Source organism: Streptomyces sp. NPDC048001, from assembly GCF_043203115.1.
Taxonomy (GTDB): domain Bacteria; phylum Actinomycetota; class Actinomycetes; order Streptomycetales; family Streptomycetaceae; genus Streptomyces; species Streptomyces sanyensis.
The window spans coordinates 57,167-114,837 of the sequence record NZ_JBIDBN010000005.1 but is presented as its reverse complement, the minus strand read 5'-3'; the positions used below and the strand labels follow the sequence as shown (position 1 = coordinate 114,837).

The 57,671-nt window shown below is 73.8% G+C and carries 44 protein-coding genes and 1 riboswitch (2 of these 45 running past the window's edge); of the genes, 13 read left to right on the top strand and 31 right to left on the bottom strand.

From position 1 onward, the window contains the following. Positions 1-78 carry the 3' portion of a hypothetical protein gene (locus ACGF15_RS11000; RefSeq protein WP_256525658.1) on the top strand. It extends 90 nt beyond the left edge of the window, so the window shows 78 of its 168 coding nt (coding positions 91-168); the start codon falls outside the window, past its left edge; the stop codon is at positions 76-78. 165 nt (positions 79-243) lie between these two features. Here the strand turns inward: ACGF15_RS11000 and ACGF15_RS10995 are convergent, their stop codons facing one another. Then, entirely contained in the window at positions 244-1,044 is an 801-nt protein-coding gene (locus ACGF15_RS10995; protein ID WP_392798285.1) for an inositol monophosphatase family protein, read from the bottom strand. 31 nt (positions 1,045-1,075) lie between these two features. Beyond that, positions 1,076-2,203, bottom strand: coding sequence for a ferrochelatase (locus tag ACGF15_RS10990; protein WP_345613885.1), 1,128 nt, complete (start codon positions 2,201-2,203; stop codon positions 1,076-1,078). A gap of 215 nt (positions 2,204-2,418) precedes the next feature. Between ACGF15_RS10990 and ACGF15_RS10985 the strand changes: the two genes are divergently transcribed. Continuing rightward, positions 2,419-3,669 (top strand): MFS transporter, encoded by a 1,251-nt coding sequence (locus ACGF15_RS10985; RefSeq protein ID WP_345613884.1) that lies wholly within the window; start codon positions 2,419-2,421, stop codon positions 3,667-3,669. Beyond that, positions 3,620-4,948: a D-arabinono-1,4-lactone oxidase gene (locus ACGF15_RS10980; RefSeq protein WP_392797858.1), complete on the top strand. Its 1,329-nt coding sequence runs from the start codon at positions 3,620-3,622 to the stop codon at positions 4,946-4,948. The genes ACGF15_RS10985 and ACGF15_RS10980 overlap by 50 nt, the downstream gene beginning before the upstream one ends. A gap of 6 nt (positions 4,949-4,954) precedes the next feature. Here the strand turns inward: ACGF15_RS10980 and ACGF15_RS10975 are convergent, their stop codons facing one another. Further along, positions 4,955-5,836, bottom strand: a complete 882-nt coding sequence (locus ACGF15_RS10975) for a hypothetical protein (protein ID WP_392797855.1) — start codon at positions 5,834-5,836, stop codon at positions 4,955-4,957. 483 nt (positions 5,837-6,319) lie between these two features. Here ACGF15_RS10975 and sepH point away from each other — a divergent pair, with 483 nt between their 5' ends. After that, positions 6,320-7,360: a septation protein SepH gene (gene sepH, locus ACGF15_RS10970; RefSeq protein WP_256525652.1), complete on the top strand. Its 1,041-nt coding sequence runs from the start codon at positions 6,320-6,322 to the stop codon at positions 7,358-7,360. A gap of 76 nt (positions 7,361-7,436) precedes the next feature. Here the strand turns inward: sepH and ACGF15_RS10965 are convergent, their stop codons facing one another. Further along, entirely contained in the window at positions 7,437-8,267 is an 831-nt protein-coding gene (locus ACGF15_RS10965; protein ID WP_392797852.1) for a sulfurtransferase, read from the bottom strand. 257 nt (positions 8,268-8,524) lie between these two features. Here ACGF15_RS10965 and ACGF15_RS10960 point away from each other — a divergent pair, with 257 nt between their 5' ends. Both ACGF15_RS10960 and ACGF15_RS10955 read left to right on the top strand, forming a co-directional pair. After that, complete coding sequence (locus ACGF15_RS10960) at positions 8,525-9,298, top strand: VOC family protein (RefSeq protein ID WP_392797849.1); 774 nt, start codon at positions 8,525-8,527, stop codon at positions 9,296-9,298. A gap of 430 nt (positions 9,299-9,728) precedes the next feature. Continuing rightward, positions 9,729-10,655: a phosphorothioated DNA-binding restriction endonuclease gene (locus tag ACGF15_RS10955; protein ID WP_345613879.1), complete on the top strand. Its 927-nt coding sequence runs from the start codon at positions 9,729-9,731 to the stop codon at positions 10,653-10,655. Between the two features lie 48 nt (positions 10,656-10,703). On the opposite strand, the gene ACGF15_RS10950 is transcribed toward ACGF15_RS10955, so the two are convergent. The 4 genes from ACGF15_RS10950 to ACGF15_RS10935 form a co-directional block, all read right to left on the bottom strand. After that, positions 10,704-11,354 (bottom strand): thymidine kinase, encoded by a 651-nt coding sequence (locus ACGF15_RS10950; protein ID WP_345613878.1) that lies wholly within the window; start codon positions 11,352-11,354, stop codon positions 10,704-10,706. A 64-nt stretch (positions 11,355-11,418) separates the two neighbouring features. Further along, positions 11,419-12,621, bottom strand: coding sequence for a nucleotide pyrophosphatase/phosphodiesterase family protein (locus ACGF15_RS10945; RefSeq protein ID WP_345613877.1), 1,203 nt, complete (start codon positions 12,619-12,621; stop codon positions 11,419-11,421). Then, positions 12,621-13,205: a DUF5998 family protein gene (locus tag ACGF15_RS10940; protein WP_345613876.1), complete on the bottom strand. Its 585-nt coding sequence runs from the start codon at positions 13,203-13,205 to the stop codon at positions 12,621-12,623. Before ACGF15_RS10940 ends, ACGF15_RS10945 begins: the two co-directional genes overlap by 1 nt. A gap of 103 nt (positions 13,206-13,308) precedes the next feature. After that, positions 13,309-16,542: a GNAT family N-acetyltransferase gene (locus tag ACGF15_RS10935; protein ID WP_392797844.1), complete on the bottom strand. Its 3,234-nt coding sequence runs from the start codon at positions 16,540-16,542 to the stop codon at positions 13,309-13,311. A 162-nt stretch (positions 16,543-16,704) separates the two neighbouring features. Between ACGF15_RS10935 and ACGF15_RS10930 the strand changes: the two genes are divergently transcribed. Next, a complete protein-coding gene (locus ACGF15_RS10930) occupies positions 16,705-16,986 on the top strand; it encodes an HPr family phosphocarrier protein (RefSeq protein ID WP_345613875.1) in 282 nt (93 codons plus the stop codon). A 337-nt stretch (positions 16,987-17,323) separates the two neighbouring features. On the opposite strand, the gene ACGF15_RS10925 is transcribed toward ACGF15_RS10930, so the two are convergent. From ACGF15_RS10925 to ACGF15_RS10910, 4 genes are all read right to left on the bottom strand, one after another. Then, positions 17,324-18,001: a GntR family transcriptional regulator gene (locus ACGF15_RS10925; protein ID WP_345613874.1), complete on the bottom strand. Its 678-nt coding sequence runs from the start codon at positions 17,999-18,001 to the stop codon at positions 17,324-17,326. A gap of 366 nt (positions 18,002-18,367) precedes the next feature. Next, the gene (locus ACGF15_RS10920) at positions 18,368-19,153 is read right to left on the bottom strand and encodes a M23 family metallopeptidase (protein ID WP_345613873.1); all 786 of its coding nucleotides are present in this window, start codon (positions 19,151-19,153) and stop codon (positions 18,368-18,370) included. Positions 19,154-19,165: 12 nt separating this feature from the next. Then, positions 19,166-19,353, bottom strand: a riboswitch (cyclic di-AMP (ydaO/yuaA leader). A 220-nt stretch (positions 19,354-19,573) separates the two neighbouring features. Beyond that, positions 19,574-20,941, bottom strand: a complete 1,368-nt coding sequence (locus tag ACGF15_RS10915) for a pitrilysin family protein (protein ID WP_345614009.1) — start codon at positions 20,939-20,941, stop codon at positions 19,574-19,576. Positions 20,942-20,958: 17 nt separating this feature from the next. Next, positions 20,959-22,338 (bottom strand): pitrilysin family protein, encoded by a 1,380-nt coding sequence (locus ACGF15_RS10910; RefSeq protein WP_345614008.1) that lies wholly within the window; start codon positions 22,336-22,338, stop codon positions 20,959-20,961. 181 nt (positions 22,339-22,519) lie between these two features. Between ACGF15_RS10910 and ACGF15_RS10905 the strand changes: the two genes are divergently transcribed. After that, positions 22,520-24,970, top strand: coding sequence for a DNA topoisomerase IV subunit A (locus ACGF15_RS10905; RefSeq protein WP_362610425.1), 2,451 nt, complete (start codon positions 22,520-22,522; stop codon positions 24,968-24,970). A gap of 148 nt (positions 24,971-25,118) precedes the next feature. On the opposite strand, the gene ACGF15_RS10900 is transcribed toward ACGF15_RS10905, so the two are convergent. The 4 genes from ACGF15_RS10900 to ACGF15_RS10885 form a co-directional block, all read right to left on the bottom strand. Beyond that, entirely contained in the window at positions 25,119-26,300 is a 1,182-nt protein-coding gene (locus tag ACGF15_RS10900) for a CobW family GTP-binding protein (RefSeq protein WP_392797839.1), read from the bottom strand. Positions 26,301-26,514: 214 nt separating this feature from the next. Continuing rightward, on the bottom strand, positions 26,515-28,140 hold the full coding sequence (locus tag ACGF15_RS10895) for a cation acetate symporter (protein ID WP_345613870.1): 1,626 nt from the start codon (positions 28,138-28,140) through the stop codon (positions 26,515-26,517). Then, a complete protein-coding gene (locus tag ACGF15_RS10890; protein ID WP_345613869.1) occupies positions 28,137-28,598 on the bottom strand; it encodes a DUF485 domain-containing protein in 462 nt (153 codons plus the stop codon). The genes ACGF15_RS10895 and ACGF15_RS10890 overlap by 4 nt, the downstream gene beginning before the upstream one ends. A 157-nt stretch (positions 28,599-28,755) precedes the next feature. Continuing rightward, positions 28,756-30,882: a type IIA DNA topoisomerase subunit B gene (locus ACGF15_RS10885; RefSeq protein ID WP_392797835.1), complete on the bottom strand. Its 2,127-nt coding sequence runs from the start codon at positions 30,880-30,882 to the stop codon at positions 28,756-28,758. A gap of 433 nt (positions 30,883-31,315) precedes the next feature. Here ACGF15_RS10885 and ACGF15_RS10880 point away from each other — a divergent pair, with 433 nt between their 5' ends. Next, complete coding sequence (locus ACGF15_RS10880) at positions 31,316-31,546, top strand: hypothetical protein (protein WP_256525633.1); 231 nt, start codon at positions 31,316-31,318, stop codon at positions 31,544-31,546. A gap of 297 nt (positions 31,547-31,843) precedes the next feature. Here the strand turns inward: ACGF15_RS10880 and ACGF15_RS10875 are convergent, their stop codons facing one another. From ACGF15_RS10875 to ACGF15_RS10855, 5 genes are all read right to left on the bottom strand, one after another. Next, a complete protein-coding gene (locus ACGF15_RS10875) occupies positions 31,844-32,710 on the bottom strand; it encodes a S1 family peptidase (protein ID WP_392797832.1) in 867 nt (288 codons plus the stop codon). A gap of 385 nt (positions 32,711-33,095) precedes the next feature. Further along, positions 33,096-34,649, bottom strand: coding sequence for an RNA polymerase sigma factor (locus ACGF15_RS10870; RefSeq protein ID WP_345613866.1), 1,554 nt, complete (start codon positions 34,647-34,649; stop codon positions 33,096-33,098). Between the two features lie 333 nt (positions 34,650-34,982). Further along, on the bottom strand, positions 34,983-35,924 hold the full coding sequence (locus tag ACGF15_RS10865) for a FadR/GntR family transcriptional regulator (RefSeq protein ID WP_392797828.1): 942 nt from the start codon (positions 35,922-35,924) through the stop codon (positions 34,983-34,985). Positions 35,925-36,611: 687 nt separating this feature from the next. Beyond that, positions 36,612-37,376, bottom strand: a complete 765-nt coding sequence (locus tag ACGF15_RS10860) for an NUDIX domain-containing protein (RefSeq protein ID WP_345613864.1) — start codon at positions 37,374-37,376, stop codon at positions 36,612-36,614. A gap of 177 nt (positions 37,377-37,553) precedes the next feature. After that, positions 37,554-39,278 (bottom strand): DUF4192 domain-containing protein, encoded by a 1,725-nt coding sequence (locus ACGF15_RS10855; RefSeq protein WP_392797825.1) that lies wholly within the window; start codon positions 39,276-39,278, stop codon positions 37,554-37,556. A 110-nt stretch (positions 39,279-39,388) separates the two neighbouring features. On the opposite strand from ACGF15_RS10855, the gene ACGF15_RS10850 reads away from it, so the two are divergent. Together ACGF15_RS10850 and ACGF15_RS10845 are read left to right on the top strand one after the other, a co-directional pair. Continuing rightward, a complete protein-coding gene (locus ACGF15_RS10850) occupies positions 39,389-41,560 on the top strand; it encodes a RecQ family ATP-dependent DNA helicase (RefSeq protein ID WP_392797822.1) in 2,172 nt (723 codons plus the stop codon). Positions 41,561-42,064: 504 nt separating this feature from the next. After that, a complete protein-coding gene (locus ACGF15_RS10845) occupies positions 42,065-42,694 on the top strand; it encodes a hypothetical protein (RefSeq protein ID WP_392797819.1) in 630 nt (209 codons plus the stop codon). 151 nt (positions 42,695-42,845) lie between these two features. Here the strand turns inward: ACGF15_RS10845 and ACGF15_RS10840 are convergent, their stop codons facing one another. From ACGF15_RS10840 to ACGF15_RS10820, 5 genes are all read right to left on the bottom strand, one after another. Continuing rightward, entirely contained in the window at positions 42,846-43,469 is a 624-nt protein-coding gene (locus ACGF15_RS10840) for a hypothetical protein (protein WP_392797816.1), read from the bottom strand. Positions 43,470-43,554: 85 nt separating this feature from the next. Next, on the bottom strand, positions 43,555-44,256 hold the full coding sequence (locus ACGF15_RS10835) for a ribonuclease HII (protein ID WP_362611979.1): 702 nt from the start codon (positions 44,254-44,256) through the stop codon (positions 43,555-43,557). An 834-nt stretch (positions 44,257-45,090) separates the two neighbouring features. Continuing rightward, on the bottom strand, positions 45,091-45,999 hold the full coding sequence (locus ACGF15_RS10830; protein WP_345613858.1) for an ADP-ribosylglycohydrolase family protein: 909 nt from the start codon (positions 45,997-45,999) through the stop codon (positions 45,091-45,093). A 12-nt stretch (positions 46,000-46,011) separates the two neighbouring features. Beyond that, entirely contained in the window at positions 46,012-46,671 is a 660-nt protein-coding gene (locus ACGF15_RS10825; protein ID WP_345613857.1) for a histidine phosphatase family protein, read from the bottom strand. A 71-nt stretch (positions 46,672-46,742) separates the two neighbouring features. Beyond that, on the bottom strand, positions 46,743-47,348 hold the full coding sequence (locus tag ACGF15_RS10820; RefSeq protein WP_345613856.1) for a YdbC family protein: 606 nt from the start codon (positions 47,346-47,348) through the stop codon (positions 46,743-46,745). Positions 47,349-47,643: 295 nt separating this feature from the next. Here ACGF15_RS10820 and ACGF15_RS10815 point away from each other — a divergent pair, with 295 nt between their 5' ends. Then, on the top strand, positions 47,644-48,165 hold the full coding sequence (locus ACGF15_RS10815) for a TerD family protein (protein ID WP_345613855.1): 522 nt from the start codon (positions 47,644-47,646) through the stop codon (positions 48,163-48,165). Between the two features lie 206 nt (positions 48,166-48,371). Here ACGF15_RS10815 and ACGF15_RS10810 read toward each other — a convergent pair whose 3' ends face one another. Both ACGF15_RS10810 and nrdR read right to left on the bottom strand, forming a co-directional pair. Next, the gene (locus ACGF15_RS10810) at positions 48,372-51,248 is read right to left on the bottom strand and encodes a vitamin B12-dependent ribonucleotide reductase (protein ID WP_392797811.1); all 2,877 of its coding nucleotides are present in this window, start codon (positions 51,246-51,248) and stop codon (positions 48,372-48,374) included. Between the two features lie 169 nt (positions 51,249-51,417). Then, positions 51,418-51,930: a transcriptional regulator NrdR gene (gene nrdR / locus ACGF15_RS10805; protein WP_345613853.1), complete on the bottom strand. Its 513-nt coding sequence runs from the start codon at positions 51,928-51,930 to the stop codon at positions 51,418-51,420. A gap of 502 nt (positions 51,931-52,432) precedes the next feature. Here nrdR and lexA point away from each other — a divergent pair. Next, a complete protein-coding gene (lexA, locus tag ACGF15_RS10800) occupies positions 52,433-53,221 on the top strand; it encodes a transcriptional repressor LexA (RefSeq protein ID WP_256525617.1) in 789 nt (262 codons plus the stop codon). Between the two features lie 125 nt (positions 53,222-53,346). Here lexA and ACGF15_RS10795 read toward each other — a convergent pair whose 3' ends face one another. The 3 genes from ACGF15_RS10795 to ACGF15_RS10785 form a co-directional block, all read right to left on the bottom strand. Beyond that, positions 53,347-55,317 (bottom strand): ATP-dependent DNA helicase, encoded by a 1,971-nt coding sequence (locus ACGF15_RS10795; protein WP_345613852.1) that lies wholly within the window; start codon positions 55,315-55,317, stop codon positions 53,347-53,349. 37 nt (positions 55,318-55,354) lie between these two features. Continuing rightward, positions 55,355-57,214, bottom strand: a complete 1,860-nt coding sequence (locus ACGF15_RS10790) for an IucA/IucC family protein (protein WP_392797807.1) — start codon at positions 57,212-57,214, stop codon at positions 55,355-55,357. 62 nt (positions 57,215-57,276) lie between these two features. Beyond that, positions 57,277-57,671, bottom strand: the 3' portion of a protein-coding gene (locus tag ACGF15_RS10785) for a GNAT family N-acetyltransferase (RefSeq protein WP_392797804.1). 379 nt of this gene lie beyond the right edge of the window; only the last 395 of its 774 coding nucleotides appear in the window; its start codon lies off the right edge, out of view — the gene reads right to left on this strand; the stop codon is at positions 57,277-57,279.

Below are 57,671 nucleotides of genomic sequence, written 5' to 3'. Positions count from 1 at the left end.
GCCGACGTGGAGCAGGCCGAGCTCGACGACCTGCACCGCCTGGCCGAGGAACACGGTGTGCGGGTGGGCGCGGCCTAGCCGCGTTCCGCCCCTGGCGCCGCTCGCAGCAGGAGGGCCCCCGCACAGCCGTGCGGGGGCCCTTCTGCGCGCCGGGGCCCTTCGCCCGCCGCGGGGCGCGGCCAGGGCCTGTGCGGCCCTTCCCGTGCGGGCTCCGGGCGAAGGCGAACCCTGCCCGGTACGGCACTAGTCGTGCCAGGCCCCCAGCTCCTCCAGGAGCTCCTGGAGGGGCGCGAAGACCCCCGGGGAGGCGGCGACGGTCAGCTCCCCCGAGGGGGGCGTGCCCGGCCGGCCGCCGGTCAGCGCGCCCGCCTCCCGTGCGACCAGGTCGCCGGCCGCCAGGTCCCAGGGGCTGAGGCCCCGCTCGTAGTAGCCGTCGAGGCGCCCGGCGGCGACGTCGCACAGGTCGATGGCCGCGGAGCCGCTGCGCCGGATGTCGCGCAGCCGGGGGATCAGCCGGTGGGCCACCTCGGCCTGGTGGCTGCGGACCCGGTGCACGTAGTTGAAGCCGGTCGAGACCAGGGCCTGGTCCAGCGGCGGGGCCGGGCGGCAGCTCAGCCGCCGCTCGCCCTCGTACGCCCCGCCGCCGCGGACCGCACGGTAGGTCTCGCCCCGCAGCGGGGCCGCCACCACACCGACGACCGTCTCGCCGTCCACCTGGGCGGCGATCGAGACGGCCCAGGTGGGGAGCCCGTAGAGGTAGTTCACCGTGCCGTCGAGCGGGTCGACGACCCAGCGCACCCCGCTGGTGCCCTCGGTGGCGGCGCCCTCCTCGCCGAGGACGCCGTCGTGCGGGCGGCGCTCGGCGAGCAGGGCGGTGATCAGCTTCTCCGCGGCGAGGTCCATCTCGGTGACCACGTCGATCGGGCTGGACTTCGTCCGGGCGACCGCCAGGTCGTCCGGGCGGCCGTCGCGCAGGAGCGTGCCGGCGCGGTCCGCCGCCTCCAGGGCGAGGGCGAGCAGCTCCGAGGTCAGGGCCTCGGTCACGGGGGTCGGGGAGTCGGTCACGGGGTCTCCTTCACGCCTGGGGGCTGTCGGCGCCGGCTGCTGCGGGGCGCGGGGTGCGGGCCGGGCAGCAGTCGGCCGGGCAGCGGTCGTGGCTCGCGCCGAGGGCGCCGAGGGCGCAGCGCTCGGCGTCCGCCCCGCGCTCGGTCGCGGCGCGCTCCAGCAGCAGGTCCCGCACGGCGGCGGCGAAGCGCGGATCGGCGCCGACGGTGGCCGAGCGGCGTACCGGCAGGCCCAGCTCCGCGGCCTTGGCGGTGGCCTCGGTGTCCAGGTCGTAGAGCACCTCCATGTGGTCCGAGACGAAGCCGATCGGGACCATGACGGCGGCCGGGGCTCCGTCGGCGCGCAGGGCCCGGAGGTGGTCGCAGATGTCCGGCTCCAGCCAGGGGATGTGCGGGGCGCCGCTGCGGGACTGGTACACCAGCCGCCACGGGTGGGCGACGCCGGTCTCCTCTCGGACCGCGTCGGCGATCAGCCGGGCCACGTCCAGGTGCTGGCGCACATAGGCCCCGCCGTCGCCGTGCCCCGGCGCGGGGCCCGAGGTGTCGGCCGAGGCGGTCGGGATGGAGTGGGTGGTGAAGGCCAGGTGCGCACCCGCGCGGACCTCCTCGGGCAGCTCCGCCAGCGAGGCGAGGACGCCCTCGATCATGGGGCGGACGAAGCCCGGGTGGTTGAAGTAGTGCCGGAGCTTGTCCACCCGCGGCGGCCGGAGCCCCTCCCCGGCGAGGGTCGCGAGCGCGTCGGCGAGGTTCTCGCGGTACTGGCGGCAGCCGGAGTAGGAGGCGTAGGCGCTGGTGGCGAGGACGGCGATGCGCCGGTGGCCGTCCCGGGTCATCTCGCGCAGCGTGTCGGTCAGATAGGGGGCCCAGTTGCGGTTCCCCCAGTACACCGGCAGGTCCAGACCGTGCCCGGCGAAGTCCTTGCGCAGGGCGTCCAGCAGGGCGCGGTTCTGGTCGTTGATGGGGCTGACGCCGCCGAAGAGGAAGTAGTGCTGCCCCACCTCCTTGAGGCGTTCGGCGGGGATGCCCCGGCCGCGGGTCACGTTCTGGAGGAACGGGACCACGTCGTCCGGCCCTTCGGGACCGCCGAAGGACAGCAGCAGGAGGGCGTCGTAGGGTGCTGGATCACGCAGATCGGACATGGGTCGATCCTGCCACCCGGGCGGAGGGCGGGCGGCTCCGCCCCGGGCGTGTCAGACGGCCGGAGGCGCCGCCGGGCGGGCCCCGCCGACCACGGCGACCGGTGGCGCGCGCCCGGCGGCGGGGCGGTTCCGGCCAGGCCGGAAAACCCCCGTGCGCGGGCCCGACCAGGCGCGTAATCTGTGAAGGCTGCCCACACGCCTTACCGGAGTCCCCAGTGCCCAGTCCTTACCGCGCGGTCTTCGCCTCCCCCGGCACCCTCGGGTTCTCCGCCGCGGGCTTCGTCGGCCGGATGCCGCTGTCCATGATGGGCATCGGCATCATGACCATGATCTCGGAGCTGACCGGCCGGTACGGCCTGGCGGGCACCCTGACGGCGACCCTGGCCCTGTCGGCCGCCGTCCTCGGCCCCCAGGTCTCGCGCCTGGTGGACCGGCACGGCCAGCGCCGGGTGCTGCGTCCGGCGACCCTGCTGGCGCTCGCCGCCGTGACCGGCCTGCTGGTCTGCGCGGAGTCGGGAGCCCCCGACTGGACGCTGTTCGCCTTCGCGGCGGCCGCCGGCTGCGTGCCCAGCGTCGGCGCCATGACGCGGGCCCGCTGGGCGGCGATCTACCAGGGGCGCCCGCGGGAGCTGCACACGGCCTACTCGGTGGAGTCGGTCGTCGACGAGGTGTGCTTCATCTTCGGCCCGATCGTGTCGATCGGGCTCTCCACGATGTGGTTCCCGGCCGCGGGCCCGGTGCTCGCCTGCGCCTTCCTGCTCGTCGGCGTCTGGTGGCTGACGGCCCAGCGCGCCACCGAACCGGTGCCGCACCCGGCGGACCGCCACAGCGGCGGTTCGGCGCTGCGCTCCCCGGGACTGCAGGTGCTGGTGGTCGCGTTCGTCGCCACCGGGGCCATCTTCGGCGCCGTGGACGTGGTGACCGTGGCCTTCGCCGAGGAACTGGGCAGCAAGTCCTCGGCCAGCTGGGTGCTGGCCGTCTACGCGCTCGGATCCTGCCTCGCGGGCGCCGTGTTCGGGCTGCTGCACCTCAAGGGCGAGCCCTCCCGCCGGTGGGTGGTGGGGGTCTGCGCCATGGCCGTGAGTATGATCCCCCTCCAACTGGCCGGGAGCCTGCCGTTCCTGGCCGTGGCGCTCTTCCTCGCGGGCCTCGCCATCGCTCCGACGATGGTCACCACCATGGCCCTCGTCGAGGCGCACGTACCGCGCAGCAAGCTGACCGAGGGCATGTCCTGGACGGGTACGGGGCTCGCGGTCGGTATCGCCCTCGGGTCGTCGGGAGCCGGCTGGTTCGTCGACGCGCACGGGGCGGCTGCCGCGTACGCGGTGCCCGGGCTGTCGGGAGCGTTCGCGGTCGTGGTGGCGTTCCTCGGGTACCGCCGGCTGCGCAGGCCGGTGCCGACGCAGGAGGTACAGCGTGAGCGCAACTCTGGCCGATCAGAGGGCCGGACGGAGCACGTGGCGTAACTGGGCGGGCACCGTCGCGGTGACCCCCCGGCGGGAGGCGCGCCCCGCGTCCGCCGCCGAACTCGGGGAGGCCGTGCGGCGGGCCGCCGAGGACGGGCTGCGGGTGAAGACCGTCGGCACGGGCCACTCGTTCACGTCGATCGCCGCCACGGACGGGCTGCTGATACGGCCCGACCTGCTGACGGGCATCCGGCGGATCGACCGGTCGGCGATGACGGTGACCGTCGAGTCCGGCACCCCGCTGCGGCGGCTGAACGAGGCCCTCGACCGCGAAGGGCTCTCGCTCACCAACATGGGCGACATCATGGCCCAGACCGTCGCCGGGGCGATCTCCACCGGCACCCACGGGACGGGGCGCGACTCCGCCTCGATCGCGGCGCAGGTCCGGGCGCTGGAGCTGGTGACCGCGGACGGGTCGGTGCTGAGCTGCTCGGCGCAGGAGAACCCCGAGGTGTTCGCGGCGGCCCGGGTGGGGCTCGGGGCGCTGGGTGTGATCACCGCCGTCACCTTCGCGGTGGAGCCGGTCTTCCTGCTCACCGCGCGGGAGGAGCCGATGCCCTTCGAACGGGTGCTGGAGGAGTTCGACGCCCTGCACGCGGAGAACGAGCACTTCGAGTTCTACTGGTTCCCGCACACCGGCAGGTGCAACACCAAGCGCAACAACCGCAGTGCGGGACCGGCGGCGCCGCCCGGGGCGGTCGGGGCGTGGATCGAGGACGAACTGCTCTCCAACGGGGCCTTCCAGCTGCTGTGTTCGCTGGGGCGGGCCGTTCCGGCGGCCGTGCCCGCGATGGCGCGCCTGTCCAGTCGCGCCCTGTCCGCCCGGACGTACACGGACATCCCCTACAAGGTCTTCACATCTCCCCGCAGGGTGCGGTTCGTGGAGATGGAGTACGCCCTGCCGCGCGAGGCCGTGGTGGCGGCGCTGCGCGAGCTGCGGGCGATGGTGGAGCGGTCGCCGCTGCGGATCGGCTTCCCCGTCGAGGTGCGCACCGCCCCCGCGGACGACATCACCCTGTCGACGGCCTCGGGCCGGGAGAGCGCCTATGTGGCGGTCCACATGTACCGGGGAACGCCGTACCGGGCGTACTTCACCGCGGCGGAGCGGATCCTGACCGCCCATGGAGGGCGTCCGCACTGGGGCAAGATCCACACGCGGGACGCGGCGTACCTGTCCGAGGTCTACCCGCGCTTCACGGAGTTCACCGCACTGCGCGACCGGCTGGACCCCGGCCGCCTGTTCCACAACCCCTATCTGCGGCGGGTGCTGGGCGACTGACCCGCCTCACCCGCCGGGGGACGGGGAGGCCCCGTCCCCGGGTCCGCCGGAGGGGGCGGTCTCCGTGCCGGAGGGGGCGGTCTCCGTGGCGGTGGGAGAGGGCTCCGGGTCGGTGGCGGGCGGCGGAGTGGTGGGCGAGGGGGTGGGCGCGGTGCTGCCGTCCGCCTCCTCCCCGGGCTCGCCGGAGGGCGTGGAAGGCGGGGCCGGGTCCGTGCCGGGCCGGCCGGTGCCGCCCGGGGTCCCGCCGGTTCCGCCGGTTCCGCCACCGGACGGGACCGGTGCCGAGGGACCGCCGGAGGGGGCGGGGTCGGTGCCGTCCGGCCGGGGGCCGGAGTCCCCGCCCGTCCCGCCGCCCCCGCGCAGGGCGCTGCCGACGGTGGTCCCGTTCCCGCCGCCGAGCTCCTGCCCGGCGGCGAGTTCCCAGGCCGTGATGCCCGCCATGGTGACGCCGAAGACGACCGCGGCGGCGGCGACCGGGCGCTTCCACCCGCGCATCCGGGTCCCGTGGGTGCTCGGGGCCCCGAACCCGTCCTCCTCCGGAGCCGCGGCGCCCCGCGCAACGGCGGTCCGCGCCACGGCCGGACGGCCGCCCTCCGGGCGGCGCGGACGCCGGCCCCGCGGGTCCGCGGCCACCCGGAGCTGTTCGCCGGTCCGGCTGAAGAGGTGCTGGAAGAGGGGGCCGCCGCAGGTCGCCACGATGCTGACCACGCCCGCGCCGACGATGGTCCCGTAGACGCCCAGCCGGGAGGCGAGCACGGCCGCCGCGACGGCGGCGAGCGCACTGCCCGCGACCTGGGGGACGCTCAGCTCGATGCGGCGCGGCGCCCCGGCGGGCCGCCCCTCCGGCTCGTCGCGGCGGTTCGCCCCGCTCTCTCCGGTGTGTCGCATCTCCATCCCCTGTTCGCCCCTCTGCCCTTCCTGCACCTTCTGATGACAGATGAGCGAAGCGGATAGTTCCGCTTGCGGCGGTTCTGTGAACCACACCACCCGGGCAACCCGGAGGCCGTGGGCGGGCTTGCGCCACACGAAGGAAGTCGGGCGGCGCGGCAGTCCACCCTGATGGCCCGAATGGAGTACTGTGGCGAACCCTGGGCCTGAGCGTCTTGCGGCGTGCGGACCCAGGTTGGGGGCCGAAAGCGGCGCTCGATCCGGCGGCGCCGCGGCACCGCACGGGAATCTATCGCCCAGAGTGAGCAGTGGTGACTCTGAGTGGCCCAATAGATGACCGTGCCATACCGACGGTAACGGGCCTGTGCCCGACACGCCGGGCAACTCGGCAAGGTTGTGGCAGGCTGCACCCGGGCAGGCCACACTCGACTAGCGGAAGCAGCGACGCAGGTGACGTCGGCAGGCACCACCCGGGAGGTCCCCATGCCCGAACTGCGTGTCGTGGCCGTCTCCAACGACGGCACACGACTGGTGCTCAAGGCTGCGGACAGCACGGAATACACGCTTCCGATCGATGAGCGGCTCAGGGCGGCGGTGCGCAACGACCGCGCCCGGCTCGGCCAGATCGAGATCGAGGTGGAGAGCCATCTCCGCCCCCGGGACATCCAGGCGCGGATACGGGCCGGCGCCTCCGCGGAGGAGGTGGCCCAGCTCGCCGGGATCCCCGTCGAGCGGGTGCGCCGTTTCGAGGGCCCAGTCCTGGCGGAGCGCGCCTTCATGGCCGAACGCGCCCGCAAGACCCCCGTACGGCGGCCCGGCGAGAACACCGGACCGCAGCTCGGCGAGGCGGTGCAGGAGCGGCTGCTGCTGCGCGGCGCGGACCGCGAGAGCGTCCAGTGGGACTCCTGGCGCCGGGACGACGGCACCTGGGAGGTCCTGCTCGTCTACCGGGTGGCCGGTGAACCGCATGCCGCGAGCTGGACCTACGACCCTCCCCGGCGACTCGTCCAGGCCGTGGACGACGAGGCGCGCTCCCTCATCGGGGAGACCGACGACTCCCTCGCCCAGGAGCCGAGCTTCCCGTTCGTGCCGCGTATCGCCCGGCTGCCGCGGGACCGGCCGCTGGACCGGGGGCCGGACCGGCCGGCCGAGCGCGGACCCTCCGCCGAACCGGAGGACGAGGGCGAGCGCGACTCCCTGACCAGCCTGCTGGAGGCCGTGCCCAGTTTCCGCGGGGACATGGTGGTGCCGGAGCGCCCCTCGGAGGAGCCGACGGCGATCGAACTCGAACCCGCGCAGGAGGACGAGGCGGACGAGGAGCAGGTCGCGCCCGCCGCCTCCGCCGGTGCGGGCTCCGCCTACGCGGACGTGCTGATGCCGCGTTCGGTGGCCGGGCACCGGGACCGCCTGACCGGGACGACGGACCGTCAGGCGGAGGCGGACGGCGTCCGGCCCGGCCGCCGGGCGGCGGTCCCGAGCTGGGACGAGATCGTCTTCGGCACCCGGCGCAAGAAGCAGGAGTGAGCACTCCCCGTCCGCGCACCGGTGCGCGGACGGGGATGCGGGCCCGGCCCCGCGCCCTGCGGAGGGGCCCCCGCCGTCATGCCGGAGCGGCGCCCGTCGCCACCGGCCGGGCCGGGTCCCGGGACCACTCGGACCAGGAGCCCGCGTACAACGCCGGGACGAAACCGGCCAGTTCGAGAGCAATGGCCTGCTGGGCGGCCGAGACACCGGAGCCGCAGTACACGCCCACCGTCGCCGTGGCCACCCCCGCTCCGAGCGCCGCGAAGCGGGCCGCCAGCCGCGCCGGGGGCAGAAAACGCCCCGCCTCGTCCAGGTTCTCCCCCGTCGGCGCGGAGACCGCGCCCGGGATGTGCCCCGCGACGGCGTCGATCGGCTCGACCTCGCCCCGGTAGCGCTCCCCCGCACGGGCGTCCAGCAGCAGGCCGGTGCGGGCGCACTCCGCCGCACCGTCGGCGTCCAGCAGCGGGAGTGCACCGGGGCGGGGCGTGAAGTCGCCCTCCGCGGGGACCGGGACGTCCTTCTCCAGGTCGCCCGTCCAGGCGGCCAGGCCGCCGTCGAGGACCCGGACGTCCCTGTGGCCCGACCAGCGCAGCAGCCACCACGCCCGGGCCGCGCCCCACCCCTTGTCCCCGTCGTAGACCACGACGGGGGCGCCCGCGCGGACGCCCGCCCGGCGCATCACCGCGCCGAAGGCCCCGGGGTCCGGCAGCGGGTGCCGGCCTCCCTCGCCGGGCGGCCCCGCGAGATCGGCGTCGAGGTCGACGAAGACGGCTCCCGGGATGTGCCCGGCCTCGTAGGCGGGTCGGCCGTGCGGGCCGCCCAGCTGGTAGCGGACGTCGAGCAGCACCGGCGGCACGGGGCCGGCCAGCTCGGCGGCGAGATCGGCTGCGGAGACGATGGGTGTCATACCGCCATCCTGCCCCACCGCGCACCGGCTTCCGGCCGCCCGGGGACGGCAGGTGGCGCCGGAACGTTCCGCCGGCGTCGGGAACCCGCCAAACACGGCGCGGCCCGGGCGCCCGGCGCCCCCGGTGGTGGCACCATCTGCGCGGGCCCTGACGACCGGCGGCACCGGACCGGCGGCCGGGCCCGGGCGGCACGCCCTCCGCACAACGGCCCGCGCGCCCGCCCCTTGTACGGCCACCACGATGGTCCGAGGAGACGATGACGATGACCGAGGCGACTCGGCACACGCCCGGCGCACCCTGCTGGGTCAGTCTGATGGTGCACGACGTCGAGGCGACGCAGGACTTCTACGCCGCGCTGTTCGGCTGGGAGTTCGAACCGGGTCCCGGGCAACTGGGGCCCTACGTCCGTGCCGTACGCGACGGACGGGAGGTGGCCGGCATCGGGCGGCTGCCCGCCGACCGGGACCTGCCGGTGGCCTGGACCCCGTACCTGTCCACCGCCGACGCGGGCGCCACCTCCGAGGCCGTGCGCAGTTGCGGCGGGACGGTGGGCGTCGGCCCGCTGGACGCGGGCGCCGCGGGGCGCCTGCTCATCGGCGCGGACCCGTCCGGGGCGGTGTTCGGCGCCTGGCAGCGGGCCGCGCACCTCGGGGCGGCGGTCCACGGCGGCCCCGGGACGGCCGTGTGGCACGAACTCCTCACCTGGGACGCCGGGGTGGCCAAGTTCTACGAGATGGTCTTCGGGGTGGAGGCGCGGGCCACCGGGCCCGAGGGGCGGGATCGGGTGACCCTCTTCGCCGACGGGCGGCGCGTGGCGTCGGTGCGCACGGCCGACCGTGCGCTGCTGCGCACCCGGGGACCGTCCTGGATGACCTGGTTCGAGGTGGAGGACGCCGCCGGGGCGGCCCGCCGGGCCGTCGAGCTCGGCGGCAGGATGGACATCCCGCCCGCCCGGGGCGCGGGCGGGGTGGAGGCCACCATCGCGGACCCGGAGGGCGCGGTCCTGTCGGTGGTCCAGCGGCGCACCTGAGCCCGCCGAGGACCGCGCGTCCGCGAGGAAGGGACTCCGGCGGCCGGGTCGCCGACGCGCTGCCCGGACCCGGCACGGACTTCGGGCGCAGGATCCGCGGCTGGCAGCCCGGGCCCCCGACCCTCCCCACGGGGCCCGGCAGGCCCCCGCTCGTTCCAGCGCAGCTCCCTCCGGGGACGCGCGGCCAGAGCCCAGCATCTGCAGAACCGCTGGGCCGGAGGGCGACTCCGGTCGCAGCCGGGCTCCGCTCAGGACCGCGAGTTGCGGCTACGTGGCGGACACCGGCCACAGTGGCCTGCATGCCCCACGCCCGGGCACGCGCACGACGGCTCGTCCCGCCCCACGCGTAGCCGGCCCAGGAGCCTGCCCCGGAAGGGGCTTTGCGAGAATCACGGCGCAGGGTGAAGGGGCTTCGAATACGGGGGGGTCCATGACGCGGGAAGAGCTGCTCAGCGCACTGTCGTCGCTACGGCGGGCGCAGACGGGTGGACGGCGGGCGCCGCACAAACCGCTTCTCGTGCTGTGGCTGCTCGGACGGTTCGCCGAACTCGGGAGCACGGCCGTCTCGTACGACGAGGCCGAGGAGCCGGTCAGCCGGCTGATCAACGACTTCGGGCCGGCCGTCACAAGCCCCTCGCGAGCACGGGAGCGGGCGGCGATGCCGTTCGTGCACCTGGAGCGCCGGGTGTGGGAGCTGCGGGACCGGGACGGACACGTCATCGGCCCCGACGCGCCGGAGCGGGGCAGCGCGCTGCGGGCCCGAGGGGCGCATGGCCGTCTTCGCCCCGATGTCGAGAAGCTGCTGGCCGAACCGGGCACGCTGAGCGCGGCCGTGCGCCTTCTGCTGGAGCAGCATTTCACCCCCACGCTGGAGGGGCCCATCTGCGACGCCGTCGGGCTCGACCTCGCCCCCGGCCTCGACGACAGGGCACACACCTCGGCCGAACGGAAGCGACGCCGGCGTCGGGCCGGGTTCGCCGAGGAGGTGTTGCATGCCTACGCGTACGCCTGCGCGTTCTGCGGCTTCGACGGCGCCCTCGGCCGAAACCCCGTCGGCCTGGAGGCCGCGCACGTACGCTGGCACAGCCTGGACGGCCCCGACGAAGTAGACAACGGCCTGGCCCTGTGCTCCCTGCACCATGCCCTCTTCGACATCGGCGTCCTGGGCCTTCTGCCCGACCTGCGCATCCAGGTCTCCGAGCTGTACGTGGCCCGCGGCCCGGCGGGCCGGGCCGTCGACGGCCTCCACGGGCAACCGGTCGCCGTCCCCCGCCCCGGACGGCCCACCGTCGACCCGCAGTTCGTCCTCTGGCACGGCCGCCAGGTCTTCAAACGCCCCGGCACACAAGCCGCGTAGCCTCGGCGGGCAGGCGGGCGGGCCGGCTGCGGCTCGGTGAGGCGAAGGTCAGTGCGAGGTGACCGGCAGCACGTCGGGCGACAGCGCCGCCGCCCGCGAGGTCGCGCTCGTCATCCGCCTGCGGTGGTGGCGTCGGCACAGCACCTCGTACCCGACCTCCTCCGCGGCCCCGCCCACGTCTCCCACCACCACCTGCTCCCCGTCGACGACCATCTCCCCGCCCACCGTGCGGGCGTTGTGCGTGGCGCGGGCGCCGCACCAGCACATCGCCTCGACCTGGAGGGTCTCGACCCGGTCGGCCAGCTCGATCAGGCGCTGGGAACCCGGGAAGAGCTTGGTGCGGAAGTCGGTGGTGATACCGAAGGCGAACACGTCGAGGTTGAGCTCGTCGACGATCCGGGCGAGCTGGTCGATCTGGTCGGGGACCAGGAACTGGGCCTCGTCCACGATGACGTAGTCGGTCTTGCCGCCGCGCGACATGAGATCCACGACGAAGGCGTAGAGGTCCAGCGCAGGCGTCGCCTCGACCGCCTCGGTGACCAGGCCCAGCCGGGACGACAGCTTGCCCGCGCCCGCCCGGTCGTCCCGGGTGAAGATCATGCCCTGCAGGCCCCGGGCCGAGCGGTTGTGCTCGATCTGGAGCGCGAGGGTGGACTTCCCGCAGTCCATCGTTCCGGAGAAGAACACCAGCTCGGGCATGAGGGGACGACGGCCTTTCGGGTCTGCGGAGGGGGGTGCGGCGGCGAGGGGACGGGGCGGCGGGTCAGGTACGGACTTCGAGGAGGGGCACCAGCTGCTCGACGGGGGTCATCGAGCCGTGCATGCCGACCATCGCGGACTCGTGCGGCTCCCCCACCGAGGCGGTGATCACGACGTCCTCACAGGCCGCGGCGACGACATCGCCGATGCGGCCGAGGACCCGGCCGTCCACGCGGGGGCCGAACCAGCCCGCGGCCACGGCCTCGTCCCGGCCGGCGACCCAGAACCGGTCGCCCAGCACCTCCTGCCAGACGGCCAGCACGTCCGCCTCGGCTCCGGGCACCGCGTACACATGGCGGGCACGCCCCTCACCACCGAGCAGGGCCACTCCGGCGCGCAGCTCCCAGTCCTCGTCGAAGTCGATCCGCGACTCCTCGTCGAAGGCGATGTCGATCATGCCGTGGTCCGCGGTGACGTACAGGGCGGAGCGCGGCGGCAGCTGCTCGGCCAGCCGCTGGGCGAGCCGGTCCACGTACATCAGCTGGCCGCGCCAGGCGTCGGAGTCCACCCCGAAGCGGTGCCCCTTGCCGTCGACCTCGCTGTAGTACGTGTAGACGAGGGAGCGGTCCCCGGCGGCGAGCTGCTCGGCCGCGAGGTCCATGCGCTCCTCGCCGGTCAGCCGCCCGTGGAACGTTCCTCCGCTGAGCGCGACCCGGGTGAGCGGGGTGTGCTCGAAGGCGGGCGAGGACACCTGCGCCGTATGGACGCCCGCCGCGTCGGCCAGCCGGAAGACCGTGGGGTGGGGCTGCCATGCGTGCGGGTCGGTCCACGGCTTCCAGCGGAGCTGGTTCATCAGCTCGCCCGTGTCGGGGTTGCGGGCCGTGTAGCCGGGCAGGCCGTGGCGGCCGGGTTCGGTGCCGGTGCCGACGGAGGCGAGGGAGGTGGCGGTCGTCGCCGGGAACCCGGCCGTGATCGGCCGTCCCGTGCCGCCCCGCGACCCGCCGAGCAGCGAGGTCAGGAACGGGGCCTCGTCGGGGTGGGACCTGATCTGCTCCCAGCCGAGGCCGTCGACGAGGAACACGCAGTTGCGGTCCGCGGGGGCCAGCTCCCGGATGCGCGGCTCGAAACCGGGTACCGACTGCCCCGCGGCGAGCGTCGGCAGGAGGTCCGCCAGGGATCCGGTGCCGTACTCGGGCACCGGGGCCCCGTCGAGCGGCAGCGGGGCGGGCTCGTCCGGCCAGAGTGCGCTGTGCGCGGGCTGGACCATCAGCGGGTGGCCGCCGTGGCCTCGGAGATCGCCTGGGCGAAGGCGAGGGTCTGGCGGACGGTGTCGGGGCCGTCGCCGGCCTCGCTCACCCGCAGGCTCAGGTCGTCGGCGGTGGTGCTGCCGGTGTAGCCGTGGTCGGCCTCGCAGTTGGGGTCGCCGCAGGCGGCGGGTTCGAGGTCGATCCGGGAGACCGCGCCCCAGCCGATGGTCAGCACGACCTCGCGGGGCAGGGTGCCCGGGGTGTACGACTCGGGGTTGGAGACGACGCGGCTGACGACGACGGAGGAGATCCGGTCGAGCTTCACCGACTCCGTGGACGTGGTGGCGTACGGGGTGGGCGAGTCGGAGTCGGCGGCCTGCTCGTCGGTGTGGCTGACGATGAAGCGCTTGCCCGTCAGCACGAGGACGGTGACATGGCGGCGGACCTCGTTGGCGTCGAAGGTCGTCTCCTGGTGCACGAGGTACGAGGAGATCGCCTCCCCGCCGACGGCGGCCTCCACCGCCTCGGCCACGAGGGCCGGGTAGTAGCCGCTGCGCTCGATCGCCGCGCGCAGCCCCTGGGTCGTCGTGCCGGTCTTCGCCATGCCGTCCATCCTAAGGGGCCGGGCGGACCCCGTTGGCGCCCCGCCGGATCCCGCGGTCCGGGGCCGCCCGGTGGCGGCGGACCCCGGGCCGGGCCCTGTGGCGTCAGTAGCTGGGAAGGCTGCGCGGCCCCAGGTCGGTGCGGGCGGGCGGCGGCGCCAGCCGGACGGAGGCGTCGAGCACCGACAGGCCGTGCGGCGACACGACGACCGGTTCCAGGGAGACGGACACGATCTCCGGGTGGTCGTCGACCAGCCGCGACACCCGCAGCAGAAGCCCCTCCAGAGCGGCCGTGTCCACCGGGGCCGCGCCCCGCCAGCCGAACAGCAGGGGGGCGGTGCGGATGCTGCGGATCTGCTCGGCCGCGTCGCGGTCGGTCACCGGGACCAGGCGGTGGGCGGTGTCGCCGAGGAGTTCGGAGGGAGCCCCGGCGAGTCCGAAGGACAGCACGGAGCCCACCGCCGGGTCGATGGCGGCCCGCACGACGGTGTCCACGCCGCGCGGCACCATGGCCTGGACGACGGGCTGGAGCTCGGCCGCCCGGCCGAGTGCGTCGGTCAGCTCCTCGTACGCCTGGCGCAGCTGCCCCTCGTCGGCGAGGTCCAGGCGGACTCCGCCGAGGTCGGCGCGGTGCCGCAGGTGCGGCGCGGTGGTCTTCAGGGCCACCGGGTAGCCGAGGCGGGCCGCGGCGTCCGCGGCCGAGTCGGGGTCGGAGGCGGGCAGGGCGTGCCGCACGGCGATGCCGTAGTGGGCGAGCAGCGCCCGGGCGTCCGCGGGGGCGAGGCTGAAGCCGCGGTGGTCGCCCTCCCGGTCCAGAAGCGCCTCGATCAGTGCGGCCGCGGCGCCCTCGTCGACGTCCTCGTACTCGGGGACACGGCCCGGCTCGGCGGCCTGGCGGCGCCACTCGGCGTACCGGGCGGCCTCGGCCAGGGCGCGCACCGCTCGCTCGGCGGCGGGGTAGGCGGGGATCCGCCACACGGTCGGCGCGTATCCGGGGACGGCGGGGCGGGAGACGTCCGCGGGGCGGGAGGCGTCCGGGGTGCGGGAGGCGTCCGGGGTGCGGGGGGCGTCCGCGGGGCGTTGCGCGTTCTGCGGGCTCCGAGCGCTCCCCGTGTCCGCCGCGCGCGGGGCCGTGCCGTCCCCGCCGGCCGCGCGGGGAGCGGCGGTGTCCGGGGCGGGCGGCCGGCGGTCGGTGCGCAGGCGGCCGAGCCAGGAGCGGGCGCCGAGCGGACGGTGGCGGGGGTGGGCGCCGGTGGTGCCGGTCCCCTGGCCGGCCACCGGTCCGCCGCCGTCACTGCTGCCGTCGCCGCCGCCGTCGCCATCGCTGTTGGCGTCGCCTCCGGCGGGTTCCGCGGCGGCCGGGCGGGGCTCGGGAGCCACGGGGCGGCTGCCGGGGGCGGTCGCGTCCGGTTCCGGGCCGCCCGGGGGCGCAGCGGGCTCCGGCCGGGCGCGCGGCCTGGTGCGGGTGGCCGCCGACAGGGCGTCGGCCAGGGCGCCCATCTCCACATGGACCACGGCGACCGGCTTGGCCGGGCCCGCGGCCGCCGCGTCGGTGAGGGCCTCCGCGAGGACCTCGCCGTCGCCGGATCCGCCGTCGCCGGGCTCGGTGGCACCGGGCTCCTCCACCCAGGGGATGGCGGTGACGATGACCGCGTCGCAGGCGCCGTCGTCGAGGGCGGTGGCAAGGGCGGCGCGGAAGTCGGCCGGGGTCGCCGAGGTGGTGAGGTCGACGGGCGGCAGGGGGCGCAGGCCCTCGGTGAGGCAGGCGTCGTAGGCGAGCAGGCCCAGCGACTCCGAGTTGCCGAGGATCGCCACCCTCGGTCCGGCGGGCAGCGGCTGGCCCGCCAGCAGCAGCCCCGCGTCCACGAGCTCGGTCACCGTGTCGACGCGGATGACGCCCGCCTGGCGCAGCAGGGCGCCGACCGTGGCGTCCGGGATCCGGGTCGCGGGGACGGCGTGGCCGGGCGGCGCGCTCCCGGTGTGCCGCGCGCCCTTGACCGCGACCACCGGCTTGACCGCGGCCGTGCGGCGGGCGAGCCGGGTGAACTTGCGGGGGTTGCCGATCGACTCCAGGTAGAGGAGGACCACGTCGGTCCCGGGGTCCTCGTGCCAGTACTGGAGGATGTCGTTGCCGGAGACGTCCGCGCGGTTGCCCGCGGAGATGAAGGAGGACAGCCCCGCACCGCGCCGGTGCAGACCGGCGAGCAGCGCGATGCCGATCGCACCGGACTGGGTGAAGAGGCCGATCCGCCCCGGGGCGGGTGACCGGGGGGCCAGCGAGGCGTTGAGGCGGACCTCCTCGGCGGTGTTGATGATCCCGAAGGCGTTGGGGCCGATGATCCTCATGCCGTACGAGCGGGCCTGGCGCACGAGTTCGCGCTGGCGTTCCCGCCCTTCGGCGCCGCTCTCGGCATACCCCGCGCTGAGCACCACCAGCCCCTGGGCGCCGTGCTCACCGCAGTCGGCGACCGCCTCGGGGACGCGCTCCGCGGGGACGGCGACGACCGCGAGGTCCACCGGCTCGCCGATCTCGCCCAGCGACCGGACCGCAGCGACGCCGTCGACCGTGCGCAGGTCCTCGGGGAAGGCACGGTTGACGGCGTGGAGGCGGCCGGTGAAGCCGGAGGCCAGCAGGTTGCCCAGCGTGGTCCGGCCCACCCCGCCGGGACGGCGGCTCACGCCGACCACGGCCACCGAGCGGGGGGCGAGCAGCCGCTGCACGGAGCGCGCCTCGGCGCGCAGCTCGCGCCCGCGCTGGACGGCGAGGGACTTCGCGGTGGGTTCCAGGTCGAGAGTGAGATGGACGGAGCCGTCCTCGAAGCTGCGCCGCTGGGTGTAGCCCGCGTCCCGGAAGACCTTGATCATCTTGGTGTTGGCGGGCAGGACCTCGGCCGTGAAGCGGCGGATGTCCCGCTCCCGGGCGACGGCGGCGATGTGCTCCAGGAGCGCGGAGGCCACCCCCCGGCCCTGGTGGGCGTCCTGGACCAGGAAGGCGACCTCGGCCGAGTCGGCCGGGTAGGCGGCCGGACGGCCCCGCTCGTCGACGCGGTCGTAGCGGACCGTCGCGATGAACTCGTCCCCCGCGGCCATGGCCAGGCCCACCCGGTCCACGTAGTCGTGGTGGGTGAAGCGGTGCACGTCCCTGTCGGACAGGCGGGGATAGGGGGCGAAGAAGCGGTAGTACTTCGACTCGTCGGAGACCTGCTCGTAGAAGCTGACGAGCCGGTCGGCGTCGGCGGGGGTGATGGGTCTGATGCGGGCCGTCCCGCCGTCGCGCAGCACGACGTCGGCTTCCCAGTGGTCGGGGTAGGCGTGCTCCGGCTCGGTCCGCGTGGGCATGGGCCAAGCGTACGGCGGTACCTGCGCTCGCGTACCGGGGCGGCCGGGGGCAGGCTGAGGCCCGTCCGCCCCTTGACCGGGAGGGCTCCCGCCCCGGCGGGGGCACGCCGGACCGTATGCCACACTGGTCTAGACAACCCGTAGCACTCGAAGGGCAACACCATGGCTGAGCGTCGCGTCAATGTCGGCTGGGCCGAGGGCCTCCACGCCCGCCCCGCGTCCATCTTCGTCCGTGCCGCCACGGCCTCCGGGGTCCCCGTGACCATCGCCAAGGCGGACGGCGCCCCGGTCAACGCCGCCTCGATGCTGGCCGTGCTGGGGCTCGGCGCCAAGGGCGGCGAGGAGATCGTGCTCGCCTCCGAGGCCACCGACGCCGACGCCGCGCTCGACCGCCTGGCCAAGCTGGTCGCCGAGGGCCTCGACGAGCTGCCCGAGACGGTCTGACCGCAGCGGGCGGCCCCGGCGGCCGTCCGCACGTCCGCGCCCGGTGAGCCGCGGCACCCCGGAGGGTGCCGCGGCTCACTGCCGGTCCGGGCCGCCCTGCGGTGCGCACACCTCCGTGGTCCGCCGGGTCCGGGGGTCCCTCCACCGTCCACCGCCGGCGCGGATACCGGCCGGCCGCCGCACGCGGCACCGCAATTCCCCGGATGAATTCCCCCGCGATCCAGGGCCGTGAATTCATGCGAAGCAACGCACCCGGCGCGACGGAAATACACGCAATTCCGGGAGGGCATCGCAAGGACGCCCCTCCCCCGTCACCCCTTTGTATACGGACCTCGTGTTACGTGCGGACGCGTTCGGTGTTTACGGAATGTTGCGAGGTCCTCACGGGCTCCACGCGGCGGAGCCGGTGGGCCGCTGCGGACCGCTCCGCGTGCAGGGCCGTCAGGGCGCGGGCGCGCTCCACGTCGCCCCGGGCGACCGCGTCCACGATGGCGCCGTGCTCCACCCACTCCTCGACGGGTGCCGCCGCGGGCTCGACCGCGTACATCCACGCCACCTTGTGGCGCAGCTGGGTCAGCAGGGCGATCAGCCCGGGGCTCGCGCTGGCCTGGGCGAGCGTCTCGTGGAACCAGGTGCCGAGGGACCTGAGATCCTCGCCCTGACCGCGCCGGGCGCGGTCCTGCCCCAGCCGGACCAGGCCCCTCAGGACCCTCAGATGCGCCTCGCTGCGCCGCTGGGCCGCACGGGCCGCGCCGAGGGGCTCCAGCAGGGTGCGGACCTCCAGCAGGTCGGCGGCCTCCTGCTCGGTGGGCTCGCAGACATGCGCCCCGGCGTGCCGCCGGGTCACCACGAACCCCTCCGACTCAAGGGTCCGCAGGGCCTCGCGGACAGGGACGCGGGAGACGCCGTAGCGGCGGGCGAGCTGCTCCTCGGTCAGGCGGCTGCCGCGCCGGAAGACGCCGGAGACGATGTCGTCGCGAATAGCCGTGCATACAGAGTGCGCGGGAATGCGCATGACCGAACCTCCGCCGTATCCGCACGAAACCAGCGCCGGCTGACGCGTGTCCCGTGACTCTATTCCAGTCGGCGGGGTTTTCCGAAGGGCGACCGGAATCCACACATAATCTTCTGGCCTTTTGGCCGGAATCGGTGGAACAGTCGGCCGCGACGGCGGAGGCCCTCCCCGCGAGGGACGGGAGGACCCCCGCCGAGGGGACACCGGACGGGTGAAGGCAGGGGCACGGGTGAGGGCCGGGACACGGATCCGGCCCAGACCGCCGCGGGCCGGAGGGGCCGTCCGCGGTGCGGACCGCCCGGCGCACGGGGACGGGACGGCGGCCCGGTGCGGGCGGCCCACCCGGACGGGGCGGGCCGCAGGGGGTCAGACGCCGACGCCGTGGGAGCGGAGGTAGGCGACGGGGTCGATGTCGGAGCCGTACTCCGCCGTCGTCCGCGCCTCGAAGTGCAGGTGCGGGCCGGTGGAGTTGCCGGTGGAGCCGGAGAGGCCGATCTGCTGGCCCGGCGCGACCCGCTGGCCCACCCCGACGCCGACGGAGGACAGGTGCCCGTACTGGGTGAAGGTGCCGTCGTCCATCCGGATCACCACGTTGTTGCCGTACGCGCCGCCCCAGCCGGCCTCGACGACGGTGCCGGCGCCGACGGCGACCACGGAGCTGCCCATCGGGGCCCGGAAGTCGACACCGGAGTGGCTGCCCGAGGACCACAGGGCGCCGCCGGCCTGGTAGCCGGTGGTCACATGGGAGCCCGCCACCGGGAGGCGGTAGGCGTTCAGGCGCTTGCGCTCGGCCTCACGGGCGGCGCGCTCCTCGGCCTCGCGCAGCTCCCTGGCGCGCTCCTCGGCCCGGCGCTCGGCCTCGGCCCGGGCCTTGGCGGCGGCGCGCCGCTTCGCCGCGGCCTCCTCGGCGGCCTCGCGCTGCGCGGCGGCCTGGTCGGCTATCTCGTCGGCGAGCGAGGTCTCCACGGAGATGACCTGCGTCAGACCGGTGTCCTCGGGGGTGGCCGCCAGGGGCTCGGCCGCGAGGGCCGGGGAGGCGAGACCGCCCACGACGCCGGTGGTGGCGAGCGTGGCGGCACCGGCGAGGCTCGCGGTCCTGCGCGTCAGGCGGCTCGGGGCACGATGCTTCCCGGTGGCACGGGTGAACGCCATGGAGAGGCGGATCCTTTCCTTCCGTCTCGCCTACCGGGTTAGCTGACGGGTTCGGAGCAGGAAGGTCTCCTACGGGCGCCTCCGCGGACGAAGGCCCCCGATTCACCCCAGGGAGAACGCTCCGCCGCCCTCCACGGGCGGGGAGTTGGGTCCCCGGCTCCCCGGGCTCACACCCTGCGGGGACTCGGCGATGACTGTCCGGTGCCGCCGGTGCGGCAGGTACGGGGCGGACAGCCGGACCGACGCTAGGCAGTCGGAGGGCCCATCACCAAACGGACAAGGGCTTTTGTCATACACGCCACATGACATAACGCCACTTACGCCAAAGAGCCAGATCAATCGCTCATTCAGGACATAGGGGACGGGCCCTCGGATCCGGGCAGACGCCCGAGGACCCGTCCCCCCGTACGCGGGCGGCGGTCAGCCCGCGACCACCGTCACCTCTCCGATCCCCAGGGCCTCCACCGGCTCCCGGATCGCGGAGGCGTCGCCGACGAGCACGGTGACCAGGCGGTCGACCGGGAAGGCGCCGACCGCGGCCGCGGTCGCCTCCACGGTCCCCGTCCCCGCGAGCCGCGCGTACAGCCTCGCCTGGTAGTCGTCGGGCAGGAACTGCTCCACCTGGTCCGCAAGGGTGGCCGCCACGGAGGCGGCCGTCTCGTACTTCAGCGGCGCGACACCGACAAGGTTCTGCACGGCCACGTCCCGCTCGGCGTCCGTCAGCCCCTCGGAGGCGAGCGTCCGCAGCACCTTCCACAGGTCGTCCAGGGCCGGGCCCGTGTTGGGCGTGTCCACGGACCCGCTGATCGCCAGCAGCGCGGCCCCGGAGCCGTCCGGCGCGGAGCGCAGCACCTGCCCGAAGGCGCGCACCCCGTAGGTGTAGCCCTTCTCCTCGCGTAGGACCCGGTCCAGGCGGGAGGTCAGGGTGCCGCCGAGGCAGTAGGTGCCGAGCACCTGCGCCGCCCAGACGCTGTCATGGCGGTCGGGGCCGACGCGCCCGATCAGCAGTTGGGTCTGCACGGCCCCGGGCCGGTCCACGATCACCACACGGCCGGTGTCGTCGGCGGTGGCCGCGGGGACGGGGCGCTGCGCCGCCTTGTCACCCGTCCAGGCGCCCAGGGTCCCGGCGAGCACGGCGTCCACGTCGAGACCCGTGAGGTCGCCGACGACCACGGCGGTGGCCGTGGCGGGCCGGACATGGGCCTCGTAGAAGGCCCGCACCGCGGCCGCGTCGATCCGGGAGACGGTCTGCTGGGTGCCCTGCCGGGGGCGGGAGATGCGCAGCGCCGCCGGGAACAGCTCGGCGGAGAGCTGCTTGGCCGCACGGCGGGCCGGGTTGGCCATCTCGTGGGGGATCTCGTCCAGGCGGTTGCGGACCAGGCGGTCGACCTCGCCGGAGTCGAAGGCCGGGGCACGCAGGGCGTCGGCCAGCAGCCCGAGCGCCTTGGGCAGCCGGGAGGCGGGCACCTCCAGGGAGACCCGCACACCGGGATGGTCGGCCATCGAGTCGAGCGTGGCCCCGCAGCGCTCCAGCTCGGCGGCGAACTCCTCGGCGCTGTGGCGGTCGGTGCCCTCGGAGAGCGCCCGGGCCATGATCGTGGCGACGCCGTCGAGACCCTCCGGCTCGGCGTCCAGCGGCGCGTCGAGCAGTACCTCGACCGCCACGACCTGCTGGCCGGGACGGTCGCAGCGCAGCACCGTCAGGCCGTTGTCCAGGGTGGCGCGCTCGGGGGCGGGGAACGCCCAGGGCCGGGGCTCCCCGGCGGTGGGCTGCGGGTGGAAGTCCATGGTCACGGCAGCGTCGCTCACTGGTCGGCCCCCTCGGTCGCAACGTTCTGTGCGGGCTCGTCGGTCTCTGCGGCGTTCTCCGCCGACTCGTCGGCGGCCAGCGGCTCGTAGACCAGCACCGCCCGGTTGTCCGGGCGCAGCCTGGCCTTGGCGACCGCCTGCACCTCCTCCGCGCTGACGTCCAGCACCCGCTGCACCGCGGTGAGGGCCAGCTGGGGGTCCCCGAAGAGCACGGCGTAGCGGCACAGCTCGTCGGCGCGGCCTGCCACGGTGCCCAGCCTGTCCAGCCACTCGCGTTCCAGCTGGGCCTGGGCGCGCTCCATCTCCTCCGGAGTCGGTCCCTCCGCGGCGAAGCGGGCGAGTTCCTCGTCGACGGCGGCCTCGATCCGCGGTACCTCGACACCGGCCGAGGTCTTCACGTCGAGCCAGCCGAGCGAGGGCGCGCCGGCCAGGCGGAGCAGGCCGAACCCGGCGGCCACGGCCGTCTGGTCGCGGCGGACCAGCCGGTTGTGCAGGCGGGACGACTCGCCGCCGCCGAGCACGGTGAGGGCGAGGTCGGCCGCGTCGCACGCGCGGGTGCCGTCGTGCGGAAGGCGGTAGGCGGCCATCAGCGCGCGCGCCGGGACCTCCTCGACGACCTCCTCGCGCAACTGCGCGCCGATGACGTCCGGCAGGGAGCCGTCGCGCGGCGGGTGCTTGCCGTCGTGACCGGGGATCGACCCGAAGTACTTCTCGACCCACGCCAGGGTCTGCTCGGGGTCGATGTCCCCGACGACCGACAGCACCGCGTTGTTCGGGGCGTAGTAGGTGCGGAAGAAGGCCCGGGCGTCCTCCAGGGTCGCCGCGTCCAGGTCCGCCATCGAGCCGATCGGGGTGTGGTGGTAGGGGTGGCCCTCGGGGTAGGCGAGGGCCGTCAGGCGCTCGAAGGCGGTGCCGTAGGGAACGTTGTCGTAGCGCTGTCGGCGCTCGTTCTTGACGACGTCGCGCTGGTTCTCCATGGACTCGTCGTCGAGTGCGGCGAGCAGCGAGCCCATGCGGTCGGCCTCCAGCCAGAGGGCGAGCTCCAGCTGGTGCGCGGGCATGGTCTCGAAGTAGTTGGTCCGCTCGAAGCTCGTGGTGCCGTTGAGGGAGCCGCCGGCCCCCTGGACGAGCTCGAAGTGGCCGTTGCCCTTCACCTGCCCCGAGCCCTGGAACATGAGGTGCTCGAAGAGGTGCGCCAGCCCGGTGCGCCCCTCGACCTCGTGGCGGGAGCCCACGTCGTACCAGAGGCACACCGCGGCGACCGGGGTCAGGTGGTCCTCGGAGAGCACCACGCGCAGGCCGTTGGCCAGCCGATGCTCGGTCGCTGTCAGGCCGCCGGAGCCGGCCTGGCCTGTGGCCGTGTGACCCATGGGCATGTACGTCCCTTCGATCGCGATGTGAAAGAGTCCTGCCACCCTATGCAAGCGCACCAGCGGGTGGCGAAGTTCCCGTCCGGCCTCCGCGTCCCTCTTCCGGGTCGTGAGGGCGTTGTCGGCGGGACGGTCCACAATGGTGCGCGTCGGATCCACACTGGTACGTGAAGGAGCAGCAGCCGCGATGGCCCGCCGCAGCACGAAGACCCCACCGCCGGAGGCGTTCGAGGAGAGGATCCTCGACATCGACGTCGTGGACGAAATGCAGGGCTCCTTCCTCGAGTACGCGTACTCGGTGATCTACTCACGGGCACTGCCGGACGCGCGGGACGGCATGAAGCCGGTGCACCGCCGCATCGTCTACCAGATGAACGAGATGGGCCTGCGCCCCGACCGCGGCTACGTGAAGTGCGCGCGGGTCGTCGGCGAGGTCATGGGCAAGCTGCACCCGCACGGCGACGCCTCGATCTACGACGCCCTGGTGCGCATGGCGCAGCCCTTCTCCATGCGCCTTCCCCTGGTCGACGGCCACGGCAACTTCGGCTCCCTCGGCAACGACGACCCGCCCGCCGCGATGCGCTACACCGAGTGCCGGATGGCCGACGCCACGGGGCTGATGACGGAGTCGATCGACGAGGACACGGTCGACTTCCAGTCCAACTACGACGGCCAGGAGCGGGAGCCCGTCGCCCTGCCCGCGGCGTACCCGAACCTGCTGGTGAACGGCGCCTCGGGCATCGCGGTCGGCATGGCGACGAACATGCCGCCCCACAACCTCTCCGAGGTCGTCGCCGCGGCGCGGCACCTGATCCGGCACCCGAACGCCGACCTCGAGACGCTGATGCGCCATGTGCCCGGCCCCGACCTGCCCACCGGCGGCCGGATCGTCGGCCTGAACGGCATCAGGGACGCCTACGAGACCGGCCGCGGGACCTTCAAGATCCGGGCCACGGTCTCCGTGGAGACGGTCACGGCACGCCGCAAGGGCCTGGTGGTGACCGAACTCCCCTTCACCGTCGGCCCGGAGAAGGTCGTCGCCAAGATCAAGGACCTGGTCGGCTCGAAGAAGCTCCAGGGGATCGCCGACGTCAAGGACCTCACCGACCGCGAGCACGGCCTGCGCCTGGTCATCGAGGTGAAGAACGGCTTCATCCCGGAGGCCGTGCTGGAGCAGCTCTACAAGCTGACGCCGATGGAGGAGTCCTTCGGCATCAACAACGTCGCCCTGGTCGACGGCCAGCCGCTCACGCTGGGGCTGAAGGAGCTGCTGGAGGTCTACCTGGACCACCGCTTCGACGTGGTGCGGCGGCGCAGCGAGTTCCGGCGCGGCAAGCGGCGGGACCGGCTGCACCTGGTGGAGGGCCTGCTGGTCGCGCTGGTCGACATCGACGAGGTCATCCGGCTGATCCGCTCCAGCGAGAACTCGGCGCAGGCCAAGGAGCGGCTGATCGAGCGCTTCTCGCTCAGCGAGGTCCAGACGCAGTACATCCTGGACACGCCGCTGCGCCGTCTGACGAAGTTCGACCGCATCGAGCTGGAGGCCGAGCGGGACCGGCTCACCTCCGAGATCGAGGAGCTGACCCGGATCCTGGACTCGGACGCCGAGCTGCGCAAGCTGGTCTCGTCCGAACTGGCCTCGGTGGCGAAGAAGTTCGGCACCCCGCGCCGCACGGTGCTGCTGGAGTCGGCGGGGGCCCCGGCCCCGGCGGCCTCGCTCCAGGTCGCGGACGACCCCTGCCGGGTGCTGCTGTCCTCCACCGGCCTGCTGGCCCGGACGGCCACCGCCGAGCCCCTGGCGGTCGGTGAGGGCCGGCGGTCCAAGCACGACGTGGTCGTCTCGGCCGTCCTCGCGACACAGCGCGGCGAGGTGGGCGCGGTGACCTCCACGGGGCGCCTGCTGCGTCTGCCGGTGATCGACCTGCCGCAGCTTCCGGACACGGCCGCCGGGCCGAACCTGGCGGGCGGCGCCCAGCTGGCGGAGTTCCTGTCGCTGGAGGCGGACGAGGACGTCGTCTGCCTCACCACGCTCGACGAGTCCTCCCCGGGGCTCGCCCTCGGCACCCTCCAGGGCGTGGTCAAGCGGGTGGTGCCGGACTATCCCTCGAACAAGGACGAGCTGGAGGTCATCGCCCTCCGCGACGGCGACCGGATCGTCGGCGGCACCGAGCTGCGCACGGGCGAGGAGGACCTGGTGTTCATCGCCTCCGACGCCCAGCTGCTGCGCTACCCGGCCTCCCAGGTGCGGCCGCAGGGCCGGGCCGCGGGCGGTATGGCGGGCATCAAGCTCGCCCAGGGCTCCTCCGTGGTGTCCTTCACCGCGGTCGACCCGGCCTCGGACGCGGTGGTGTTCACCGTGGCCGGCTCGCAGGGGACCTTGGACGACGGGCCCACCACGGCCAAGCTGACCCCGTTCGACCAGTACCCGCGCAAGGGCCGCGCCACCGGTGGTGTGCGGTGCCAGCGGTTCCTGAAGGGGGAGGACCTGCTGGTGCTGGCCTGGGCGGGCGCCGCACCGGCCCGTGCCGCTCAGAAGAACGGCTCCCCGGCGCAGTTGCCCGAGCCCGATCCACGTCGCGACGGCTCGGGCACGCCGCTGACGTCCCCCGTGGCCGTGGTGGCGGGCCCGGCGGGCTGACGGCCTGCTCCGCACGGGGCCGGGCGGAGGCCGTGCCCGCCGGGCCCGCCACCCGGCTGACGGCCTGCTCCGCACGGGGCCGCGCGGACGCCGTGCCCGCCCGGCCCCGGCCCCGCGTACAGGGGCCGTGCTCCCGGAGCGCCGGCTCTCACCCGGGGACGGGCGCGGCGCGCGGCGGGTCCGGCCGGTCCGCCCCGGCGGGGCGTCCCTCGGCCCCGGACGGCCCGGGCCCGGGCGGCTCCTCCCACCCCTCCGGCCCGTCGGCGTCGCCCGGAACCCAGCGCAGCACACCCCACATGCTCCGCTCGTCGGGGACGTCCTGCGCGTCCCCGCGCAGCGCGCAGGCGCCGAGCCGGGCCCTGAGGCCGCCGGTGTCGAGTCCGGAGCCGATCAGGACCAGCCGGGTGGCCCTGCTCCCGACCTCGGGCCAGGGCTCGGGGTGGAAGCGCAGGAAGCGTCCGACCGCGTGGACCGTGTAGCGGTTCCGCGGGTCGCAGGCGCCGAAGTCCACATGGCCCTTGATCCGGTAGAGCCCGGGCGGCCTGGTGTCGAGGAAGTCCATCAGCCGGCGCGGGTGCAGGGGTGTCGCGGTCTCGAACGAGACGCTCTCGTAGGCCGTGTGCAGGTGGGCGTCGTGCCCCGGGTCGTGTCCGTGCTCGGCGTCGTAGGCGTCGGCGTACAGGTCCTCGAAGGAGAGCTGGCGAACGGCGTCCTCGGGCCCGGGGCGCAGCGCCGCGTCCAGCAGCAGGGCCGGGTCGATCCGCCCGTACCGGGTCTCGACGACCGGGGTCCCGCCGCACAACTCCCCGATCTCCGTCCGCAGCCGCTCCACGGCGGCGGCGTCCACCCGGTCGGTCTTGTTCAGCACCACCAGGTCGGCGATGGCGAGATGCCGGTCGATCTCCGGGTGGCGTGCCCGGGTGGCGCCGAACTCCGCGGCGTCCACGACCTCGGCGAGCCCGCCGTACTCGATGCGCGGATTGTCGCTGGCGAGGATCATACGGACGAGTTCCTGCGGCTCCGCCAGCCCGGAGGCCTCGACGACGATGACGTCGATCCGGGCCTCGGGGCGGGTGAGCTTGTCCAGGTAGTCGTCGAGCTCGCCGACGTCGACGGCGCAGCACAGGCAGCCGTTGCCGAGCGAGACGGTGGATCCGACCTGCCCGGCCACGGTCATCGCATCGATCTCGATCGCCCCGAAGTCGTTCACGACGACGCCGATGCGGTTGCCCTGGTTGCGCCGCAGCAGATGGTTGAGCAGGGTCGTCTTGCCCGATCCCAGGAATCCCGCGAGGAGGACGACGGGGATCGGGGACCTGCTCTCGCTCACGGGGCACCTCGGGTCTGGGGAGGAAGTCGGGACGCCCAGGATAGGCGGGCGGACCCCGGCGGATCGCCGCCGCGGGCGGGGCACGGGGGCGGACCGCTGCGGGAGGCCGGGGCCCCGGCCGGGAAGCACCCCGTCCGGCCCGGGGCGCCCGGTCGTGTCCGACGCATGGCGCCGTCCGCCCGCAGGGCGCCGGGCGGGAGTTGCGGGACAGCTGCTACGCCGCCCCGGCGCCGGTGAGCGCCCGCACCTCGGTCTCCGCGTGCCGGGCCTCGTCCGGTACCTCGGAGGACGTCACCGTGCCCAGCCATCCGGCGAGAAAGCCCAGGGGGATCGAGACCAGCCCCGGGTTCTCCAGCGGGAACACGCTGAAGTCCACGCCCGGGAAGAGGGACTTCCCGCTGCCGGAGACCACCGGGGAGAACACCACGAGCACCACGGCGGGCACCAGACCGCCGTAGACGGACCACAGCGCCCCGCGGGTGGTGAAGTCGCGCCAGAACAGCGAGTAGAGCAGCACCGGCAGGTTGGAGGAGGCCGCCACCGCGAAGGCGAGGCCGACCAGGAAGGCCACATTGAGGTTCTGCGCCAGCAGCCCGAGACCGATGGCCACCGCGCCGATGCCCACGGCCGCCGCCCGTGCGACGGCCACCTCGCCCCACCGGCGCCGCGGCTTCCGGCCGTCTCCCGCCGTCGCCCGGGCCCGGCGGCGGCCCAGCGAGGCGTACAGGTCGTGGGCGACCGAGGCCGACGAGGCCAGGGTGATGCCCGCGACGACGGCGAGGATGGTCGCGAACGCGATGGCGGCGACGACCGCGAAGAGCACCGTGCCCCCGGTCGACCCGGCCCCTCCCCCGAGGTCCAGGGCGAGCAGCGGGACGGCCGTGTTCCCCGCCGCGTTCGAGGCGCGGACCTGCTCGGTGCCCAGCACCGCGGCGGCGCCGAAGCCGAGGACGATGGTCATCAGGTAGAAGCTGCCGATGAGGCCGATGGACCAGATCACCGAGCGGCGTGCGGCCCGGGCCGTGGGGACGGTGTAGAAGCGGGACAGGATGTGCGGCAGCCCCGCCGTGCCCAGGACCAGGGCGAGGCCCAGGCTGATGAAGTCGAGCCGGTCCGTCCAGCCCCCGCCGTAGCGCAGCCCCGGGGCGAGGAAGGACGCGCCGTGGCCGCTGCGGTCGGCCGCGGCCTGCAGCAGCCGTCCGAGGTCGCCTCCGAAGCGCGAGAGCACCAGCGCGGTCAGCGCGGTCGCGCCCGCCATCAGCAGGACCGCCTTCACGATCTGGATCCAGGTGGTCGCCCGCATCCCGCCCAGGGAGACGTAGACCACCATCAGGGCGCCCACACCGACGACCGTCCAGGAGCGCGCCGCCTCTCCGGTTCCGCCCAGGAGCAGGGCGACCAGGGAGCCTGCGCCCACCATCTGGGCGACCAGGTAGAGCACCGAGACGGTGATGGAGGAGACCCCGGAGGCGATCCGGACCCGGCGGGCGGCGAGCCGCGAGGCCACCACGTCGGCGAGCGTGAACCGGCCGCAGTTGCGCACGAGTTCGGCGACGAGGAACAGCACGACCAGCCAGGCGACGAGGAAGCCGACGGAGTAGAGCATCCCGTCGTACCCGTAGAGGGCGATCAGACCGGAGATGCCGAGGAAGGACGCCGCCGACATGTAGTCGCCGGCGATCGCGAAGCCGTTCTCCATGGGCGAGAACAGCCGCCCCCCGGCGTAGAACTCCTCGGCCGACCCCCTGCGGTGGCGGCCCGCCCAGGTGGTGATGCCGAGGGTGACGGCGACGAAGGCGCTGAACAGCACGAGGGCCAGGGCCTGGTGGTCTCCGCTCACCGGTCCGCCGCCCGGGTCATCTCCTGGGTGTCCCAGCGCAGTTCGAGCGCCGCGCGGTCCCGGTGCAGGCGCGCGTGACGGGCGTAGGCCCAGGTGAGGACGAAGGTGGTGAGGAACTGGGCGAGGCCGGCCACCATGGCCACGTTGAGCCCGCCCGCGACCTCGGCGGCCATCAGTCCCGGTGCCGTGGTCGCGGCGACGACATAGGCCAGGTACCAGAGGAGGAAGGCGAGGGAGGCGGGCACGACGAAGCGCCGGTAGCGGCTGCGCACCTCCTGGAAGGCGGGGCTGCGCTGCACCTCCGCGTAGACCTCCGCGCTGGTCCGCCCGGCGCCCGCGGACTGCGCCGGGACGGCCGGGGGCGCCTGGGCCGCGTCGGCCGGGCCCGTGGCCAGTGCGTCGTACCACGGGTCGTCGAGCCGCAGCTCGTCCGCGCTCCGCCCTTCCTGCTTCTCCACGCTCAACTCTCCTTGTCAGCGAACCGTTTCGGCCCGCGATCACAAGGATGGACAGAGCAGGAAGATCCCGGACTCCTCTCCCCGGAGGCTTCACCCCATCAGGTGATGGGCGCCTTCAGGGCCCGTGGGGCGGGCGGGCGGCCCGCCCCACGGCGTCTCAGGCGTCGATGCGGGAGCGGTCCAGCGTGGCCGCCGAGGTGGTGATGAACTCCTTGCGCGGGGCGACCTCGTTGCCCATGAGGAGGTCGAAGACCCGCTCGGCCGACTCCAGGTCGCCGATGTTGATCCGGCGCAGGGTGCGGTGGCGGGGGTCCATGGTGGTCTCCGCCAGCTGGTCGGCGTCCATCTCGCCGAGGCCCTTGTAGCGCTGGATGGAGTCCTTGACACGGGTGCCCTTGCGCTGGAACTCCAGCAGGGTCTGCCGCAGCTCGCTGTCGGAGTAGGTGTAGACGTACCGGTCCTGGCCCTTCTTGGGCTGGATCAGCTCGATCCGGTGGAGCGGCGGCACGGCGGCGAACACCCGCCCGGCCTCCACCATGGGCCGCATGTAGCGCTGGAAGAGCGTGAGCAGCAGCGTGCGGATGTGGGAGCCGTCGACATCGGCGTCGGTCATCATGATGACCTTGCCGTAGCGGGCCGCGTCGATGTCGAAGGTGCGGCCCGAGCCGGCCCCTATGACCTGGATGATCGCCCCGCACTCGGCGTTCTTGAGCATGTCCGACACGGACGACTTCTGCACGTTGAGGATCTTGCCGCGGATGGGCAGCAGGGCCTGGAACTCGCTGTTGCGGGCCAGCTTGGCCGTGCCGAGCGCCGAGTCGCCCTCGACGATGAACAGCTCGCTGCGCTCGACGTCGTCGCTGCGGCAGTCGGCGAGCTTGGCCGGCAGGGACGAGGACTCCAGTGCCGTCTTGCGCCGCTGGGCCTCCTTGTGCTGGCGGGCGGCGATGCGGGTCCGGGCCGCGGCCACCGCCTTCTCCAGCACCGACCGGGCCTGCGCCTTGGCGTCCCTCTTGGTGGAGGTCAGAAAGGCCTTGAGCTCCTTGGCGACCACGCCTGCGACGATGCGGTTGGCCGCGGAGGTGCCGAGGACCTCCTTGGTCTGGCCCTCGAACTGGGGCTCGGCGAGCCGGACCGTGACGACCGCGGTGAGCCCCTCCAGGGCGTCGTCCTTGACGATGTCGTCCTCGGCGACCCGCAGCAGCTTGGCCGAGCGCAGGACCTCGTTCACCGTCCTGGTCACGGAGCGTTCGAACCCGGTGACATGGGTGCCGCCCTTGGGGGTGGCGATGATGTTCACGAAGGAGCGGACGGTCGTGTCGTATCCGGTGCCCCAGCGCAGCGCGACGTCCACCCCGAGTTCCCGGGTGACCTCGGTCGGCGTCATGTGCCCCCGGTCGTCCAGGACCGGGACCGTCTCCTTGAACGTGCCGTGACCGCTCAGGCGCAGCACGTCGCAGACGGGCCGGTCCTGCGCCAGGTACTCGCAGAACTCGCTGATGCCGCCGTCGAAGCGGAAGGTCTCGACGCTCTTGCCCTCGCCGTCCCCGCCGGCCTCGCCCCGCTCGTCGCGGACGACGATGGTCAGGCCGGGGACCAGGAACGCGGTCTGCCGCGCACGCTGGTGGAGGGTGTCGAGGGAGAGCCTGGCGTCCTTCAGGAAGATCTGGCGGTCGGCCCAGTAGCGGACGCGGGTGCCGGTGCGGGCCTTGGGGACGCGCTTGCCTTTCAGGAGGCCGCCGGTGGGGTCGAAGGGGGCGTCGGGGCCGGACTCGGTGAAGACTCCGGGGACGCCGCGCCGGAAGCTGATGGCGTGGGTGGCGCCGCCCCGGTCCACCTCGACGTCGAGGCGGGCGGACAGGGCGTTCACCACCGAGGCGCCGACGCCGTGGAGGCCGCCGGAGGCCGCATAGGAGCCACCGCCGAACTTTCCGCCCGCGTGGAGCTTGGTCATGACGACCTCGACGCCCGACAGGCCGGTCTTGGGCTCGACGTCGACCGGGATGCCGCGGCCGTTGTCCCGGACCTCCACGGAGCCGTCCTCGTGGAGGAGGACCTCGATGTGGTCGCAGTGGCCGCCGAGCGCCTCGTCGACGGAATTGTCGATGATCTCCCAGAGGCAGTGCATCAGGCCCCGGCTGTCCGTCGACCCGATGTACATGCCCGGGCGCTTGCGGACCGCTTCGAGTCCCTCCAGTACGAGCAGATGCCGCGCGGTGTAGTTGGAGCCGTCACGCTCCGCTGTCAGCAGTGCTGTGGACGGCACGGACGTTTCGGCGGTCACGCGGTTCGCTCCTCGCTGAATTTCAGATGTGGCCACGTGGGGTAGGGGCCCGGGCGTCGGTCGCCGCACAGAGCGTACCGAGGCCTGGTAGAGCCGATGTAACGCCACCCTCGTGATGTCCCATGCTAGTCGAGCGTCGCATGAATGTTCGATCCCTCGATGGGGTGACGTGCACATCACGTTCCCTTCGAGGCATGAACCATTTAGGCTCCGGGCACGTCCTCATGAACAACCGGCAACGGGCCGGGAGGACCGCACGAGACATGCAACCGCGAAATCCGTAGAGCGAAGCAATACGGTTCCTTCGCCGCCAACCGGCAGCAGACAGCCACCTCGGAGAGACTTTCGAGGAAAAGCCACGAGCGGGAACGTTTTGGGGCTGGTTGGATGTTGACCCTGGTACGACAGCTCGTCGAGCTAGAGAAGAGGCGACGTGACTACTGTTCTGACCCCCGCGACCCCGCTGACGGCCGCCGACCGCTGCGACCGCTGCGGCGCCCAGGCTTACCTGCGCGTCGTGCTGATCAGCGGCGGCGAACTGCTCTTCTGCGCCCACCACGGGCGCAAGTTCGAGCCGGAACTCAAGAAGATCGCCGCTGAGATACAGGACGAGACCGACCGCCTGACGGTCATGCCGGCCGCAGCCGGCGACGAGGAACGCTGACGCCTCGCATCCCGACGAGCCAGGGCCGGTCACGACCGGCCGACGGGCGGCCGCTCCTGGACACCAGGGGCGGTCGCCCGTTCTCGTGGCTCCTCGTGCTGGTGCCCTCTTCTCGTGCTGGCGCCCCCTGCCCGTGGCGGGCAGGGGGCGCCAGCACGAGAAGAGGCCGCACGCGGGGGACGTGGGGCACGGCGGGCTCTGGGCGGGCCGCGGCGGCCCGCGCAGAGCCCGCCGTGCCCCGGAGGCGGGACGGCGCCCGTGCGCCCGGGAGCCGGGCACCAGGGCCCTGCGTACGCCTCAGCGACCCGGCGGCTCGGGCCGGTCCGCTCCGGCGGAGCCCCACTGCGAAGGAGGCGGGGCCACGGCCGAGACCCTCGTGTAGACACCGGGTCCGTCCGGGCGTCCGCAGCCGCTGCCCCAGGAGACGAGGCCGACGAGTCGGCCCTGGGCGACCAGCGGTCCGCCGCTGTCCCCCTGGCAGGCGTCGTGACCGCCGCGGACGTCACCCGCGCAGAGCATCGTGGACGGGAGGTAGCGCCCCCTGCTGCCCCCCGGGTAGGCCCAGCTGCAGTGGCTGTCGGGGAGGACCTGCACGCGGGCGGCGCGGAGCGCCGACGCGTAGCCGCCGCGTCCCGTGGTGTCGCCCCAGCCGTACACGGTCGCCGGTGTACCCGGTGCCTCGGACGGGTCGCCCGGGCCGGCGAGGGGCAGCACCCTGGAGGCGGGCAGCTCCCGGCCGAGGGTCAGCAGCGCCAGATCCGAGCTGTTGGTGAGCGGGTCGTAGTCGGGCGAGACCCAGCTCGAACTCACCGGGACCTCCTCCCCGCCCGCCCCGTCGAGTTCGCTCCGCCCCGCGATCACGGCCAGGTCCCGCACCGAGGCGGCGTCCCCTCCGAGGACGGCGGGGTCCAGGCAGTGGGCGGCCGTCATCACGGTGGCGGGCCCCACGACCACTCCCCCGCAGAACTGACCGGCACGGTGTGCGCCGAACCGGTCACGGCTGGACAGGGCCACCACCCAGGGACTGGCCTCCACATCGGCCTCGTATCCGCCGATGACCACGCTGTCGGCCGAGGCGGACCCGGGTGTGGTCAGGGCCGGGACCAGCAGGGCGGCGGTCACGGCCGAGACGAGGGCCGGGCCTCCGAGGACGGGACGACGCATGCGCTCTCCTGACTCTGCGTGGAACGAGGTTGCACCCAGCGTCGTCCAGTGGGCGTGGCGGCGCACCCCCGCGCGCCGTCGGCGGGAACGCCTGCCGCGCCGGGCGGGATTCGCCCGCCGGGAATCCGGCGCGGTGCCACGGCGCCGGACGGGCCGCCGCGGCACCACGGTCGGGCGCCGCACCGGGGCACCGGACCCGGCGGCCCGGAGGGAGGGACGGGCGGACCGGGGGGCGGACAGCACAGGAGGGGCCCGGAACCCTGCGGCGGTGCCGCCGGCTGACCGGATCACTCGGATCGGATCAGCCGGCGGCACGCCTGCGGGTTCCGGGCCCCTCCCGGTGGCCGTACGCGCGCGGTGGCCGCCCGGCGGGGGCGGCCGCGGCTCAGTCCAGGTAGTCCCGGAGAACCTGCGAGCGGGACGGGTGGCGCAGCTTGGACATGGTCTTGGACTCGATCTGGCGGATGCGCTCACGCGTCACGCCGTAGACCTTGCCGATCTCGTCCAGGGTCTTGGGCTGGCCGTCCGTGAGGCCGAAGCGCATGGAGACCACGCCCGCCTCCCGCTCGGACAGGGTGTCGAGGACCGAGTGCAGCTGCTCCTGGAGGAGCGTGAAGCTGACGGCGTCCGCCGGAACGACCGCCTCGGAGTCCTCGATCAGGTCGCCGAACTCGCTGTCGCCGTCCTCGCCGAGCGGGGTGTGCAGGGAGATCGGCTCCCGGCCGTACTTCTGGACCTCGATGACCTTCTCCGGGGTCATGTCGAGTTCCTTGGCCAGCTCCTCCGGGGTGGGCTCGCGGCCCAGGTCCTGGAGCATCTGGCGCTGCACGCGCGCCAGCTTGTTGATGACCTCGACCATGTGCACCGGGATGCGGATGGTGCGGGCCTGGTCCGCCATGGCACGGGTGATCGCCTGGCGGATCCACCAGGTGGCGTACGTGGAGAACTTGTAGCCCTTGGTGTAGTCGAACTTCTCGACCGCGCGGATCAGACCGAGGTTGCCCTCCTGGATCAGGTCCAGGAAGAGCATGCCGCGGCCGGTGTAGCGCTTGGCAAGGGAGACGACCAGTCGGAGGTTGGCCTCCAGCAGGTGGTTCTTGGCCCGGCGGCCGTCCTCCGCGATGATCTCCAGCTCACGCTTGAGCTTCGGGGCGAGCTTGTCGGCACCGGCCAGCTTGTCCTCGGCGAACAGGCCGGCCTCGATGCGCTTGGCGAGCTCCACCTCCTGCTCGGCGTTGAGCAGGGGGACCTTGCCGATCTGCTTCAGGTAGTCCTTGACCGGGTCGGCGGTGGCACCGGCGACGGCGACCTGCTGCGCGGGGGCGTCGTCCTCGTCGTCGTCGGACAGGACGAAGCCCTTGGCCTCGCCCTCCGGCTCCTCCTCGTCCTTGCCGCCGGGCTGGACCTCGTCGAGCAGCTCCTCGCCCTCGACGGGCTCTTCCGCGTCCTTCTTGCCCGCGGTCTTCTTCGCGGTCGTCTTCTTCGCGGCGGTCTTCTTGGCCGCCGTCTTCTTCGCCGCCGTCTTCTTCGCGGCGGCCTTCTTGGCGGGAGCGGCGGCCACCGGCTCGTCGGCCGAGGACTCCACGGGCTCCGCGACCGGCGCCGCGGGGGCGGCGACGGTCTTCGCCGTGGTCGTCTTGGCTGCGACGGCCCTGGTGGCGGTGCGCTTGGCCGGGCTCTTCGCTGCGACGCTCTTGCGGGCGCGCTTCGGCGACTCCGCTGCACTGACCATCAGCGTCACACCCTCTTCCTCGAGGATCTGGTTGAGGCTGCGCAGAACATTCTTCCACTGGGTTGGCGGAATCTGGTCAGCCTCGAAGGCCCGCCGCACGTCATCGCCGGCGATCTGCCCATCAGCCTTTCCCCGCTCGATAAGCGCCATCACAGACTCGGACTCGGCGATCTCCGGCGGGAGCGTACGGGATGTGCTGGCCGACACGAACAACCTCTCGGAACGATGGGAAACGGCTTCCGGCCCCGCCCGTGAAATCGGACCGGAGCCGACGACCACCGGGGTGAGGACGTACCGGTGGCGCGGGCTGGACCCAGGAGCTTGACACAGCGCCGGTGGCGGCTGCTGTATTCCCTCCTCGGCTGTCACCTCTTAGGTCATCGCCACGCTCCGAGGAGCGTTACGCCCAATACACGTGGCCCGAGTCACACCCCAAAGGAGCGGTAACGTCACAAAGCGTGCATACTGCACCCAGCGTGTCGCCGGACCCCGGGGAATCCGGCGACACCCGCGCCGCACACCGTCGCAGAAACGTCCGGATCAGTGCTCGCGAGGGGCCGGAACGACGCGGTCCACCTCGGGGTGGACGGTGAGCAGCTGCCGCACGGCCGCCTCGGCACCGGCAGCGTCCCCCGCGGCGAGGGCGTCGGCGATACGGGCGTGGTGGGCGACGCAGGCGTCGCCGGGGCGCTCGCACCCGGTGACCGGCCCGCCGGAGACCTGGAGGGCGGCGGCGACGATCCCGGAGAGGTGCTCCAGCATGCGGTTGCCGGCGAGCTGCACGAGCAGGGAGTGGAACTCGGCGTCGGCCCGGGAGAAGGTGATGCCGTCGCCCTGGGCCAGGGCGTGGCCCATGATCTCCACCATGTCGCCGAGCCGCTGCTGCACGTCCTCGCGGCCGTGCCCCGCCGCGAGACGGGCGGCCAGGGGCTCGATCGTCCAGCGGAGCTCGTTCAGCTCGCGACGCTGGTCCTCCCGCTGAGGGCCGAAGGCGCGCCACTCGATGATGTCCGGGTCGAGCAGGTTCCAGTCGCTGACCGGGCGCACCCGGGTGCCGACGTTGGGCCGGGCACTGACCAGCCCCTTGGCCTCCAGCACGCGCAGCGACTCACGCACCACCGTGCGCGAGACCTCGAAGCGCTGGCCGATCTCCTCCGGGACGAGCGGACGGTCGGCCCCCAGGTCTCCGGAGACGATCATCTGGCCCAGCTGCTGGACGAGTTGGCCGTGCAGGCCGCGTCCACGGCTGCCCGCGGTGCGGCGGGCGGCCCGGCCCAGCTCCGCGTCGGCGCCCTGCCACGCAGGAGCGGCGAGGCGCTCGGCACCCTGGCGCTCCGGGTAGGGGTATCGGTCGAGTTCGCCCGGGCCGGCGAGGCCGCTCTCGGCGGGGCGGGCGGCGGTCATCATGGTGTGCGCAACGGTACTCACGCATCCTTTGTCGGCCCCGATTCCGAGCCCCTTGAGGTCTTTGGTGAAAAGCACACGAAAGGGTGATCAGCGCCCACTCCCCAATTGACGCCTTATCGTAAGGAATCGGACAGCTTGGCTCGGTGGTGGTGACAAGGACCGGCGTTCGGTCCGCTTCGATCTCCAAGCGGCTCGGGAGTGGAACACGGCGAACACACCGGCGCAGAGCAGAACGGGGAACGACAACGCCACGGCGGTGTCGACCGGTTGACCCGCAAGAGGGGGACCGACTCGGCAGCGCCGGTCACGGCCGGGCGGACGCAGCTCCCCGCGGGAGGGGCGGGGCCGGCCGGAGAGGCCCGCCGGCCGGACCGGGAGCGGGAGGCCGGGGGCCGCCCCGCCCGGGGTGCGGCCAGGAGGGCAAAGCGCCGCCGGCGCGGGCCGCGCACAACAGGACCAGGGCGGCGCGAACGCCCGGGCGAGGGCCCCGGTCGAGCAGTGAACCGGTGGGCGGGGACGCCCTTCCGCCCATCGGTCCCGCCGCCCGCCGCCACCGCGCGGGGACGCGCCCCCGCCGGTCCCGTCACCCGACCGGCCCGGCCGCGAGGTCCGGCAGCCGAGCGAACCCGTCGCACAGGGGCGTGGACCCCTCGCACGGGGGCGTGGCCCGGTGGGTCCCCGGAGCCCACGGGACAGCACCCCGCCGCACAGCCGGGCGGGCAGGCGGGACGGGCGGACCGGACGGACGGACGGCGGCCGGGGTCAGACCTCGGGGCGCAGCATCGGCGGGTTCAGCAGAGTCGCCCCGCCCGCCCGGAAGAGCTGTGCGGGACGGCCGCCCTGGCGCGTGGTCGTCCCGCCCGTGGGCACCAGGAACCCCGGGGTACCCGTCACCTTCCGGTGGAAGTTCCGCGGATCCAGGGCCACTCCCCAGACGGCCTCGTACACACGCCGCAGCTCCCCGACGGTGAACTCGGGTGGGCAGAAGGCCGTGGCCAGCGACGAGTACTCGATCTTGGACCGTGCCCGCTCGACCCCGTCGGCGAGGATCAGCGCATGGTCGAAGGCGAGCGGCACCTGCTCCCCCGCATCCGACGCGCTCTCCTCACGGCGGCCGAGCAGCTCGCCGACCGGTGCCCAGCGGGCGCTGTTGGCGTCGCCGCCCGCCCGCGGGGCCGGGAGATCGGGGGCGAGCACCAGGTGGGCCACGCTGACCACTCTCATCCGGGGGTCGCGCCGCGGATCGCCGTAGGTGGCGAGCTGCTCCAGGTGCGCACCGTTCACCGCACCGGGGTCGGCCGGGTCGTGGGCGCACAGCCCTGTCTCCTCGGCCAGCTCGCGGCCCGCCGCGCCCGCAAGGTCCTCGTCGGTCCGCACGAAGCCCCCGGGCAACGCCCAACTGCCTTGGAAGGGCGGCTCGCCGCGCCGCACCACGAGCGCGCAGAGCGCGTGGCGGCGCACGGTGAGCACGACCAGATCGACGGTGACGGCGAAGGGCGGAAAGGCCGACGGGTCGTAGGGAGACATGCCGCGATCATAGTCGTCTGCCTGACGATAAGACAGCCGTCCGCCCCGCGGCTCGCCCCTGTTCCACCGTCGGCGGCCGGGACACGGCAGGCGCCGCCCGTGCGAACCGGACCGCGTCCGGAGGTTCTCGTGGCCGACGGCAGGGTGCGCCCGGTGCCGCCGCTACCGGCTGCTCCGTCACGGGGCGCCCCGGCCTCCGGCCGCGTGGTCCCCGGGCGCCGACCCGGCAGGGCCCTTCCGGCGCTCGGGCCGGGAACCACGGCCCGCCCGGGCCGCAGGCCGGCTTCCCCGTCCACCCCGGCGACGCCCCCCGGGCGCGCTCCTCACCTGCCCGGAGCCCGCGCGGCCGGAGGCCACCCCGGTTCCCGCAGTACGGTTCCGGGCCACCTGCGCGGCCTCCGCCCGTCCGTGCTCCGCTCCGACCGGGCCCGCATCGGGGACGGCGAGCCCGCCGTCCCCGCCGGCCCCCGCCGGGTCCGCACACGCCCCTCCTGCGGGGCGGGGGTGCCTGCCGCAGGGCCTGCCGCAGACCTCGTCGCCCCTCTGCGCCGACTGGGCGGCCCCGTCCGGTGCACGGCCCCCGGGTGCACCCGGGCCCGGCGGCGACGAGGAAGGGCCAGGCGCCGTCGGGCCCGCGTGCGCGGCCCCGACGGCGCCGGCCGCTCCGCCCTCTCCCGCAGCGGCACAGGGGATCCCCGGCGGAGGGACCCGCGAGCCGCCGTCCGCCGCCACGGAGCCCTCCGCGCAGTCGACCGGCTCCTCACCGCCCTCCGGCCAGTCCTGGTCCTGCCGCAGACAGTGCCGCAGGGTCTCCGGGTCGAGGCCCGCGTTGCACGCCTGGTGCAGCAGACGTGCGAAGACGTACTCGGGGTCGGCCCGCAGGGCGAGGCCGAGCGCGACCCGGGCCGAGGGCTCGTCCCCGGTCGACCAGGAGACCCAGCCGGCCAGGGTCAGAGGTGCCGCCGCGTAGGACCGGTACCCGCCGGTGCAGCGCCGGGCGAGCGAGCGCCACAGGCGCAGCGCGGCCTCGGCCGACGGGCCCTCCATCCACTGGGCCGCGCGGTCCCGGGTCCTCCGGTCCTGCAGTCCGATGATCACCCGGGCCGCCTCGGAATCCGCGACCAGCCGGTCGTCGGCGGCGTCGGCCGCACCGGCACCACCTGTACGCGGTGCCCGGGCGAGCCGTTCCAGCAGGGCCTTCGCCGTCTGCAGGGTCTCCACCGCGAGGCGGCGGCGCCCGGTTCCGCCCGCCAGGCGGAGCGCGGTCGCGCAGCCCGCCTCGTCCAGGGCCCACTCCCCCGCCGCGGCGTCGGCCTTCGGCCGAGGTGTCATCCTGGCCTCGATCTCCTTCTGCGTCCCGCGCACCTGCACGCCCGCGTACGCGGCGGCCGCGGCGAGCACGGACGTGCCCGGCAGCGCAAGGGGTGTGCCCTCCGGAGGGCAGCAGCGGGCGTCGGGGCAGCAGTAGGACCAGTAGCGGCCTCCGCTGATGCACAGGGCCTCGTAGACGGGCACGTCGAGGGTGCCGCAGGCGGTCCGCAGCCATTGCGCCAGCGGGCGCAGCCGGGCCGTGACCGAGGCGGGGCTCTCGCCCGCCACCGGGTCCTGGCAGAGGAAGACGAGCATGCCGTCGGGGCGGGCACCGCGGTGCTCGCTCCCGCGGATCAGGCAGTCGGCGATCTCCGTCGCCACGGGCTCCCACTCCTCGCTCGACGGCGGGATGCCGACCCGCAGTCGGCCGCCGAACCTCCCACTCCTGCCGTGGAGCGTGACGAGGACGATCGAGTCGCTGGGATGGAAGCCCATCATGTACGGGAGCGCGTCGGCCAGTTCGGCCGGGCTGCGGAGGGTGATCTGCCGGTCGCCGGGGCGACCGGCGTCGAATGCGCTGTGCTTGCTCATGGGCTGACGGTCTCGCGACCGGGACGGCGGCGTCACCCCCTGTGGATAAGTTGTCCACAGCACGTGGCCGCCGTTCGCTTCCTGTCGGTCCTATCAGGTTGCATGGAGCCATGACCAACGCAGACCGGGCGGAGCTCAGGAGCGCCGCCGACACCGTGCTCGCCCGACTCGTCTCCGACCCGACCGGCACCGCCCGCCTGCGCGAGGACCAGTGGCGGGCCATCGAGGCCCTGGTGGCGGACCGGCGCCGGGCCCTGGTCGTCCAGCGGACGGGTTGGGGCAAGTCAGCCGTGTACTTCGTGGCCACCTCGCTGCTGCGGGCACGGGGCGCCGGTCCGACGGTGATCGTCTCCCCGCTGCTCGCCCTGATGCGCAACCAGGTCGAGGCCGCCGCCCGGGCGGGCATCGTCGCGCGGACGATCAACTCCTCCAACACGGAGGAGTGGGAGGCGGTGCAGGCGGAGATCGCGGACGGCACGGTGGACGTCCTCCTGGTGAGCCCCGAGCGGCTGAACAACCCCGACTTCCGCGACCGGGTCCTGCCCAGCCTCGCCGCCGCCACCGGCCTGCTGGTCGTCGACGAGGCGCACTGCATCTCCGACTGGGGCCACGACTTCCGCCCCGACTACCGGCGGCTGCGCACGATGCTCGCCGAGCTGCCGGCCGGGGTCCCGGTCCTCGCCACCACGGCCACCGCCAACGCCCGTGTCACCGAGGACGTGGCGGAGCAGCTCGGCACCGGCGCGGGGACCGACGCCCTGGTGCTGCGGGGCCCGCTCGACCGGGAGAGCCTGAGCCTCGGTGTGGTGCAACTGCCGGACGCCGCGCACCGCCTGGCGTGGCTGGCCGACCACCTCGGCGAACTGCCGGGCTCCGGGATCGTCTACACGCTGACGGTCGCGGCCGCCGAGGAGGTGACCGCGTACCTTCGCCACTGCGGTCACACCGTGGCCTCGTACACCGGCCGCACGGAGAACGCCGATCGGCAGCAGGCCGAGGACGACCTCATCGCCAACCGGGTCAAGGCCCTCGTGGCGACCTCCGCCCTGGGGATGGGGTTCGACAAGCCGGATCTCGGCTTCGTGGTGCATCTCGGCTCCCCCTCCTCACCCATCGCCTACTACCAGCAGGTGGGCCGAGCGGGGCGCGGTGTCGAGCACGCCGAGGTGCTGCTGCTGCCGGGCAGGGAGGACGAGGCCATCTGGAAGTACTTCGCCTCGGTGGCCTTCCCTCCCGAGGAGCTGGTACGCCGCACCCTGGACGTTCTGGCGGGGTCCGACCGCCCGCTGTCGCTCCCCGCGCTGGAGCCTCAGGTGGAGCTCCGCCGCACCCGCCTGGAGACGATGCTGAAGGTGCTGGACGTGGACGGCGCGGTGCGCCGGGTCAAGGGCGGGTGGACGGCCACCGGGCGCCCCTGGGAGTACGACGCGGAGCGGTACGCCTGGGTGGCCCGCCAGCGCGAGGCGGAGCAGCAGGCCATGCGCGACTACGCCGGGTCCACTGCGTGCCGGATGGAGTTCCTGCGCCTGCAGCTGGACGACGAGGAGGCGGCTCCGTGCGGGCGGTGCGACAACTGCGCGGGAGCGCGCTTCAGCGACAAGGTCACGGACGGCGCGCTGGACGCCGCGCGCGGCGAACTCCGGCGCCCCGGTGTGGAACTCGAACCCCGGCGGATGTGGCCGACGGGCCTGGCGGCGGTGGGCGTCGCACTCAAGGGGCGCATTCCGGCGGCGGAGCAGTCCTTCGGCGGCCGGGGGCTCGGGCGTCTGTCGGACATCGGCTGGGGCAACCGCCTGCGGCCGATGGTCGCTCCGGGGGCGCCCGACCACCCCGTGCCCGACGACATGTTCTCGGCCGTTGTGACGGTCATGGCGGACTGGGCCCGAGGTCCCGGCGGCTGGGCCTCGGGGGAGGCGGACGCTCCCCCACGGCCGGTCGGCGTGGTCACCGTCGCCTCCCGCACGCGGCCCCGGCTGGTCGAGTCCCTCGGGTCGCGTATCTCGGAGGTCGGGAGGATGCCGCTCCTGGGCCGTGTCGATCACGCTCCGGAACTGTCCGAGCTGCACGTCTCCCGGACGAACAGCGCCCAGCGGGTGCGCGCGCTGCACGAGGCGTTCACGGTTCCGCCCGCACTGGGCGAGGCCGTGTCCCAGGCCGGGGGACCAGTGCTGCTGGTCGACGACTACGCCGACAGCGGCTGGACGCTGGCGGTCGTCTCGCGGTTGCTGCTGCGCGCGGGGGCGAAGGGGGTGTTCCCGCTGGTTCTCGCCGTTCAGTCCTGACCGCCGGGCCGGCGGAGCCCCGGTGCCGCCTCGCCTCGCGCACCCGGCCGCGGGCCCGGTGAGGCGGCCGCGGTCGCCGTCGGGGCGGCTCCGCGCCGGGTCCGTTGGGGCCCGGGCGGTGCAGCGCTCTCCCCGGTGGGTGGGGAGCCTCCGCGCGGGGCGGTGCACCGAGGGCGGGCCGCTCTCCCCGGTCCGTCGGTCATGACACCGACCCGTCGGTCATGACACTGCGTCATGACCGGGAGCGGCGCGGCCCTCTCCCGTCACCGGTGTGTGAACTGGTGTCCACAGGGGCGTGAACGGACGGTGAGTGGGCAGGGATATCAGTCACATACCCACTGATTCCCGTCGGCGACGCCAAATTGCTCGTTGCCGCATGCTCATGCGGCAGGAAGAATTGAACTGCTCCCCGCTCGGGTCCGTTTCGGTCCTGAAGGGCCCTGCTGCGGTGCGCCCTCACCCGACCCTGCCCGCTCCTGTGGGCGCGTATGCGAAGGGAGGACCGTGACCTTCGGATTCGCTCCGTCCGCAGCCTCTACGATCACCGCATCGGCCGGCACCGCAAGTCGCCTCGTCCGGATACTCGAACCGGCAGAGTGGGCGGCGGCGGAGATTCCGCTGCTGCGCAACCCCCGTGAGGTGGTCGGCGGGCTGCACGCACGTCACCGGCCCTCGCAGTCGACGGCGGTCATCGCCGTGCTCGACCACGAAGAACGCCTGTCCGCCAGTGCCTCGTTCACCCACCAGCCCTCCCCCGCGGACGGCTGGGAGTTCCGCAACTCCCTGCTGGCCCATCTGCGCCGCGTCATTCCGCACGACCTCCGGCGCCGGACGCCGGTCCGCACCGCCGTGCTGCTGTACTGCCGCGACGGGGACGAACGGTGGACGGAGGAGGACGGCGCCTGGATGTGGGGGCTGCGCGACGCCTGCACCCTGCACGGCCTGCGCTGCGGCGCCTACATCACGCTGACGCGCGGCGGGTGGCAGGTGCTGGGCGAGGGCCGCGGGGGACGGCACCCCCATTCGGCCTCCGCACCGGGCCGCCTGGCCGACAGCATGCTGGAGGCGGATCCGGCCCCGTTGCGCAGCGCGGGGGGCGCCTCGGAGGCCCTGCGCCGCACGGCCGCCCGCTGACGCCTCCCCGGCATCCGGGCCCGGGCCCCGCTACCGCCGGTCGGCGGAGGGTTTCGGACCTCCGGAGCACGCGCGGGGGCGCATGGCATACCCGGCCCCCGGGCACGGCCGAGGAGTCGTCCCGACGGCCGTGCCCGGGCGCGCGGGCGCGTCACGCCCGGGCGCCCAGCGCCTTGTCGATGCGCGCCGGGTCGCCGCAGACGACCAGCAGGGCGGACGCCTTGGCCAGGGCGGCCGGCAGCGCACGGGCCGCGGCCTCGTCCGACCCGCCGTTGACCGCGACGACCACCACGGGGCGGGCACCGACGCGCCCGATGCCGTCCGCGGCAGCGTAGAACACGTCCTCACGGGCGTCGCCCTGCGCCCAGTAGGCGGACTCGCCGAAGGACAGCTCGTGCTCGGCCCACGGGTGCTGCCCGCCGGTCGTGAGCACCAGGACGTCGCCGGGCGTCCTGCCCGAGTCGAGCAGCAGGTCGACGGCCTCGTCCGCGGCCTCGACGGCGCCCTGCGGCGTGGCGGCGACCAGCTGGATCTGAGGCCCGGGGCGGTCGCCCTTGCCGGGCGGGGCGGGCTTCCTCGCAGCGGTCGGCGAGGGCCGCTGCGCGGAGGGGGCGGGCCGGGCCGGACCGGGGCCCGGATGCCCGGGACGCGGTGAGGCCGCGGAACGCGGACCGGGTACGGGTCGAGGGGTCGGCGCGGTGCGGCCGGCGGCCGGAGTGGCGCGGGGACCCTTGGCCTTCTCGTGAATCTGAGGCTCCTCGGGGGTGAGAGGCATGAGTGGTTGTCTATCAAACTCGGGCGGGATGGGCATCGGCGGGTGGGCACAGGAGTGCGACCCGGCTGCGCTCGCAGGGCAGGTTTCAGAAGTCGAAGCCGAGCTGGCCCCCGTCTGCCAGTGCGGCCGCCTCGGGCGAGAGGCGCGCCTTCTTCAGGTGGCGCCACCGGGGCAGCCCGTCCAGGTAGGCCCAGGACAGCCGGTGGTGCGGGGTGGGCCCCAGCTCCGCGAGAGCCGCCTTGTGCACGGGCGAGGGGTACCCGGCGTTGTCGGCGAAGCCGAAGACGCCGAACTCCTCGCCCAGTTCGGCCATCATGGCGTCCCTGCGCACCTTGGCGATCACGGAGGCCGCGGCCACCGCCACACAGGACCGGTCGCCCTTGATCACCGTACGCACCTGCCACGGCTGTCCGAGGTAGTCGTGCTTGCCGTCGAGGATGACGGCCTCGGGGCGCACCGGCAGGCCGTCGAGCGCCCGCACGGCGGCGAGGCGCAGGGCGGCCGTCATCCCGAGGTCGTCGATCTCCGCGGGCGTGGCGTGCCCGAGGGCGTGGGCGGTGACCCACGACTCCAAGCGGTCGGCAAGCTCCGCTCGGCGCTTGGGAGTGATCAACTTGGAGTCGGTGAGGCCTGGCGGCGGGCGGCGCAGTCCGGTGATCGCCGCACAGACGGTCACGGGGCCGGCCCACGCACCCCGGCCCACCTCGTCGACGCCCGCGACGATCCTGACTCCGGTGGTGGCCCGGATCGACCGCTCGACGGTGTGGGTGGGTGGTTCGTACGGCATGGCGCCAGCAAGGGTACGCCTGCGAGCGGGTGCGGCGACACCCGGTTCCCGCCCCGATCCGCGACGCCGGGTCACGGTTGCGTCGCAGGCCACACCGGCTGCACCGCTCCCCCGGCCCGGCCGGGGGACATCGTGCCGCCGGGCGGCCCCCACCGGACCCGCCCCCTCCGGATCCCGCCGGGCCGGTCCGGGGTATCCCCGACGGCCACGCCTTCGCATTCGCACATGGCCTCGCGCCCCGGAAACTCTACTGGCCGGTAGCGCAGGCGCCTGGCTCCTGGTCCCGCGCCACACTCCCTCGTGTCCCGGACCCCCCTGCACAGCAACCGACTTGGCGGAGGAGAACCCCTGCGACCCGCCCCCTGGAGGCGGCCGGAGAGAGGAGCGCGTCACGCCCGTACGGGGAGCGTCCTCGCGTCCGCGAACCCTGCCCCTCCGTGCACGGCCGGAGCGGTGAGGCGGCCCGTCCATGGCCGGCCCGGTCCGGCACCCGGCCCTCGCCGCCTCTCTGCCTCTCGCACACGGAGCCCGGAAGATCTTGCGACCGAAGCCGCTCGGTGTGGCAAACCTCCCCCGCTCAGCCGAGAATGACGGCGGATCAGCGTCACGGAAGCGGCGGCACCGGAACCGGGGAGCAACCGGGACTGCCACCGGCAGCCCCGGCACCCGCCACTTCCGGTCCCGTGCTCCCCGCCCATGCGCGCCGAGAGGGCGGCGGAGACCGGCCGGGCCGTCGACCACGCCGGTGCGGGGCCGCCCCGTACGGGCGCCACCGCGCACCACCTCTCCGGTGGCCACGGACCCGGGCAGGCCCCGCCGCCCTCGCCCGTCGGCTCAGCCGGGCCGGGCCGGCAGCCAGTCCGGCAGCGGCTCGGTCCGCTCCGTCCACGCCTGCGGCGGTGCCCCCGCCGCTCCCGCGGCCACGACCCCGCAGGCGATCGCGCAGGTGGTGTCCACGTCCCCGCCGACACCCGCCGTCGTCCAGAAGGCCCGCTCGAAGTCGCCCAGAGCCCGGGCGGCCGACCAGAGGGCGAAGGGCACGGTGTCGTGCGCGCTCGTCCGGCGGCCGCTGCCGAGGACCGCGGCGACCGTTGCGGCATCGTCGTAGTCGAGCATGTCCCGGGCCCGCCGCAGCCCCGCGCCGACCGCGCTGCGCGGGACGAGCGCGATCACCCCGTCGAGCAGCGCCTCGGGCGAGGGAGGGCCTGCGGGATCGGCGGCGAGCGCCGCGGCCGCCGCCACAGCCATGGCCCCCACCACGGCCTCCCGGTGCTGGTGGGTGGTGTACGAGGAGATCTCGGCCTGGTGGGTGGCCTGCTCCGGGTCGTCGGCGTACCAGGCGCCGAGCGGCGCGATCCGCATGGAGGAGCCGTTGCCCCAGGAGCCCTGCCCCTTGAACAGGGCCGCCGAGAGCTCCCGCCAGTCGCCGCCCTCGCGGACCAGCCGCAGCATGCGGTTGACCGCCGGTCCGTAGCCGCGGTCGAAGTCGTGGTGCTCCGCGAAGGAGCGGGCCAGGGCGTCCTGGTCGATGCGTGCGTGGCGGTGGAGCACGGCGAGGACGGAGGCGGCCATCTCCGTGTCGTCCGTCCACTGCCAGTCGCCGGGTGGCAGCTCCCGCCGTCTGAGCAGCGGATAGTGGGTGGGAACGAAGAACTGGGAGCCCAGGGCGTCTCCCACGGACAGCCCGCGCAGGCTGTCCAGGGCGCGGGTGAAGCGCCGCTCGCGAGAGGAATCAGCGATCATCTTCCCCCTACCCTATCCGGTGGCGCCGTACGAGCGCGGGGTGCACCACCGCTCGAAGGGCCGGTCCAGCCGGTAGTGGCCCCCGGCCTCCAGCTCCAGCACCCGGGTCTCGCCGTTGTCCGGGTTGGCCAGCGACTCGAACTCGGCAACCGTCCAGTGGAACCAGCGCATGCAGAACAGCCGCATGGTCAGCCCGTGGGTGACCAGCAGGACGTTCGGCGGATGGTCGGGGGCGTCGAAGCTGCGGTGCAGGCTCTCCAGGAAGGCCCCCACCCGGTCGTACACGTCCGCCCCCGACTCTCCCTGCGCGAAGCGGTAGAAGAAGTGCCCGTAGGCGTCCCGGTAGGTCTTCTGGAGGCGCACGTCGTCGCGGTCCTGCCAGTTGCCCCAGTCCTGCTCGCGCAGCCTCGGCTCCTCCCGGACGCGCACCAGTGCCGGGTCGAGCCGGAAGGCGCGGAGGGTGTCGTGGGTGCGCCGGTACGGGGAGACGTACACGCTGACGCGCTCGCCGCCGAACAGGGACCGCAGCCGCTCGCCGGTCTCCTGCGCCTGGGCGAGGCCCCGCTCGGTCAGCCGCAGAGCATGGTCGGGCTCGCGCTCGTAGACGGTGTCGTCGAGGTTGCCCACCGACTCGCCGTGGCGGACGAGGACGATACGTCGCGGTCGTGCCATACACCGACCCTACGCGCACGCCACGGGACCGCCCGCGGGCGGACGGGGCCCGCGGGCGCCGCCCGGACGGATCAGACCGTCCAGGAGGGTTCGAGCTCCACGACGTCGCCGGTCATCGCCGCCACGTCGGCCTGGGTCCTGGCCCTCAGCAGCAGCCGCTCTATCCGCTCCTGGCGGTACTTGCCGTGCTCGGCGGCGGACTGCCACAGGGACATGATCAGGAACTCGTTGCCGGGCGCCTCGCCGAAGAGCCCCCGCAGCATCCCGGGCGATCCGGCCATGGCCGGGTTCCAGACCTTCTCCTGCATCAGGGCGAAGTGCTCCACCCGGTCCTCGCGGACCCGGCAGTGCGCCACCCGCAGCACGTCGGCGTCGGAGAAGCGTGGCTCGAAGCCCGTCTTCACGTCGAAGCGGTAGGAGAACAGCGTGGCCTGGGCCTCCTTGAAGGTGCCCGCCTGGGCGGCCGCGAGCCGGTCGTACGACCGGGCCATGAAGGAGTCGTAGAAGGGGCGGCTCTCCCAGAAGGAGACGACATGGGCGACATTCGGCCGCAGTCGGCTCCAGCCGCCGCCCTGCCCCCGGAAGCCGGGCTCGCCCGGCAGCCCCGCCCACTTGCGCTGCCCCCGTTCGAACCCGCGTCGGTCCACCACGGTGCAGCGACTCCACTTGACCAGCACCGCGCCATCGTACGGCGCGGGCGCCGGGGGCGGCTGCGGTCCGCGGGCACTGCCGTCCCCGTGTGCACCGGTGCGCCGGTCCGTGCACCGGGCGACCTCCCGGCCCTTCGGCATCCGGCACCGGCCCGCCCGGGCACCGCTCGTTTCCGGACACCGCAGGTCGTCGGCCCTACGGGCGCCTGCCGCCGGACCGGCGGAAGGCGGCTCGCACCACCCGCCTTCGAACGGCTACGGTCAACCTGCTCAGGGAACAGAGCAGTTGCACAAGGCGGCGCGACGACGGGGAGGAGATCCGGTGAGCAGCCTCAGCAAGGGCGTCCGGAAGGCAGAGGTGTCCCTGCGGTGGGACCCGAGTCCCAGGGGCGAGGCGCCCCATGACCTGGATCTGGTGGCAGGGATGTACGAGGGGTCCGGCGAGAGCGGAGACCCGGCCTACGTGGTGCACTTCGACAGCCGGTCGCCGGACGGGACGATCATCCTGAACCGCCACAGCGACACCGGGCAGGGCTTCGGCGACGACGAGGTGCTGACGCTGGAGTTCGACCGCATGGCGCCCGTGTACGGCCGGGTGGTCGTCGGCGTCGTGATCCAGCAGCGGGACGGGCGGCGGGTGTTCGGCGACATCGCCCATGTCGGGCTGAGCGTCGAGGAGGACCACCGCGAGCTGGCCGCCGAGGACTTCTCCTCGGTGTCCGGCTCCACGGCGGCCGTGGTGTGCGAGTTCCGCCGCTCGGCCGGGGGCGCCTGGACCTTCCAGCCGGTGCTGCGCGGTCACGACGCCGACCCGGAGGGCTTCCTGCGCGCGATGGGCCGCTGAACCAGGGCGGCGGAGACCGCGGGGACGCACGAAGGGGGCGACGGCACGAGGCCGTCGCCCCCTTCGCGTCGGCCGCGCGCCCCAGCGGGCCGCGCCCGCCCACCGCCGCGGGTACCGGCGGAGCCGACGAGCACGCCGTGAGGCGGGGAGACCCGGGAAGGTCTCCCCGCCTCACGCGGGACGGCAGCCCCTCGGGGCACCCCGTGTCAGCTGCAGCCGCTGGTGGAGCCGCAGCCCTCGCAGATGTAGCAGGAGCCTGCGCGCTGCATCTTGGTGCCGCAGGAGAAGCAGAGCGGGGCGTCGGCGCTGATGCCCAGCTGCATCTCGACCAGCTCGGCCGAGGTGTGCGCCTGCGCCGGTGCCGGGACGCTCGCCGTCTGCGGTGCGGTCTCCCGCTGGACCGGGGCCGACTGGGCGAGGCCCTCGACGTCGAGGTCGACGTCGTCGTTCTGCTCGTAGGAGCCGGTCTCCAGGTGGCGCTGGCGCTCCTCGGCGGAGTGGATGCCGAGCGCCGAGCGGGTCTCGAAGGGCAGGAAGTCGAGCGCCAGGCGGCGGAAGATGTAGTCGACGATCGACTGCGCCATCCGCACGTCCGGGTCGTCCGTCATCCCGGCCGGCTCGAAGCGCATGTTGGTGAACTTCGAGACGTAGGTCTCCAGCGGCACGCCGTACTGGAGGCCGACGGAGACGGCGATGGAGAAGGCGTCCATCATGCCCGCCAGGGTCGAGCCCTGCTTGGACATCTTGAGGAACACCTCGCCCAGGCCGTCGTCCGGGTAGGAGTTGGCCGTCATGTAGCCCTCGGCCCCACCCACCGTGAAGGAGGTGGTGATCCCCGGGCGGCCCTTGGGCAGGCGCTTGCGGACCGGGCGGTACTCGACCACCTTCTCGACCGCGGACCGGATGGTCTCCTCGGCCTTGGCGGTGACCTCGGCCTTCTCCTTCTCCTTGGTCTTGGCGGAGAGGGGCTGGCCGACCTTGCAGTTGTCGCGGTAGATCGCGAGGGCCTTGACGCCGAGCTTCCACGCCTCGAAGTAGATCTCCTCGACCTCCTCGACGGTCGCCGACTCCGGCATGTTGACCGTCTTGGAGAGCGCGCCGGAGATCCAGGGCTGGATCGCGGCCATCATCCGGACGTGGCCCATCGCGGAGATGGAGCGCTCGCCCATGGCGCAGTCGAAGACCTCGTAGTGCTCGGTCTTCAGCCCGGGGGCGTCGACCACGTTGCCGTGGTCGGCGATGTGGGCGACGATCGCCTCGATCTGCTCCGGCTGGTAGCCCAGGCGGCGCAGGGCCTGCGGGACCGTGTTGTTCACGATCTGCATGGACCCGCCGCCGACCAGCTTCTTGAACTTCACCAGCGCCAGGTCGGGCTCCAGGCCGGTGGTGTCGCAGGACATCGCCAGTCCGATGGTGCCGGTCGGGGCGATCACCGAGGCCTGGGAGTTGCGGAAGCCGTTCTTCGCACCGAGGCGGATCACGTCCTGCCACGCCTCGGTGGCCGCGGCCCACACCGGGGTGTCGAGGTCGTCCATGCGGGTCGCCGAGGTGTTGGCGTCGGCGTGCTGCTTCATCACGCGCTGGTGCGGCGCGGCGTTGCGGGCGTAGCCGTCGTAGGGGCCGACCACCGCGGCGAGTTCGGCGGAGCGCCGGTAGGAGGTGGCGGTCATCAGCGAGGTGATCGACCCGGCGAGGGCCCGGCCGCCCTCGGAGTCGTAGGCGTGGCCGGTGGCCATGAGCAGGGCGCCCAGGTTGGCGTAGCCGATGCCGAGCTGGCGGAAGGCGCGGGTGTTCTCGCCGATCTTCCGGGTCGGGAAGTCGGCGAAGCAGATGGAGATGTCCATCGCCGTGATGACCAGCTCGACGACCTTGGCGAAGCGCTCGACCTCGAAGGACTGGTGGCCCGCACCGTCGTCCTTGAGGAACTTCATGAGGTTCAGCGAGGCCAGGTTGCACGAGGTGTTGTCCAGGTGCATGTACTCGCTGCACGGGTTCGAGCCGTTGATCCGGCCGGACTCGGGGCAGGTGTGCCAGTGGTTGATGGTGTCGTCGTACTGGATGCCCGGGTCGGCGCAGGCCCAGGCGGCCTCGGCCATCTTGCGGAACAGGGACTTGGCGTCGACGTCCTCGATGACCTCGCCGGTCATCCGGGCACGCAGGCCGAAGGTGCCGCCGGCCTCGACGGCCTTCATGAACGCGTCGTTCACACGGACCGAGTTGTTGGCGTTCTGGTACTGGACGGACGTGATGTCGTCGCCGCCCAGGTCCATGTCGAAGCCCGCGTCGCGCAGGGCGCGGATCTTCTCCTCCTCCGTCACCTTGGTCTCGATGAAGGCCTCGATGTCCGGGTGGTCGACGTCGAGGATGACCATCTTGGCGGCGCGGCGGGTGGCTCCGCCCGACTTGATCGTCCCGGCCGAGGCGTCGGCACCGCGCATGAAGGAGACCGGGCCCGAGGCGTTGCCGCCCGAGGAGAGCAGTTCCTTGGAGGAGCGGATGCGGGAGAGGTTCAGGCCGGCGCCGGAGCCGCCCTTGAAGATCATGCCCTCCTCCTTGTACCAGTCGAGGATCGACTCCATGGAGTCGTCGACGGACAGGATGAAGCAGGCGGAGACCTGCTGGGGCTGGGGCGTGCCGACGTTGAACCAGACCGGGGAGTTGAAGCTGAAGATCTGGTGGAGCAGCGCGTGGGCGAGTTCGTGCTCGAAGATCTCGGCGTCGGCGGGGGAGGCGAAGTAGCCGTGGTCCTCGCCGGCCTTGCGGTAGGTCTTGACGATCCGGTCGATGAGCTGCTTCAGGCCGGTCTCGCGCTGCGGGGTGCCGACGGCCCCGCGGAAGTACTTGCTGGTGACGATGTTGACCGCGTTCACCGACCAGAAGTCGGGGAACTCCACGCCGCGCTGCTCGAAGTTCACCGAGCCGTCGCGCCAGTTGGTCATGACGACGTCACGGCGCTCCCAGGCCACCTCGTCGTACGGGTGCACTCCCGGGGTGGTGTGGATGCGCTCGATGCGCAGCCCCTTGGCCGCCTTGGTCCCCTTGGTGCGGGACCCTCGTGCGGGGCCGCTCGTCGTCTCGGTCATGCCGCCTCCCATACGTGGGCAAAAACGCCCTGATGTGCCCAGATCTTCCCAGGACACAGGTTCTTTCGTGTGCTCGGTGCGCCGCTGGGCTGCGCCCCGAGCAGGTCATGTGCCGCCTCGGCCGGCCGGGGATCCCGCGGGGCGGGCTCCACCCGTCCGGCCGCCTCGCTCAGTCGGCGGCGCCTGCGGGCTCCGGCACCTCGACGGCCCCGCCCCCGCAGCACTCCCTGGCGGGCGGCCGCTCCTCGCGGAGCTCGTCGATGGCGGCCTCGAAGTCCTCGAGCGAGTCGAAGGCCCGGTAGACGGACGCGAAGCGCAGGTACGCGACGAGGTCGAGTTCCTGCAGGGGGCCGAGTATGGCCAGGCCCACGTCGTGGGTGGTCAGCTCGGCGCTGCCGGTGGCGCGCACGGCCTCCTCGACCCGCTGGCCGAGCTGGGCGAGTGCGTCCTCGGTGACCGGTCTCCCCTGGCAGGCCTTGCGCACGCCGGAGATGACCTTGGTACGGCTGAAGGGTTCCGTGACGCCGCTGCGCTTGACCACCATGAGTGACGCGGTCTCGACCGTCGTGAAGCGGCGGGAGCAGTCGGGGCACTGCCGGCGGCGCCGGATGGAGGTGCCGTCGTCGGTGGTCCGACTGTCGACGACCCGGCTGTCGGGGTGCCTGCAGAAGGGACAGTGCATGGCTCCCAACCCCTCCTCACACAGCACGACACAGCGGCCCGGACGGCCTGCCGAACCCCCCGAAGCAGTCCCCAGCATAGGCGATGCCGAAGGCCCTGACGGACCGGGGGACCACAACTTCTGGGCGGCGGGACCAATCCAACCACTAGATCTGGGGTTTGGCCGGTCATGGGAGCCCGGCGCGTCCTTCCGGGCGCCCGCCGGGCCCGGCACATCCGGGCCGACGGCGGCCTCCGCTCGGGGCGGGCGCCGCGCCCGGCCCGGAACACGGGCGGGACCCGGGCGGGGGGCGGCGACACGGCGCGGAGGGCGGACCGGCCCACGGCCGCGAAGGCTACCGTAGACGGCGCACCCGTACGGACACGCGGAGTGTTCGCACATACACCCAGGCGGCGGCAGCGCACAGGAAAATCCGGGTTTTTCACTCGAACGTGTGTTTGGCGCAACCTTTCGAAACCAACTACCGTTGTCCAGCTAGGGAGACCATTCGAGAGGGGCCGACGTGACCACGACTGCTGACAGTGCCGCGACCATCACTGCTCAGGACCGCTCCCAGAACCGATACGAGCCGGTGCATGCCATGAACGACGGACTCACGAGCCCGGAGGGGCCCAAGCCCAGCCGCTCCCTGCCCGGGCGGCCTCCGGGGATCAGGGCGGACAGCTCCGGTCTCACCGACCGCCAGCGCCGGGTGATCGAGGTCATCCGGGACTCCGTGCAGCGCCGGGGGTACCCGCCGTCCATGCGCGAGATCGGCCAGGCGGTCGGCCTGTCCAGCACCTCCTCCGTGGCGCACCAGCTGATGGCCCTGGAGCGCAAGGGCTTCCTCCGCCGCGACCCGCACCGCCCCCGCGCCTACGAGGTCCGCGGCTCGGACCAGCCCAGCACCCAGACCACGGACACCACCGGCAAGCCGGCCGCCTCCTATGTGCCGCTGGTCGGGCGGATCGCCGCGGGCGGCCCCATCCTGGCGGAGGAGTCCGTGGAGGACGTCTTCCCCCTCCCCCGTCAGCTGGTCGGCGACGGCGAGCTGTTCGTCCTCAAGGTCGTCGGCGACTCGATGATCGAAGCCGCGATCTGCGACGGGGACTGGGTCACGGTCCGACGCCAGCCGGTCGCCGAGAACGGGGACATCGTCGCCGCCATGCTCGACGGCGAGGCCACGGTGAAGCGCTTCAAGCGGGAGAACGGGCACGTCTGGCTCCTCCCGCACAACGCCGCCTACCAGCCCATCCCCGGCGACGAGGCCACGATCCTCGGCAAGGTGGTGGCCGTCCTCCGGCGGGTGTGACACCCACCGGCACCGACCGGGCCCCGGGACCACCTGCGCCGGTCCCGGGGCCCCGCCATGCCGTGCTCCCTGCCCAGGGTGGCCGCCCCCCCATGGAGCGGGCAGGGCCTCCCCGGGAGGCGGCCCTACCGCCCGTCCGCCGCGGCGGCCGCGTCGATCGCGGCCAGCGACCTGCGCACCTGGTTCCGGTCCGTGGTGTACCAGAAGTCCGGCAGCGAGGCCCGCAGATAGCCGCCGTACCGGGCCGTGGCCAGCCGCGGGTCCAGCACCGCCACCACACCCCGGTCACCCGTGGCCCGGACCAGCCGCCCCGCACCCTGCGCCATCAGCAGCGCCGCATGGTTCGCCGCGACCGCCATGAAACCGTTCCCCCCGGCCTCCTCCACGGCCTTCTGCCGCGCGCTCATCAGCGGATCGTCGGGCCGCGGGAACGGGATGCGGTCCATCACCACCAGCTGGCAGCTCGGCCCCGGCACGTCGACGCCCTGCCACAGGGACAGGGTGCCGAACAGACAGGTGGCCGGATCGGCCGCGAAGCGGCGGATCAGCTCGCCCAGGGTCTCCTCGCCCTGGAGCAGGATCGGCCGGTCCGAACTCCCCCGCAGCTCCTCCGCGGCGGCCTGTGCCGCCCTCATCGAGGAGAACAGCCCCAGTGTGCGCCCCCCGGCCGCCTCCACCAGCTCACCCAGCTCGGCGAGCATGTCACCGCGGGAGCCCTCCCGGCCCGGCGTCGCCAGATGGCGCGCCACATAGAGGATGCCCTGCTTGGGATAGTCGAACGGCGAGCCGACGTCCAGGCCCTTCCACTGCGGGACCTCGTCCCCGCCGGTCCCCTCGGGCGCCAGGCCCAGCGAGGCGCCGACACCGTTGAAGTCCCCGCCCAGCTTCAGCGTCGCCGAGGTCAGCACCACGGACCGCTCCGCGAAGAGCTTCTCGCGCAGCAGCCCCGACACCGACAGCGGGGCGACCCTCAGCGACGCCCCGAAGCGGTCGTGGCGCTCGTACCACACGACGTCGTACTCCGAACCGAGGGTGATCCGCTCGGCCACCGCGTGCACGTTCTCCACCGCGGCCAGGGCCTGCTTGCGCACCGCGTCCTCGTCCTGCACCGAGGAGTCCCGGGTGGCCCCGATGGCGCTGATCACCGTCCGCGAGGCGTCCCGCAGCGCCGCCAGGGCGTACCCCAGGTCCTCGGGCACCTCCTCCAGCCGGCCCGGCAGCGCCAGCTCCATGACCCGCTCGAAGGACTCCGAGGCCGTCTGGAGGGCGTCCGCGGCCTTCTCGTCGACCAGCTTCGCCGCGCGGCGCACCGCACGGCCGACCTGGCCCGGGGTCAGCTCGCCGGTGGCCGCCCCCGTCACCCGGGAGACCAGCTCGTGTGCCTCGTCGACGATCAGCACCTCGTGCTTGGGCAGCACGGGAGCGCCCTCGATCGCGTCGATCGCCAGCAGGGCGTGATTGGTGACGACCACCTCGGAGAGCTTGGCCCGCTCCCGTGCCGCCTCCGCGAAGCACTCCGCACCGTAGGCGCACTTGGACGCCCCGAGGCACTCGCGCGAGGAGACCGACACCTGGCTCCAGGCACGGTCGGAGACCCCCGGGGTCAGGTCGTCGCGGTCGCCGGTCTCCGTCTCGTCCGCCCAGTCCCGCATCCGCAGCAGGTCCTGCCCCAGCCTGCTGGTGGGGGCCGCCGCCTCGAACTGGTCGAAGAGCCCTTCCTCGTCGTCCTGCGGGACGCCCTCGTGGAGGCGGTGCAGGCACAGGTAGTTGGAGCGGCCCTTCAGCATGGCGAACTCCGGCCGCCTGCGCAGCAGCGGGTGCAGCGCGTCGACCGTGCGCGGGAGGTCCCGCTCGACCAGCTGCCGCTGGAGGGCCAGCGTCGCGGTCGCGACCACCACCCGCTCCCCGTGCGCCAGGGCCGGTACGAGGTAGCCGAGCGACTTGCCGGTGCCGGTGCCGGCCTGGACCAGCAGATGGGAGCCGTCGTCGATCGCCTCGGCGACGGCCTCGGCCATGCCGGCCTGGCCGGGCCGTTCCCGACCGCCCACGGCGGTGACGGCGGCGTGCAGGAGCTCGGGGAGGGATGGCTTCGTCATAGCCGGACCAGCCTACGGGTCGCCACCGACAGCGCGGTCACCGTACGCCGTCATCCGTGCACGCATGCGCGGCGAGCGGGTTGGGGACGGTCCCGTGCACGGCCGCGTGCGGCCGGTCCGCCCGGTCCCGGTACCCGTCCAGGTGCAGCCGGTTGCGGTTGAGGCAGAGCCGCTCGATGCGCTCCGTGAGCAGGTCGAACAGCTCGTAGCGCTCCTTCAGTTCGGGGAAGCGCCCCTGGTAGCGCAGGATCTCCTCGCGGACCAGCGCGAAGAACCGCTCCTCCGGGACCCCGAGCTCGTCGTCCATCAGCGGCGCGAGGTACCGGAACACCCCCACGAACAGACCCGAGTGGATGAACTGGGTGAGGAAGGCGGGCTCCTCCGTCAGCAGCACCCGCCGCACCTCCTCCGGCATGCCCGCGTGCTCGGGCAGGGGCACCGCGCTGACGTTGACGTCGTCCACGAAGTCCTTGATCGCCAGCCGCACGGGGACGTCCTGGGCGTCGTAGACCACGATCGCGTTCTCCCCGTGCGGCGAGAACACCGTGCCGTAGCGGTGCAGGAAGTGCAGCAGCGGCGGGAGCAGCGCGGCGAACAGGCGCCGCAGCCAGGCCTCCGGAGCCAGTCCCGAGCGCCGGACGAGTTCCGCGGCGAAGGCCCGCCCGCGGGCGTCGGTGTGCAGCAGCGAGGCCAGGGTACGGGCCCGCTCCCCCGGGTCCAGCCGGGGCTGGAGGGGCTCGCGCCAGATCGCGCCGAGGAGTTCCCGGTACTGGTAGGGGACGTCGTCGAGCCGGTCGTACAGCGGGTGCTCGACGGTCACCGAGGCGACCTCGCCGAGCAGCACCACCCGGGTCTCGTCGCGCAGGAACGGGTCGGCGTCGCGCAGCCCCTGGACCCAGGCGGTGACCGCGGGGGCGGCCAGCGTCCGCTCCGTCGGCAGCCCCCGCCACACCAGGGTGTTGAGGATCGACAGGGGGAGCTTGACCGTGTGGCGCTCGGGGCGGTCGACGTTGGTGAAGGTGCGGATGGACTGCTGCGGCAGCCTGAGGTCCCCGTCGCTGGGAAGGGGGACGATCAGGCGGTGGGCCACGGACGGCGCGTGGAGCGGGAGGACCACCTCGTCCCACTGCCAGGGGTGGACCGGCAGCCACAGGTAGGCGTCCGGGTCGAGGCCCTGCTCGTGCAGGACCGCCGCGAAGCGCGTGCGGGTCCGCTCGTCGAGCTCCCGCCGGTAGAGCTCGCGCGGATCGGCGAGCCGCGGAACGCCCCGGTAGGCCGCCAGGTCGGTGTGGACGGCGATCCAGGGCAGGGCGCACGGCAGGCGCGCCTCCGGGGCCCAGTGGGCGCTGTCGGAGGGGGTGAAGCCGATGCGGCCCTTGTTGAGGACGAGCCAGGGGTGCCCGGTCTGGTGGCCCTCCAGTTCGGCGTAGCCCAGTTCGGCCAGTTCGGCGGCGGTGGCGGCGCGGCGGTCGAGGGCGGTGTCCGCGGTCAGGGTCAGGGAGAGTTCGCGCACCAGGTGGCCGAGGGTCGGGCCGTCGAGGTCCAGGACGTCCCGGGCACGGGTGAGGAAGGCCAGCGGGTCGGTGAACTCGGCCCCGTCGCAGGTGACGGAGCCGGCCTCGACCCGCCAGCTGCCGTAGGCGCCGCGGCGGGCGCGGAAGGAGAGCTCACCGCCGTCGCCGAGGCGGAGCAGATAGCGGGTGGCGGCCCCCTCCGGCGAGCCGGGGCCGTCCGGCCCCGCGGGCCGGGGGGTGATGATCTCCTCGTAGGCGAACTCTCCGAGCATCTTGGCCAGCAGCCGGCGGCAGGCCCGGTCCCAGTGCTCCCCGGTCAGGCCCGGGGGTGTGTGGAGGGCGGAGCGGGACCGCTCGGCGGGCGTGGGACTCGAGGGTGTCATGGGCACGGGGGCTCCTCGGGTGGAACCGGCGCGGGGCGCACGGGGTATGGCGGTCAGCGGGTTCACAGGCGGCTCCGCAGGGCGCGTTCACGGATCATGAGCGCGGCCCGCTTGTCCGGGAGGTCGACCTCCGCCGAGAAGCGGAAGCCGGCGCTCAGGAAGGCGGCGACGGACGCCGTGTTGCCCAGGTCGGGCTCGGCGACGACCCGCCGGGAGGCGGGGTGGTGGTCCAGGACGAGGTCGGCGACGGCCCGCAGCAGGTGCGAGCCGGTGCCGCGGCCGCGGTCCCGGGCGGCCCCGATCAGGAGGTGGACGCCCATGTCGTCCGGACGGGCGGGGTAGTGGCGGGCCAGCGGGTCGAGATCGGCCCGGTAGATCTCGAAGTAGCCCGTGGGTGTGCCGTCGAGCTCGCCGAGGCAGGGTGTGCTGCCGCTCTCGCCGTCCAGCTGCCGCCGCA

Excerpts from the sequence above, each read along its gene's own strand:
- ACGF15_RS10835 (WP_362611979.1), bottom strand. The coding sequence starts at position 44,256 with ATGCCGTACGAACCACCCACCCACACCGTCGAGCGGTCGATCCGGGCC.
- ACGF15_RS10945 (WP_345613877.1), bottom strand. The coding sequence starts at position 12,621 with ATGGTCCAGCCCGCGCACAGCGCACTCTGGCCGGACGAGCCCGCCCCG.
- ACGF15_RS10830 (WP_345613858.1), bottom strand. The coding sequence starts at position 45,999 with ATGATCGCTGATTCCTCTCGCGAGCGGCGCTTCACCCGCGCCCTGGAC.
- ACGF15_RS10955 (WP_345613879.1), top strand. The coding sequence starts at position 9,729 with ATGACGCGGGAAGAGCTGCTCAGCGCACTGTCGTCGCTACGGCGGGCG.
- ACGF15_RS10925 (WP_345613874.1), bottom strand. The coding sequence starts at position 18,001 with ATGCGCATTCCCGCGCACTCTGTATGCACGGCTATTCGCGACGACATC.
- ACGF15_RS10860 (WP_345613864.1), bottom strand. The coding sequence starts at position 37,376 with ATGTCTCCCTACGACCCGTCGGCCTTTCCGCCCTTCGCCGTCACCGTC.
- ACGF15_RS10975 (WP_392797855.1), bottom strand. The coding sequence starts at position 5,836 with ATGCGACACACCGGAGAGAGCGGGGCGAACCGCCGCGACGAGCCGGAG.
- ACGF15_RS10990 (WP_345613885.1), bottom strand. The coding sequence starts at position 2,203 with ATGTCCGATCTGCGTGATCCAGCACCCTACGACGCCCTCCTGCTGCTG.
- ACGF15_RS10795 (WP_345613852.1), bottom strand. The coding sequence starts at position 55,317 with ATGACGAAGCCATCCCTCCCCGAGCTCCTGCACGCCGCCGTCACCGCC.
- ACGF15_RS10905 (WP_362610425.1), top strand. The coding sequence starts at position 22,520 with ATGGCCCGCCGCAGCACGAAGACCCCACCGCCGGAGGCGTTCGAGGAG.
- ACGF15_RS10935 (WP_392797844.1), bottom strand. The coding sequence starts at position 16,542 with ATGCCCACGCGGACCGAGCCGGAGCACGCCTACCCCGACCACTGGGAA.
- ACGF15_RS10810 (WP_392797811.1), bottom strand. The coding sequence starts at position 51,248 with ATGACCGAGACGACGAGCGGCCCCGCACGAGGGTCCCGCACCAAGGGG.
- ACGF15_RS10790 (WP_392797807.1), bottom strand. The coding sequence starts at position 57,214 with ATGACACCCTCGAGTCCCACGCCCGCCGAGCGGTCCCGCTCCGCCCTC.
- ACGF15_RS10965 (WP_392797852.1), bottom strand. The coding sequence starts at position 8,267 with ATGACACCCATCGTCTCCGCAGCCGATCTCGCCGCCGAGCTGGCCGGC.
- ACGF15_RS10960 (WP_392797849.1), top strand. The coding sequence starts at position 8,525 with ATGACGATGACCGAGGCGACTCGGCACACGCCCGGCGCACCCTGCTGG.
- nrdR (WP_345613853.1), bottom strand. The coding sequence starts at position 51,930 with ATGCACTGTCCCTTCTGCAGGCACCCCGACAGCCGGGTCGTCGACAGT.
- ACGF15_RS10850 (WP_392797822.1), top strand. The coding sequence starts at position 39,389 with ATGACCAACGCAGACCGGGCGGAGCTCAGGAGCGCCGCCGACACCGTG.
- ACGF15_RS10930 (WP_345613875.1), top strand. The coding sequence starts at position 16,705 with ATGGCTGAGCGTCGCGTCAATGTCGGCTGGGCCGAGGGCCTCCACGCC.
- ACGF15_RS10840 (WP_392797816.1), bottom strand. The coding sequence starts at position 43,469 with ATGCCTCTCACCCCCGAGGAGCCTCAGATTCACGAGAAGGCCAAGGGT.
- ACGF15_RS10855 (WP_392797825.1), bottom strand. The coding sequence starts at position 39,278 with ATGAGCAAGCACAGCGCATTCGACGCCGGTCGCCCCGGCGACCGGCAG.
- ACGF15_RS10910 (WP_345614008.1), bottom strand. The coding sequence starts at position 22,338 with ATGCCCATGGGTCACACGGCCACAGGCCAGGCCGGCTCCGGCGGCCTG.
- ACGF15_RS10825 (WP_345613857.1), bottom strand. The coding sequence starts at position 46,671 with ATGGCACGACCGCGACGTATCGTCCTCGTCCGCCACGGCGAGTCGGTG.
- ACGF15_RS10950 (WP_345613878.1), bottom strand. The coding sequence starts at position 11,354 with ATGCCCGAGCTGGTGTTCTTCTCCGGAACGATGGACTGCGGGAAGTCC.
- ACGF15_RS10875 (WP_392797832.1), bottom strand. The coding sequence starts at position 32,710 with ATGCGTCGTCCCGTCCTCGGAGGCCCGGCCCTCGTCTCGGCCGTGACC.
- ACGF15_RS10915 (WP_345614009.1), bottom strand. The coding sequence starts at position 20,941 with ATGGACTTCCACCCGCAGCCCACCGCCGGGGAGCCCCGGCCCTGGGCG.
- ACGF15_RS10940 (WP_345613876.1), bottom strand. The coding sequence starts at position 13,205 with ATGGCGAAGACCGGCACGACGACCCAGGGGCTGCGCGCGGCGATCGAG.
- ACGF15_RS10920 (WP_345613873.1), bottom strand. The coding sequence starts at position 19,153 with ATGGCGTTCACCCGTGCCACCGGGAAGCATCGTGCCCCGAGCCGCCTG.
- sepH (WP_256525652.1), top strand. The coding sequence starts at position 6,320 with ATGCCCGAACTGCGTGTCGTGGCCGTCTCCAACGACGGCACACGACTG.